The sequence below is a fragment of the Nonomuraea antri genome (assembly GCF_013283785.1).
Lineage (GTDB): Bacteria > Actinomycetota > Actinomycetes > Streptosporangiales > Streptosporangiaceae > Nonomuraea > Nonomuraea antri.
In genome coordinates this window covers 1-55,061 of record NZ_JABCPZ010000041.1, presented here as the reverse complement: position 1 = coordinate 55,061, position 55,061 = coordinate 1, and the positions used below count along the sequence as shown (strand labels likewise).

The following is a 55,061-nucleotide window of genomic DNA, read 5'->3' as shown; positions in this document are numbered from 1 at the left end:
CCGTCGTGCAGGAACAACGTCTCGCCGCCGGCGAAGGCGGGCCGCAACGTCTCCGGCTCGGCCAGGTCGGCCCGCACGTGCCTGGCCCCGGCCGGCAGGTCCACCGGGGCAAGGCCACGCGACACCGCCGTCACTTCTGCCCCGGTTTCGGCGATGGCCTGTACCAGCGAACGTCCCACGTTTCCGGTCGCACCCGTCACCACGATCATGATCAACTCCTGTGTTCCTCGTCAGTGCTTCTTGCGATGCGGGAGACGTTAACAGCCTCGATATAGTAGGTACCTAGAAGAAAGTGACTACCTCAGAGGGGTGCACGACGCATGGCAGGCAAGACGAGTCCCCCGGCGGCCGCCGTCATTCGCCCGGCACCCGACTCGGATCACCAGGCGGCCGACGCCGTTCACCCGGCGGCCGACGCTCTGAGCGCACCCGAGCTGGCCTGCCCCATCGCCCCCGTCGTCGACATCGTGTTCAGCCGGTGGACCACGCCCATCCTCTGGTCGCTGCACATGTTCGGCCGTCAGCGGTTCGTCGAGCTGGAGCGGCGCATCACGAACATCACCCCCAAGGTGCTCACCCAGCGGCTGCGCCAGCTGGAGCGCGACGGCCTGGTCATCCGCACCTACCATCCCGAGGTGCCGCCGCGCGTCGAGTACGAGATCAGCGAGCTCGGCCGCAGCCTCGCCCCCTTGTTCGCCCACCTCACCGAGTGGGCGACCGCCAACCTCGGCCAGGTCGAGCAGGCCCGGCGGCACTACGACGACGCGGAGACCTTCCGCAGCGCCGGCTGACGCCGGACCCTGGCATTCGACACGCGGGCGCGCGTCAGCGATGCCCGATGGCCCGAACGGGCATCCTCGGACAGGGAAACATCCGCCGTCAGAAAGACAGGCATGAACCGTCCGCCACCGGAGAACACGGAAGAGGGCCGCACCCAAGACCCGGCCCCGCCGGTCCGGCCTCCTGCACGGCACGGGCTGAGCGCGCTGGTCCGGAGCACGGGCGGGCGACCGGCCGTGCTCGCCGAAGCGGTCGGCCTGCTGGTGGTGCTCGTCCTCTTCACCCGGCTGCACGCCGTCCTCGGCACGGACGGCGCGGCCGCCACCGCCAACGCGCTGGCCCTGCAGTCGCTGGAACGCGTCCTGCACCTGGACCTCGCGCTGCCCGCCAACCGGTGGCTGACCGAGCACCCGGCCCTGATCCAGCCCGCGGTGTACTACTACCGCCTGTACTACGTGGCGATCCTCGGGGTGCTGGTGTGGATGTTCGTGCGGCACGCCGAGGTGTACGTCAAGGTCCGGCGGACCCTCGTCGCGATGCTCGCACTCGTGCTGCCCGTCTACTGGGCGGTGCCCATGTCGCCGCCGCGGTTCGCGCTGCCGGGCGTCGTCGACATCCTCGCCCGGCACGACATCCTGGGCGGTGCACGGGGGCGGCGGCGTCCGGTCACAACGTGTACTCCGCGATGCCCAGCATGCACGTGGGCTGGTCGTTGTGGTGCGCGTACGCCGTCTGGTGCGCGCTGCGGGCCACCCGTCCGCGTCTGGCCTGGCTCGCGTGGAGCTTCCCGCTGGGCATGACGGCGGTCGTGCTCACCACCGGGAACCACTACGTGCTCGACGTCGCAGGCAGCGTGCTGCTCCTAGCGGCCGCGATCGGCGTCGCGTCGCTGTGGAACCGCCTCGCCGCACGCCGACAGGCGAGCGCCCGCCCCGCCGACACGTGAGCGCCCGCCCGCCGGCGCCCGGGGCGGCCTGACCGCTCAGCCGGGTCGGCGCAGGCCGGCGATGAGGAGGTCCACCAGGCGGCGCGCGTCGTAGCGCGGGTCGTGCTCGGCGCCGATGCACAGGTTGCCGACACCGCGCATGAGCTCGTACGGCTGCAGCCCCGGACGGATCTCGCCGACGGCGACGGCGGCCTCGATCAGCCGGCCGCAGACGGGCACCAGCCGGTCGAGGAAGTGGGTGTGCAGCGCCTCGAAGCCGGCGTCGTCGGAGCGCAGCACGGCGGCCAGTCCGTGCTTGGTGACCAGGAAGTCGACGAACCGGCTGATCCACTGCCCGAGCGCGGCGTAGGGGGTCGCGCTGGAGGCCAGCAGGGACGGTCCCGCCTCGGCGCATTCCTCGATCTGGTGCCGGTAGACGGCGATGATGAGGTCCGCCCTGGTGGGGAAGTGGCGGTAGATCGTCGCCGTGCCGACGCCGGCCTTGGCCGCGATGTCGCGGATCGGCGCGTCCACGCCGGAGGCGACGAAGACCGCGGCGGCCGCGTCCAGCAGGGTCTTCTCGTTGCGCCGCGCATCGGCCCGCCTGGGCCTGCTCGCCTTGCCTCCGCTCGCGCCGTCTCCGCTCATCTCGCCGTCGCCGTCGTCCACCGCGCCGCCTTCCCTCCGCTGCCGAACTTGCTAAACGGGACAACGTCCCATATCGTCAAAACGGAACACGGTCCCGCTTGGCCCATGATGCCAGAGCGGCCGCGCGTCGACCAAACGACGCACCCACCCACCACGCAACCGAAACGAGGGCACCTTCATGTCCCGAACCGACATCACCCACCCCACGAGCGCCCCCGCGCCGGTCGTCTCCGCGAAGCCGGTCGTCCTGCCCGCACCGGGCCGCGGCGAGGACCTGCAGGTCCGGGTGTCCGCGCCGGCCACCGGCGGCGACCTGCCCGTCATCGTCTTCTCGCACGGCTTCGGCTGGTCGATGAACGGCTACGCCCCGCTGGCGGACTTCTGGGCCGCCCACGGCTTCGCGGTCGTCCAGCCCACCCACCTCGACTCCAGGACGCTCGCCCTGCCCGCCGACGACCCCCGCACGCCGCGGATCTGGCGCTTCCGCGTCGAGGACGTCCAGCGCGTCATCGACGGACTCGACCTGCTGGAGTCCGCCACGCCGGGCCTGGCCGGACGGCTCGACCACCGCCGCATCGCCGTGGCCGGCCACTCCTGGGGCGCGCAGACGGTCAGCATGCTGCTGGGCGCGCGCGTGCTCGACGCCGACGGGATCCCGGGCGAGGACCTGTCCGACCCGCGGGTCACGGCCGGGGTGCTGCTCGCCCTGCCCGGACGCGGCGACGACCTGACCCCGTTCGCGGCCGAGCACCTGCCGTTCATGCGGCCGTCCTTCGACACCATGACCGCCCCGGCCCTCATCGTCGCCGGAGACCGGGACGACTCCGCGCTCTCCACCCGGGGCCCCGACTGGTTCACCGACCCCTACGTGCTCAGCCCGGGGGACAAGAGCCTGCTCACGCTGTTCGGGGCCGAGCACTCGCTCGGCGGCATCCCCGGCCACGAGGTCGCGGAGACGACGGACGAAAGCCCGGAACGCGTCGCCCTGCTCCAGGGTCTCACCTGGGCCTACCTGCGCAGCGCCGTCACCCCCGGCGACCCCGCTTGGCAGGCGGCGCGCTCGGCCCTGGCGGCGGACCCCGCCCCGCTGGGGAGCCTGGAGAGCAAGATGTGACCCGCCCGGGTCAGGACCGGGGCGGGTCAGCCCCCGGCGCGAAACGGCACGTCGAACGCCTCGGCGGAGAGCTCCAGACCGTCCGGCAGGTTCCTGACCCCGGTCAGCTTCACCTCGAACGGCAGGGCGACCGGGATCGGGTAGGAGATCAGCCGCGCGAGCTGCTCCGGCACGGGCAGGCCCTGCAGCCTCTCGGCCTTGAGCGTGAGCTTCCCCGCCGAGATCTCGACCCGCATCTCGGCGTCGAACCGCACCTTGTTCGCCCCGATCGTCACCTCGCCCGACGCCGTGAGCCGCTGCCCGTTACCGCCGATCCGCACGCCGCTCGGCGCGTACCTGGCGATCGTCGCCCTGGACAGGGTGCCGCTGACGCGCACCCGGGCGGCCCGGACGTCGGCCCGGCCCCGCAGGACGCCGCCGAGCGGCGCCCGGACGTCGTAGGCGGCGCCCTGCAGATTCTCCACCAGCACGCCGCCCTGGCTGAAGGTGCCGAGCCGGAAGCGGACCTCCGGGTAACGTCCCGACACGGCCTGTGTGAGGAACGGGACGCCCTCGATCGACACGGTCGGCGTGCCGGAGAGCCCGGGGACGGCGGCGATCCTGCCCGCCAGCTCACGCTCGACGCCCGCCACCGCGATGCGGTCGACGAGCAGCAGGGAGACGAGCACGATCAGAAGAACGATCACCTTGCGCACGCGACACCCCCCATACGCCGGCCGGCCGCACTCATCCGCCGACGGCCCGCCGCGCGAGCGACCTGGACCGGTAGGCGGCGATCAGGAACCCGGCCGCCCCCAGCGCCGGAAGCGCGACCCACCACGAGCCGGTCGTCACGAGCCGGGGGAACATCGCCGGTACGACCGGCGAGAGCAGCACCACGCATCTGCGCCCCACCGGGGACCGGGCGGCCACCCCGCAGAGCACCGCGCCCAGCCCGAGCAGGGGCAGCTCAGGCGGCACTCCCGCCTCCCACATGGCCGTCTCCACCCGCCACGTCACGACGATCACCGTCAGGGTCGCCCCCGACCAGGCCAGGATCCGCCCGCGCCCCACCAGCGAGAGCCCTCGCCGCGGCTGCGCCACCCCCGTCAGCACCGCCGCCACCAGCGCGAAGGAACCGATGGCGCCGCCGAGTCCCACCTTCATCTCCGCGGAGAGGCCCGAGGCCGACAGCATCGCCGCGGCGAACAGGCCGGTGCCGACCAGGAGCGTCCAGATCCACGCCGCCACCGCGGCGGGCCGGCGGCGATCCGTCCAGGCCAGGAAGACGATCAGGACGCCCACCAGCAGGATCTCGCCCCTGATGGGCGACTGGAGCTGGTAGGCGAGCAGCATCAGCGGGCCGACCGCCGCGACGACCCGCAGCGCATCACGCCAGAGCGCCACGGACGCCGGGCCGAACGCCCGGCGCGCCCGGATCGCGGCGGCCCCCCTGACGAGGTCGAGGACGTCACGCGGCTCCGGACGACGCCGCCCGGGCCGCGCCGCCGCCATCAGCACGCCGAGCATCTCCTCCTCGTGCCGTTCGCGGTGCTCGCGCGGATACCAGCGCAGCAGGCTCCGGTAGCGTCGTTCGAGTTCGCTCACGCGGCACCGCCCGCGGGGCGCGTGTGCAGCCGGGTGGCGGCGGTCCTGGCGTTGCGCCGCAGCCGTTCGACCTCGGCGGCCAGGCGGGCGCCGCCCTCGTCGGTGAGCCGGTAGTAGCGCCGCAACCGGCCGCCGACGACCTCCTCCCGGTCCTCGGCGATCAGCCGTTCTGACCGGAGGCGGTCGAGGGCGGCGTAGAGGGTGCCGGCCCGTAACCGGACCTCGCCCTCGGAGATCCGCTCGACGTCGACGATGATGCCGTAGCCGTGCTGGGGCTCGGCGGCCAGCGCGGTCAGGATGAGGAACGAAGGCTCCTGCAAGGAGCGCGACCTGGACACAGGATCTTTATATATCGACGATCGGCATATCGGAAGATCCGGAAGCCGCGAACCACCGTGTCACGCGCGTTGTCGAAGCAGGTGTGCGCCGACTCACGCTCCTCGCCCTGGTCTCGTCGCTCGCGCTGACGGCCTGCGCCGCCGACCCGGCCGTCCAGGACGCCCATGACCGGCTCGACCTGGTCGCCGACCAGCTCACGGGCTACGACCCGTGGATTCCCGAGGACGTCGGCTACCACCTGACACGGGACGAGGAGTACGTGACGGTCCTGGACGTCTCCGGCGATGGCCGCGGCGATCCTGGACGCGTCCGGATCAGGGTGCGCGGCAGGGACCGCACGCCACAGCCGCCGCGGCGGCCGGAGGACGTTCCCGCCACACCCTCGCCCGCGGCGGTGGTGTTCCTCTGCTTCGAGCTGAAGGTGCTCCAGCCCATGTGGGGGGATCGGTCGCCGGTGCGGAAGCCGGACCGGCGGGTGGACGTGACCGAGATCGACTGCCCCGCGAAGATTCCGCCGCGCACCTTCCGCCCGCCGGCCGTGCTGCCGGCTCACACCGATGCGTGGCTGAAGAAGCACCTGCCCACCACCCTCGATCTCGACGCCGCCCGCCGCGCCGTACAGGGTCTGGACCTGGACCCGCGCATCCGCCAGGACGTCGCCGAGCACGACGGCAGGATCGGCGTCGCCCTGCGCATGCCCGACGGCGGCTGCCTGTTCGCGCGGGTGTGGCCGTCCATCGTGCAGGTGTGGAGCCCATGGCGGCCGTGGGCGCCCCCGGTGCTCCCCGCCGAGCGCGCCTGCAGCGCCGCCCAGGCCGCGAGCGGCTACTCCTACTGATCCCGCGGGATCGCGGCGCACGGGACGCGGCCGGCGGGGTGGCGCGCCCGCGCCTCCGCATGCCACACTCACTGTTATAGAACTCTCAATGGAGTTATAGAACGATCGGAGCTTGGCATGTCAAACGTGCTGCTGCCCCGGCATGAGCCGGGGACGATGGGAGAGCCGGGAGAACGCGGCCGGTTCGGCGCCTACGGCGGGCGGTACGCGCCGGAGTCCCTGGTGGAGGCGTGCCGCGAGGTGGCCGAGGCGTTCCGCGCGGCCTGGGCCGACCCGGGCTTCCGCGGCGCGCTGGCCCGGCTGCTGGCCGTCCACGCCGGACGCCCGACCCCGCTCACCCCGGCGCTGCGCCTGTCGGAGGAACTGGGCCTGCGGCTCTACCTCAAGCGCGAGGATCTCACCCACACCGGGTCCCACAAGATCAACAACGTCCTCGGCCAGGCCCTGCTGGCCCAGCGGATGGGACGCCGCCGGCTGATCGCCGAGACCGGGGCGGGCCAGCACGGGGTGGCCACCGCGACCGCCGCCGCGCTGCTCGGGCTGGAGGCGACCGTGTTCATGGGCGAGCGCGACATCGAACGCCAGGCGCTGAACGTCTTCAGGATGCGGATGCTGGGCGCCGAGGTCGTCCCGGTGACCACCGGCAGCCGCACGCTCAAGGACGCCACCAGCGAGGCCATGCGCCACTGGGTGGGCGCGACCGGCGACTCCCACTACTGCATCGGCTCGGTCGTCGGGCCCGATCCCTACCCGTGGATGGTCCGGGAGCTCCAGCGGGTCATCGGCGACGAGGCCCGCGCCCAGTGCGCCGCCGAGCTGAGTGCCGGCGTCCCCGACCTCGTGGTCGCGTGCGTCGGCGGCGGCTCCAACGCGGCGGGCACGTTCGCCGGATTCGCCGACACCCGGGCCCGCCTGGTCGGGGTCGAGGCGGAGGGCGGCGCGGGGGCGAGCCACGGCAGGACCGGCGTCCTGCACGGCTGCCGCTCGCTGTTCCTGCAGGACGACGACGGCCAGATCGTCGAGGCGCACTCCATCTCCGCCGGGCTCGACTACCCGGGGGTCGGCCCGGAGCACGCCCACCTGCGCGACCTGGGCCGGGCCCGCTACGTCACGGTCACCGACGACGAGGCCGTCGCCGCGGCGCTGCGGCTGGCGCGCACCGAGGGCATCGTCCCCGCGCTCGAATCGGCGCACGCCCTCGCCTGGGTGATCCGCGCGGCCGGTGACGGCGAGCTGCCGGCCGGATCGACGGTCATGATGACCCTGTCCGGCCGGGGCGACAAGGACGTCTCCACCCTGAAGGAGCTGCTGTGACCAGTTCTGTCCTGGCCGCCGGCGCGGTCGAACGCCACCTGCGCGCCCGCCGCGACAGCGGCCGCGGCCTGCTCATGCCGTACGTCACCGGAGGCATCACCCCCGGCTGGACGGACCACCTGCGCGCCTTCGCCGCCGCCGGGGCCGACGCGATCGAGGTCGGCCTGCCCTTCTCCGACCCCACCCTGGACGGCGTCACCATCCAGCAGGCCAGCGACCTGGCACTGGAACGGGGCGCGAGCACCCGCCGGATCCTCGCCGACCTGGCCGCGCTGCCGGACCTGGGCGTGCCGCTGGTCGCCAGCACGTACTACAACCTGGTGCTGCACGACGGCCCCGGGGCGTTCTGCGCCGCGCTGCGCCGGGCCGGCGTCTCCGGCCTGATCGTGCCCGACCTGCCGGTGCACGAGGCGGACGAGCTGACCGGCGCCGCCGAGCCCGCCGGCATCGAGGTGGCCCTGCTGGCCTCGCCCGCGACGCCGCAGCCCCGGCTGGCCGAGATCGCCGGACGCAGCCGCGGATTCGTCTACGCGGTGTCGCTGATGGGCACCACGGGGGAGCGGGCCGCGCTGGCCACGTCGGCGGCCGAGCTCACCGCGCGGATCAGGCGCGTCAGCGACCGGCCGGTCTTGCTAGGATTTGGCATTTCCACCCCGGACCAGGCCCGCGAAGCCCGCCGGCACGCCGACGGCGTGGTGGTCGGCGCCGCGGTCATGCGGCGGGTGCTCGACGGGGCCGGTCCTGACGACCTGCAGGGCTTCCTCGCGGCCCTGCGGCGAGCCCTCGACGAAAGTCCTCGACCAGGAGTGTGACCGACCGCGATGAGTCCCGACGCCGGGCACGAGGCGAGATACCGCGCCATCGCCGCCGACCTCGCCGCGAAGATCCGGTCGGGACACTACGCGCCCGGCGCGGCCCTGCCGCCGCAACGGGAGCTGAGCGCGGCCTACGGGGTGACCCTCATGACGCTGCGCCAGGCGTTGCGTCAGCTCAGCGACGAACGGCTGATCGTGCAACGGCCGGGCAAGGGCACGTTCGTCGCACCGCCGCATCTGGCGTACCAGCTCGACTCGCTCCGCAGCCTGGTCGACGACCTGCGGAAACAGGGCCACGACGTGCGCACGGTGGTGGCCGGGCGGGCGGTGCGCCGGGTCCCGGCCCGGATCGCCGCGCAGCTGCGGCTGCCGCCCGGCGACAGCGCGCTGCGGCTGGAGCGGGTGCGCGAGTTCGCCGGGCGCCCGGCCGTGCACCAGGTGTCGTGGGTGCGCCGGCCGGTGGCCGACCTGATCCGCGACCGCGACTTCACCGCCGTCTCCCTCTACACCGCGCTCGCCGACGAGGGGGTGGCGGTGGCGCGGGCGTCGGAGGTGGTCAGGCCCGGCCTGCTCGACGCCGCCGCCGCCCGCCACCTGCACGAGCCGCCGGGCAGCCCGGTGCTCGTCAGCACCCGGATCACCTACACGCTCGACGCCACGCCGGTGGTGTGCGACCACGCCACGATCCTCGGCAGCATGATGGAGATCCGCACCGAACGCGCCGCCACCGGCCTGTCCCTCACCTGGGGCGCCACCAGCTAGCCGCGCCCGGTCACGGGCGGCGCGCCAGGGTCGCCTCGCGCAGGACGGCGAAGGCGTCGGCCACCGGCCCGACGTGCGCGAGCTTGTCGGGGTTGAGCACCGTGTGGATCGCCTGGATCCGCCCGTCGAGGATGTCGAGCGCCCACACGTTGACGATCCTGCCGTCGCGGTCACGGAAGATCGCGCCAGGCTGGCCGTTGACCTGCCTCGGCTCGACCCGGCCGCCGATGCGGGCGAACGGCTCGGCCAGCGCGGTCAGCACCCGCGCCACGTTGCCGGCGCCGGCGATGACGCCCGAGCCCCACAGCGGGGCCTTGCCGCCGCTGTCGGCCACCAGGTGCACGTCGGCGGCCAGCAGTTCGGCCAGTCCGCTGACGTCGCCCTGGCTGAAGGCGTCGAAGAAGTGCCCGGCCAACTCCTCGCGGGCGCGCCGGTCGGCCTGGAACCGCGTCCGCCCGGCCGCCATGTGACGCCGCGCCCGGACGACGAGCTGGCGGCAGGCGGCCGGCGAGCGTCCCACGGCCGCGGCGACCTCGTCGAAGCCGAACCCGAACACCTCACGCAGGACGAACACCGCCCGCTCCAGCGGGCTGAGCCGTTCCAGCAGGAGCAGCGCCGCCATCGACACCGAGTTGGCCAGCTCGGCCGAACGCTCGGGGTCGGCGTAGGGGTCGCTCAGCAGCGGCTCGGGGAACCACGGCCCGACGTACTCCTCGCGCCTGACCCGGGCCGAGCGCAGCACGTCGATCGAGATCCGGGTGACCACGGCCGACAGGAACGCCTTGGCCGAGACGGGCCGGGCCGGGGTGGCGGCGTAGCGCAGCCACGTCTCCTGGACGGCGTCCTCGGCCTCGCTCACGCTGCCCAGGATCCGGTAGGCGATCGAGAACAGCAGCGGCCGCAGCTCCTGGAACTCCGCCGCCCGCCGCTGGAGCGTCTCCGTCACGCGAGCTCCCGCTGGAAGCCCTGCCGCCAGGAGGCGTGCCGCGGCCGCCAGCCGAGCTCCCGCCGCGCCTTGGCGTTGGAGAAGCCGCGCCCCTCGGTCATCATCGTCACGGCCACGTCCCCGGCCAGCGGCCTGGCCAGCCAGGCGGGCACGCGCAGCGGCGGCCTGGCGCCGGCGCAGGCGGCCAGGTGGGTCAGCCAGTCGCGGGCCGGGGCCGGCTCGTCGTCGGCGATGTTGAACACGCCGCGGGCCTGCTGCTCCACGGCCAGGACGGTGGCCGAGGCGGCGTCGTCCAGGTGGATCCACGAGCAGTGGCCGGCCCCGCCGCCGATGATCGGGAACTGCCGCTTGCGCACCGGATCGGCCAGGTCGTCCATGGCGCCGGGGCCGTAGAACCAGCCGTAGCGCAGGACCGCGCCGCCGGCCTTGACCACCACGTCCTCGACGTGGGCGAGCGCGGCCATCCCCGGTTCCGCGGCCGTTCCGGTCATCGGGTCCAGGCCGTCGTCCTCGGACTTCACCCAGCCGCCCGCGCGGACGCCGTTCCAGGCGCCGTAGCCCTGCGCGACGACGTGCGGGACGCCGGTCGCCGCGGCGGCGGCCAGCAGGTGATCGGTGCCCTCGGTCCGCAGCCGGTTGGTGCCGGCGAACCAGCGGTCCATGTGTTTCATGTCGGCCTTGCCGGCATGGGTGACGGAGATCGCGGTCATCTGGTGCACGATCACGTCGGGCCCGGCGGTGGCGACCGCCTCGCCGACCGCGGCGGCGTCCAGCCCGTCCATGGTGACCGCGGCGGCGCCCAGTTGCCGCAGCAGGCCAAGTTTGGCCGGGTTCGTGGTGGTGGCCGTGACCTCATGGCCGCGCTCCACCAGTTGCGGCACCAGCCGCCGGCCCAGCACACCCGTTCCACCCGCGACGAATATCCGCATGATCGTCACCTTCCGCTCGGATTCCCTGTCGAAACGGGAGACGATTCGGCTCGCCCGGCTGTGACATGCCGGTCAGCCGGGGCGGCAGGAGTCCCTGACCTCGGGGAGCGGGCGGAACCCGGCCGAGCGGTAGGTGGCGACGGCGCCGGTGTTGACGCTCGGGGTGCACACCAGCGCGCTGGAGGAGCCCAGCTCGCGCAGCGCGGCGGCCGCCGCGAGGGTGATGGCGGTGCCGTGGCCGCGCCCCCGGTGGTCGCGGTGCACGCCCATCGGTTCGAGCAGCCCCGGCCTGCCCGGCCCCGCCGACCACACGGTCACCGCCGCCACCGCCGCGCCCCGGTCGTCGTGGGCGACCAGGCAGCGGGCGTCCGCGTACGGCGCTCCGGCCGCCATCGCGTGCCAGCGGTCGCCGGTGAACGTCGAGCCGTCGAACGAGGCCCGCTGGACGGCGGCCCGCACGTGCGCCTGCCGCGGCCCGGTCACCTCGATCCGCACGCCCGGGCCGGGCACCGGCTCAGCCAGGTCGCGGGTCAGCGGGGTCCACGGCTCGTCGGCCTTCCAGCCGAGCTCGGCCAGCAGTTCGGGCACCAGCGCGCCGGCGGGCGTCTCGACGTTGGCCCGGCCCGCGGCCAGCACGCCGCGCTCCGGTTCGCCGAGGTCGCGGGCCAGGCGCCGGGCGAGCGCCGCGTCCCGGTACAGGTCCGGCGCCATGGTCAGGCGCAGCAGGTCGGGCTGGTCCAGCAGCCCGACGGCGAGGACGCGACCGTCCCGGCGCCAGACGCGCAGCGCGGCCGCCGTCGCCGCCGCGCCGAAGCGCCAGAACCAGCCGATGTCGCCCGGGTGCAGCTGCATCGGCGCGCCCTCGTGCTGCCAGGCGCGCAGCGCGGCCACGATCGCGCCCAGTCCTTCGGCATCCGGCACGGTCAACACGATCGCCATGCCCGCGATCACACACCATCGCGGGGCCGCCGCGCACCGGGTTTTCCGCCCGGCCAGGCCGGCGGCCGCTTCATCAGCTCGACGAGGCTGGAGAAGCTGTCGGCCGCGTGACCCGCGTGCACGCCGCGCCTGAACAGGTCGGCCACGGCGGCCGGCAGCGCGGTGTCCACGCCGGCGTCGGCGTTGGTGTGCAGGACGTGCTCGACGCTGGCCAGGCCCATGGCCAGCCGGTCGACGTCGCCACCGTGCTCGCCGGCGTCGATGCGCCGGGCGTAGAAGGACAGGAAGTCCGGCATCGAGCTCATGGTCTGGACGGCGTGCGGCAGGACGTCGTCCGCGCTCAGGCCGTGGGCGTCGGCCAGGGCGACGGCCTGCCAGAAGCTGAGCATCGACGTCCAGAACATGACCATGCCGAGCTGGTAGAACAGCGCGGCCAGCCCGGGGTCCTCGCCGCGGTAGTCGGTGCCGGTGAGGGCTTCGAGCACGGGCCGGTGGGCGTCGAAGGCGGCGCGCGGGCCGCTGTAGAAGGTGGACGACTCGGGCCTGCCGATGCCCGACGGCGGCACGGTCACCCCGCCGGCCAGCAGCGTCGCGCCGTGCCCCGCGGCCCAGCGCGCCCCCTCGCGGGTCTTGGCCGGGGTGTCGGAGCTCAGATTGACCAGCACCCGGCCCGGCAGCGCGCCGGCCGCGGGCTCCAGCACGGTGTGCATGGCGTCGTAGTCGGTCAGGCTGAGGATCACCAGTTCGCTCGCGGCCAGCGCCGCCTCGACGCTCGCTGCACGCACGGCGCCCCGCTCGACCAGGGCGTCCGCCCGGGACGGGGTGCGGTTCCACACGGTGACCTTATGGCCGTGGCCGAGCAGGGCCAGGGCCATGGCCTGCCCCATGGGGCCGAGCCCGATGACCGTCACAGGCTGCTGGGAATGCACGTCGGACCTCCACGCCAGAACTAGAAAGAACGCTCTATTCAGAACGATGGGGGAAACCTAGCACACCTCTAAAGCGAACGTTCTAACCAGTAAGCTGGTGGGCATGGCCCCGTCCAGCACCAGAGATCGCATCGTCGTCGCCGCCGCGCGCCTGCTCCAGCGCCAGGGCTACGTCGGCACGGGCATCAAGCAGATCGCCAAGGAGGCGCAGGCCACCCTCGGCTCGGTCTACCACTTCTTCCCCGACGGCAAGCAGGCGGTCGCGGTGGCCGCCATCCAGCACGGCGAGCAGGAGTTCACCGCCCTGCTGCGGGACGCGCTCGACAGCGAGGCCGACCCGGCCGCGGCGGTCCGGGCCTGTGCCGACCGGCTCGCCGAGGCGTTGCGCGAGTCCGGCTGGGTCGACGGCTGCCCGATCACCGCGGCCGCGCTGGAGACGCTGGGCACCGACGCGGAGATCCAGCGGGTGTGCGCCGAGGCGCTGCGCGTCTGGGAGGGTCTGGTCCGCGACAAGCTGCTGCGCTCGGGCCTGGCCGCCGCCGACGCCGGGGAGCTGGCCACCACGGTGATCAGCGCGCTGGAGGGCGCCGAGGTGACGGCCCAGGTCAACCGCAGCGAAGAGCCGCTGCGGGTGGCGGGACGGCAACTGGCCCGCCTGGTCGGCACCTACGTCCCGGCGACGAACCCATCGGCAAGCTGAGCGGCTACCGGCGTTCCTCCGGCAGCGCCGGGACGGCGATCGCCCCGGCGACCGCCACACCGGCGCACACCCAGAACGCCAGGGCGTACCCGGCGGTCTGGGGGCCGGTGTGCGAGGCGGCCAGCGTGGTCAGCGCGGCGAGCCCGAGCGAGCCGCCGACCTGGCGTGAGGTGTTGAGCACGCCGGAGACCAGCCCCGCCTCGCCCGGCGCGGCCCCGGACGTGGCCGCGGTGGCCAGCGGCGGGGCGATCAGGCCCATCCCGCCGGTGATGAGCACGCCGGGCAGCACGATGCCGAGCAGCGGCCCGATGTCCTGGCTGATCACGGCCGCCTGCCAGGCGAAACCCGCCGCCGAGAGCAGCGCGCCGGCCACCAGCACCGGACGCAGCCCGAGCCGGCCGACCAGCCGCGGCGTGGCCTTGGCGGCGACGACGATGGCCAGCGTGTGCGGCAGGAACGCCAGGCCCGTCTGGAGCGCGCTGTAGCGCAGCACCTGCTGCATGTAGAGCGACAGGAAGTACCACACCGCGAAGCCCGCGAAGCTCAGCAGGAACTGCACGACGAGCGCGCCGGACACCGAGCGGGCGCGGAAGACGCGCAGCGGCATCAGCGGCGCCCGCGCGAACCTGGCCTGCACCAGCACGAACACGGCCAGCGCCAGCACCCCGACGGCCATCGGGAGCAGCGCGCGGGCCGAACCCCAGCCGTGGGCGGAGGTCTGCAGCAACCCGAACTCCACGGCCGACAGCCCCAGCGTCACCGCGACCGCCCCGGTCAGATCGAGCCCGCGAGTCCCGGAGCCGCCGGGAGCCCGGGTCTCGGTGAGCAGGCGCAGCGCGGCGATGACCGCGACCGCCCCGATCGGCACGTTGATCAGCAGGATCCAGCGCCACGACAGGTGGTCGGTGAGCAGCCCGCCGGCCAGCGACCCCACCGCCCCGCCGGCCGCGCCGACCGCGCCCCACGTGGCGATCGCCCTGGCCCGCACCGGCCCGGCCGGGATGGACGTGGTCAGGATCGTCAGCGTCGCCGGCGAGACCACGGCCGCGCCGAGCCCCTGCAGCGCCCGCGCGGCGATCAGCGACTCGGGCGTGGTGGCCAGCCCGCCGGCCAGGCTGGCGATCGCGAACACCGCCAGGCCGGCGACGAAGACGCGCCGGCGCCCGTACAGGTCGGCGGCCCGCCCGCCGAGCAGCAGGAACCCGGCGAACGTCAGGACGTAGCCGTTGACCACCCACTGCAGCCCCTCGGCGCCCATCCGGAGCTCGGCGTCCATGGCGGGCAGCGCGACGTCCACGATCGCCACGTCGAGGACCATCATGAACTGCGCCAGGCACACCAGCGCGACGATCGGCCAGACGGGGACGGGCGGCGTGGCGGCACCCCGCCCGGACGGGGGTGCGTCTGCGGCTTTCGTCATGATCAGTACCTGTTCCCGCGCCCGGCGGGCGTCACACGACGGCGACGGCATCGAGTTCGACGAGGAACCCGGGCCCGAGGCCGGCGACCACGTGGACGGTGATGGCGGGCGGCGGGTCGGCCCGGTTCCACACCTCCTGGAAGGCGGCCACGCCCTCGTCGAACGTGTGGCCCTGCACCACAGCGATGCGCCAGTGCACGATGTTCGCCAGGCTCGCCCCCTCGCTCTCCAGGATGGTGATGAGGTTGCGGAACACCTGCCTGGCCTGCTCGCCGACGGTGTCGCCGACGACCTTGCCGTCGGGGCCGACGCCGTTCTGCCCGCCGATGTAGATCGTCTTGGCCGGCTGCTCGACCACGACGGCCTGGCTGAACGCGGGGCTGCGGTGCAGCCCTTCGGGGTTGATGTGCCGAACGCCCATGAGTGTTCACCTTTCGCTCGATGACACCGGTAATAGCGGTGTCGCTGCGACACCAGTTATAGTGGTGTCATGCCCGTGAACGCAACCGGACGGACACTGCACGACCCCAAGGGCGGGTCGTTCTGGTTCGACGCCGGCGCACTCTGCCTCGACTTCGCCCACACCGGCGGCGAAGGCCCCTACGCCGTGTTCGAGAGCCTCCACGAGCCCGCCGACCTGGCCGAATGGCTGGCCCAGCCGCCCATCGAGGCGGTCATGACGGTCGAGGTGAGCGCCGCCGACCTGGCCGCGGCCAAGACCCTGCGCCAGGCGATCTGGGAAGCGGCGCACGCCAGGGCGGCCGATCGCCCGCCGCCCGCCGCGGCGATCGCGGCCGTCAACCGGGCCGCGGCCGCCGCGCCGCTGGTGCCCGAACTGGCCGGCGACGGCGCGAGCGCCGGATGGGCGGCGCCGGTGCGGGCGTCGCAGGCGCTGTCGACGCTGGCCAGGGAGATGATCGAGCTGCTGTCCGGGCCGCTGTCCGGGCGGATCCGCGAATGCGCGAGCGACAACTGCCCGCTGGTGTTCGTCGACACCTCACGCCCCGGCGCCCGGCGCTGGTGCGCGATGGAACGCTGCGGCAACCGGCACAAGCTCCGGGCCAGGCGCGCCCGCCGGGCCGCCGACACGTGATCGACCAAAGACGGTCCCGGGTACATCGATGGATGTACCCGGGATCTCGCTTCCGAGGCCGATGAGCGGGCCACGCGGCGTTGCCATGCTGGACGAATGAAGCGGATCGACGCACTCGACGTGCTGCGGGGCGTGGCCATCCTCGGCACCCTGGGCACCAACATCTGGATCTTCACGGCTCCTGGCGGACCGTCCGAGCCCTTCGGCCTGCAGAAGACGGTCGTCGAGACGTTCCTGCACTTCCTCACCAACGGCAAGTTCCTCGGCCTGCTCACCCTGCTGTTCGGGGTCGGCCTGGAGCTGCAGTACCGCAGCGCGGTACGCAAGGGGCTGCGCTGGCCCGGCCGCTACCTGTGGCGGGCGGCCCTGCTGTTCGCCGAGGGCGTCGCGCACTACGTGCTGATCTTCGAGTTCGACGTGCTCATGGGCTACGCGCTGACCTCGATGATCGTCGCGTACCTGATCGGGCGCAGCGAGCGCGTGGTGCGCGGCTGGATGATCGGCGCGGGCGCGGTCCACCTGCTCATCGTCGGCCTGGTCACCCTGCTCCTGCTGAACGCCCCGGCGGCGCGGCCGTCCGGCAGCACGCTCTACCGCGACGGGACCTGGCCGCAGCAGGTGGTCGCGCGCCTGGAGGGCCTGGCGATCTACCGCATCGAGCTGATCTTCATCATCCCGATGGGGATCGTGCTCTTCCTGGCCGGGTCGCGGCTGCTCAGAGCCGGGGTGTTCGCCCCCGAGGGCGCACTGCTGCGCCGCCGGCTGATGATCGCCGGGCTGGGCGTCGCGGCGCCGCTCAACCTGCTGACGTCATACGCCGGTCCCGCCTGGTTCGCGATCGACCGCTACGTGCTGCCGCCGCTCGTGGCGCTCGGCCTGCTCGGCCTGGTCACCACGATCGTGCTGGAGACGCGCGGCGAGCCCGGTCTCGTCCGGCGCGGCCTGGCCGACGTCGGACGCGCCGCCCTGTCCTGCTACGTCTTCCAGAACGTGGTCGCGAGCTTCGTCTGCTACGGCTGGGGCCTGGGCCTGGCCGCCCGGCTCGACTGGCTGCGCCCGTGGTGGGTGCCGGTGGCCTGGGCGGGCATCTGCCTGCTGTTCGTGGTGCTGTCGTCGTGGTGGCTGCGCCGCTTCACCCGCGGCCCGATTGAGCTGGCCTGGCAGTGGGCCTACCAGGCGCCGTTCCGCACGAGCGTGCCCGCGGGCAAGTGAGCCCGGTCAGTTGGAGAAGCCGCCCTGCGGCTGGATGATCTCCAGGTTGGTGCCGTCGGGGTCGTTGAAGTAGGCGACCCGGGTGCCGAGCGCGGCCCGCGGGGTCACCTCGCCCTCGACGAAGGTGTAGTCGTCGCCGAGGAAGTCGTAGCCGGCCTCCTTCATCCGCCGGTACACCGCCTCGAAGTCGTCGACCTTGAAGCACAGGTGCATCGAGCCCGGCCGGTTCGCCGCCCCGTTCGTGCGCTCGCCGGCCGGTTCACGGAACTCGATCAGGTCGATGCCGACGTTGTCGAGATTGATCGTGGCGTAACGCAGTTTCGCGTCGGACAGGCCCTGCGACCGGCCGAAGGGCACGCTGTCCATGGTCTCGCCGGCGACGACCGGCTCCCGCCCGGTCAGCGCACGGTAGAACGCGATCGACGCGTCCAGGTCGGAGACCGAGATGCCGACGTGGGCGGCCCGGGTGAGGTCCATCGCGGTGCTGGAAACGGCCATGGTCCGTCCCTTCCCCGGCCGGGGCGGGGACGTTCACCCGGCCGGGTAAAGATCGTCCATGCCGGGGGACGGCCGTCCGCCGCCCCCCGCGGAAGGTCAGGCGAACGGCAGCAGCCGCCGCAGCTCGCCCGCCTCGGCCCGCCTGCCGTACGGCGCGAGCTGGAAGGTCTCCGGGCCGAGGAACTCCGACCAGTGCTTCTCGACGAAGGCGCGGCAGGCGTCCACGTCGCCGGCCGGGGGCACCTGGTCCAGCAGGCCGCGCTGGTAGGGGGCGAACTCCAGGAACTGGGAGGCGTGCGCGAGGCAGGCGTCCAGCTTGGCCTGCGCCACCGGGGCGACGTCCACGACCACGTCGGCGCGGTGGTGCGGGCCGCTGGCGTAGTCGGTCATCAGCAGGCAGACGGGCTGGCGGTCCATGGCGGGCTTGCCGCACTCGACGTTGCGCACCGTGACGAGCTCCACGGCCTGCTCGGCCAGCCGGCCGGCGGCCCGGTTGTCGGGGTGTCCCGCGCCGTCGCCGTGCAGGGCGATCACCAGGTCGGGACGCCACGCGCGGATCTCGCGCATCACGCGCAGCCGCAGCTCGACCGTGGGCTCCAGCAGGCCGTCGTGCACGTCGAAGATCTCGTAGTCGACCACGCCGAGCGCGTCGGCCGCCCGCCAGGCCTCCTGCGCCCTGCGTCGGGCCAGCGGCGCGCGTTCGAGCTCGTGGTGCCCGGCGTCGCCGTTGGTGAGCGTCAGGAACTTCACCGCGTGCCCGGCCCCGGCCAGCAGGGCGGAGGTGCCGCCCGCGTAGATCTCGGGTTCGTCGGGGTGGGCGGCGATCACCAAAGTGCGCAACATCTCTCAGCTTTCGTTGGGTGTGCCGGTACGGCCTGCCGTACCGGCCTGGAAGACCTGCTCGCGAGTCAGGTCGAGGGCATAGCGGACGGCGCCTTCGAGCACCGCGTTGCCGCTGACCCGGCTGACGGCGACGGTGACGGGCGCCAGGCCCGTGGGGGCCAGCAGTTCGGCGACGCGGGCACGCAGCGGCTCGCCCGCGGCGGTGCACACGGGGCCGCCGAGCACGACCCGGCCGGGGTCGAGCACGCCGACGGCGGCGGTGACGCCGAGCGCGACCCGCTGGGCGAAGTCGTCGAGGAAGGCGCCGGAGGGCCCGGCGCCGAGGAAACCGGTGACGGCACGCAGCGTGGGCTCGACGTCGAGCCCGTGCGCGGCGGCCAGTTCGGCCAGCGGGGCCGCGCCGAGCAGCGCGCCCAGCACGCCGCCGTCGGGGCCGTACAGACGGCCGCAGCTGACCGGGTCGGGCACGATCACCGAGCCGACCTCGCCGCCGCGCCCGGTGACGCCGCGCCACAGCGCGCCGTTGAGCACGGCGCCGGCGCCGACGCCGGTGCCGACCCAGAAGAGCACGAAGCTGCTGCCCTTGTGCTCCTCCAGCTCGCGGATGGCGACCAGGTTGACGTCGTTCTCCACCCGGAAACGGTCAGGGCCGAGCCGTTCGCGCAGGTCACCGAGGTCGTCGAGGTGCGACCAGCCGGACAACTGCACGGCTTGGCGCAGCCGGTGCCCCTCGGGGTCGACGATGCCGGGCACGCCGAGCACGATCTGGTCGAGGTCGGCCAGGGCGACGCCGGCCTCGCGCGCGGCCGCCTCGACCGCGCCGGTCAGGAACGCCACCGCGTCGGTGCCCTCGCCCGGGGCCTCGGCCTGGTGGCCGCCGCGCACCTCGCCGGTCAGGTCGGCCACCGACACCTCCACGGCCCTGGCGGTCAGATCGACGCCCGCCACCCAGGCGGCCGCGCCGTTCAGCTCCCAGAGCTGGGCGGCCGGGCCCGCGTTGCCCGGCTTGGTGCCGGCCTTGCGTGCCAGGCCCCCGTTCTCCAGGCGGCGCAGCACCTCGGCCGCCGACGCCTTGGACAACCCGGTGTGATGCTCGAGCTCGGCTCGGGTGAGCGCGCCGTGCCGCAGCAGCAGCTCCAGGGCGGCCCGCTCGTTGAGGGTACGGAAAACGGTGGGGTTACCGGTGGACACTTACTTCACGGCTCCTGACGTCAACCCGGACTGGATGTGTCGCTGGAAGACGATATAGGCCACCACCACCGGCAGGACGGCCATGCTGAGCGCGGCGAACAAGGCCGGCCAGTCCGCCTCGTACCCGGCGATGGTCGAGATGTCGGCGATGCCCTGCGTGATCACCCAGGTGCTCTTGTCGCCGGGCAGCAGCACCAGCGGCAGCAGGTACTGGTTCCACTGGCCGAGCACGTTGAAGATGGTCAGGCTGACCAGGCCGGGCTTGGCCATCGGCAGCATGACCTGGAAGAACGTACGGGTGTGCGAGGCCCCGTCGATCATCGCCGCCTCGGCCACCGCGTCCGGCAGGCCGCGGAAGAACGAGGTGAGGAAGAAGACGGTGAACGGCAGCGAGTAGGCGATGTAGACCAGGACCAGCCCGAGGTGCGTGTTGAGCAGCCCGAGCCCGTCGACCACGAAGAACAGCGGCACCAGGGCCAGGAACACCGGGAAGGCCATGCCGGAGACGAACAGGAAGTAGATCAGCCGGTTGCCCGGGAAGCGGTAGCGGGCCAGCACGTAGGCCGCCATCGAGCTGAGCAGCATGGTGCCGGCAACGCCGAAGAACACCACGACCACCGTGTTGAGCAGGTAGCGGCCGACGTTGGCGCGTTCCCACGCCCGCGCCCAGTTGTCCCAGCGCAGGTCGGCGGGCAGTTGCAGGGCGTCGCCGAAGATCTCGCCGTTGCTCTTGAAGGAGGCCAGCAGCGTCCAGATCAGCGGGGCGATGATGAGCAGCGCCCACACCGCCAGGACGGCCTGCGCCAGGCCGCCGGAGAGTTTGCGGCCCATGTCAGTAGACGATCCTCTCTCGCCTGGTGACCCGCATCGTCAGCGCGGCGAAGGTGAGGGTCAGGAAGAACAGCGCCACGCCGAGCGCCGAGGCGTAACCGAAACGTGAGTAGCCGAAGGCGTTCTTGTAGATCTCGGTGGCCAGCACCGCGGTCGCGCCGTCCGGCCCGCCCTGCTCCATCGACAGCACGTTGACCAGGGCGAACCCGTCGAAGGCGGCGATGCCGAGATAGATCCAGCCGACCTGGACGGTGTCCCACAGCAGCGGCAGGGTGATGGAGAAGAAGGTCCGCACCCGGCCGGCGCCGTCGAGCGAGGCCGCCTCGAAGACGTCCTTCGGGATGGCGGCCATGCCCGCGGAGAAGAGCACCACGTAGAAGCCGACCGCCTGCCAGACCATGACGGCGATGATCGACCAGAGCGCGAGCCGCTGGTCGGTCAGCCAGCCGACCGGCTCCAGCCCGAGCCGGACGAGCGCGCCGTTGATCACCCCGCTGGAGTCGGGGCGGTAGACGGCCTTGAACAGCACGCCGACCACCGCCACCGCGAGCACCTGGGGCAGGAAGAACACGACCCGGTAGAAGCCGGAGCCCCTGACCCCGGTCATCGTCCCCCCGCGCGCGCCGCCGGCCGCGTTGAGCAGGTAGGCGAACAGCAGCGCGAGTGAGACGGTGGCCAGCGGCATGGCCACGAGCAGGACCGCGTGGTTGCGGACCGCCTGCCAGAAGGTGTCGTTGCCGAACATCCGCAGGAAGTTGTCCAGCCCGACGTAGTCGAGTCCCGCCGAGACCCCGCGCCAGTCGGTCAGCGCGATCTGGAACGCCTGCGCGTACGGGCTGATCACGAAGACGACGTAGAGAAGGACGGGCAGGAGCAGGAACCCCGCCACGAAGCCGTGCCGCCGCATCGGTCAGACGCTCCTGGTCTGCTTGGCGATGGAGGAGTCGGCCTTCAGCTCGTCGGCCTTCTTCTGCATGTTGGCGCAGAACTCCTCGGCGGTGATGCGCCCGGCCATGACCGAGTTGGTCTGGGTCTGCCCGTGGTCGAACAGCTCCTTGTACCAGGTCTCGAAGCGGGCGTCGGTGATGGTGTTCTTGCCCGCGGCCTCCTGGGCCTTGGCGGCGCTGTTGACGGCGGAGGTGAGCTGCAGGCCGTCGACCAGGCCGTTGACGATGGTGAGGTTCTTGGTCATCTCGGTGTAGCCGCGCGCGCCGTCCTTGGACAGCATCACGCGCAGGTACTCCAGGCCGCCCTGCGGGTTCTTGCCCTTGGCGGAGACGAAGAAGGACTCCGAGACGCCGATCATGATCGCCTCGTACGGCAGGACGTCGGCGGCGGTGATGCTCGGGACGGGCGCGATGGCGTACTCGAAGGTGTCCGGCTTGTCCTTGGCCATCTCGTTCTCCAGCCAGGAGCCGCACGGGTAGAACAGGACCTTGTCCTGCAGGTGCTTGACCTGGGTCTGGGTGTGGTCGAGGCCGAAGTAGGCCTTGTCGCCGTAGTCCTTCTGGATCTGCGCCCAGGCGGCGACGGCCTGCTTGACCGGTTCGGCGGTCCAGGCGCCGTCGGCCAGGTTGTCGATGTCGATGATGACCTGGTTGCCGCCGATCTTGGCGGCGCTGTAGACGAGGTTCCACAGCTGGTAGAAGGGGCCGACCTGGCCGGGGTAGGCGAACAGCGCGATCCCGGCCTTCTTCGCCTCCTCACCGAGCGCGTTGAACTCGGCCCAGGTCTTGGGAACGTTCCAGCCCTTGGCCGCGAAGAGCTTGGCGTTGTACCAGAGCGCGCGGTGGGCGACGGTGTACTGCAGCACGCGCGGCACGCCGTCGATGAGCGAGTTCTCGTACGCGCCGCCGACCAGCGTGTCCTTGACCTTCTTGTCGGGGAAGGCCAGCGACGGGGCCTCGAACAGCGGGGTGAGGTCGGCCAGGTGGCCCTCCTGGACCAGCGACTGCAGGTCGAGCGCTTCCGGTCCGGAGTTGTTGACCACGTCGGGCACGTCGCCGGCGATGAAGCGGGGGCGCAGCTGGGTGCCGACCTTCTGGGTGGCGACGTGCTTGATCGGGGCCTGCGGGTGCAGCTTGCGGTAGCCGGCCTGGTGCAGGTCCACGGCGTACTTGTCGCCGTTGCCGCCGCTGAAGATGACGACTTCGAGCTGCCGGGCGGCGTCCACGCCGAACGGGTTGGCCGCGGAGGTCGCGGCGGCGGAGGCGGTGGGCGAGGGGGCGGCGGCGCCGCGGCCGGTGGTGGCACAGGCGGCGAGGGGGGTGGCCAGCGCGGCGAGGCCGAGCCCGCGCAGGACGTCGCGGCGGGTAGGGGACATTGCTTCCTCCTGGACGCTAACCGTCCGGATACCTTCCAGACGGTTAGCGGCCGACTATAGGAGGGGATTCCCGCGCCCGTCAAGGAGGTGACGGGAGCCGGGAATCGCCCGGATTCAGAACCGGCCGCGCAGCCGGGCCTTGGCGTCCTCGCCCGCGCCGATGTGGTCCAGCGCGCTCAGCGCCGCGCCCGCGATGGGCGGCAGCTCGGCGACGACCCGCTCGGCCAGCGGCGCCTCGGCGGCGAACCGCTCGTCGAGCAGCGCGGTCAGCAGCGGGTCGCGGGCCTGCAGGATCCCGCCGCCCAGCACCACCTCGGTCGGCGTGCCGAGCAGGTCGAGCCGGGTGAGACAGACCCTGGCCATCGCCACGATCTCGTCGGCCATCCGCTCGACCAGGCCGCGCGCGATCGCGTCGCCGTCCGCGGCCACCTTGAACAGGCCCGGCGTCAGCTCCATCAGCCGCTCCCGCGCGAGCACGCCGCGATGCAGGTCGATGACCACCTGCTCGACCGTTTCCGCGCCGAAGTGCGACCTGACCAGCTCGGCCAGCTCGGTCGGCGCGCCCCGGCCGTCCTCGGCGCGCACGGCGTGCCACAACGTCTCGGACGACAGCCCGAGACCGCCGCCCCAGTCGCCGCTGATCGCCCCGAGCGACAGGAACCTGGCCAGCCGCCCGCCGGGGGAGACGCCGACCGCGTTGATGCCCGCCCCGCACACCACCGCGACGCCCCACGGGCCCGACGCGCCCGAGCGCAGCAGGGCGAAGGTGTCGTTGCGCACCAGCACGTCGCGGGCCAGGCCGCGGCCCGACAGGGCGGTCGCCAGCTCGTGCTCCTCCTCGGGCAGGTCGGCCCCGGCCAGGAAGGCGACCAGGTGGTCGGCCTGGCCGGTGAAGCCGTCCAGGCCGCGTACGACGTCCTCGACGACCCTGGCGGCCTGGCCGGCGCCCGCGCTCTGCGGCACGAAGGGGCCGCCCCGGCCGCGGGCCAGGATCTCGCCGCGCTCGTTCAGCAGCAGCACGTCGGTCTTGCTGTTGCCGCCGTCCACGGCCAGCACGTTCACCACGGCAGGCACCGCCCGTCCTCGTCCATCAGCGGGTTCACCACGACAGGTACCGCCCGTTGTTCTCCAGGAGCAGGGTGGTCAGCTCGGCGGCGATCGCCTCCTGGCCGACCAGCGGGTGCGCCAGCAGCGCGTTGCGCACCCGGTCCGCGCCGCCGTGCAGGGCCGCCTGCAGCGCCAGCTCCTCGTAGGCGGACACGCCCGCGATCAGGCCGGCGTAGAGCGGCTCCACCGGGTCGACGGGCAGCGGCACGGCGCCGTCCTTGGTGATCGTCGCGGGCACCTCGATGACCGCCTCGTCGGACAGGAAGGGCAGCGTGCCCGCGTTGCGGGTGTTGACCACCTGGACGTCCCCGCGATCGCCGAGCAGCGAGGCGATGAGCGCCACGGCGGCCTCGGAGTAGAACGCGCCGCCGCGCTTGGCCAGCGCCTCGGGCTTGGTGTCGACGGCCGGATCGGCGTAGAGACGCAGCAGCTCCTCCTCCAGCGCGGCGACCTCGGCGGCCCGCGAGGGCTGCCGCCGCTGCTCCTCGACCACCAGGTCGTGGGCGTAGAAGTAGCGCAGGTAGTAGGAGGGCACGGTCCGCAGCCGCTGGATCAGCTCCAGCGGCAGGTGCAGGTCGTCGGCGATGGCCTGCCCGTGCTCGGCGATCAGGCGGGGCAGCACGTCCTCGCCGTCCACGTGGACCGTGCGCTCCCAGGTCAGGTGGTTGAGCCCGACGTGGCCCAGCCGGACCCGCTCCGGCGCCAGGCCGAGGTGGGCGGCGAAGCGGCGCTGGAAGCCGATCGCCACGTTGCACAGGCCGATCGCGCGGTGCCCGGCGTCCAGCAGGGCCCTGGTCACGATGCCGACGGGGTTGGTGAAGTCGACGATCCAGGCGTCCGGCGCGTGCGTCCTGACCTGCTCGGCCAGGTCGAGCACGACCGGCACCGTACGCAGCGCCTTGGCCAGTCCGCCCGCGCCGGTGGTCTCCTGCCCGACGCAGCCGCACTCCAGCGGGAAGGTCTCATCGACCTGGCGTGCCGCCTGGCCGCCCACCCTGAGCTGGAACAACACCGCCTGCGCGCCTTCGACGCCACGCTGGACGTCCGCGGTGGCCACCACCCGAGCCGGGTGCCCGGCCCTGGCCAGCATGCGGCGCGAGACGCCCGCCACCAGGTCCAGCCGGGTGGCGTCGGGATCGACGAGCGCGATCTCGGTCAGCGGGAGCTCGTCACGCAGGCGGGCGAAACCGTCGATCAGCTCCGGCGTGTACGTCGAACCGCCTCCGACAACAGCGAGTTTCATCCCCGTCTCCTTCCATGGTCAACCAATTAGGAAACTTTCCTAACCGGGGCAATCTAGGAAGTCAGGGAGTGTTCGGTCAATTCGGGACGTGCGGCGGCTTACCGATGGGGGTCCTTCATCCGATATCGTCCGGCCACGCCCTGTCAGAGGGAAGGCGGTTCGGAGAGGACGAGTGGGATGCGCCGGCTGGCGATCACCCTGGCGGCACTCGCGGCGGCCATGGTCGCCGTGGCCATGGCGGCCAGGTTCGCGGTGCCCGCCCAGGCCCGCGTGCGCCCCGGGGTGGTGTCCGGCGACGACGTGGCCGGGCTCGCCTACTCGCTGCTCGGCGCGCTGCTGGTGGTCAAACGCCCGCGCCTGCGCGTCGGCTGGCTCATGCTCGCCGGCGGCTTCCTGACCGCCATGCTCGGGCCCGCGCAGGCCGCCTTCGACTGGATCTCCTACCGCGGCGACCCCGCCGACCTGCACGTCGTCCTGTACGTCACGAACGCGGTCGGCGCGCTCGCCATCTTGTCGGTGGACCTCCTGCTGCCGCTGCTCTACCCGGACGGACGCCCGCCCTCGCGCCGCTGGCTGCCGGTGGCGGTCCTGGTGAGCGCGTTCATGGTGATCCAGTCGGTGGCGTTCATCGGCCGGCGGACGCCGCCCGGCTCCCGGCTGGGGCCCAACCCGCTGGAGACGTCCTGGGCGGCGCCGGTGTGGGACGCCGTCATCGCCACGCCGGTCAACCAGTTCGTCATCGCCGAGGCGCTGTGCCTGCTGTCGCTGGTGGCCAGATTCCTGGCCGCGGACGCCGAGCGGCGGCGCCAGATCGGCTGGCTGCTCTACGCGGTCGCGGCCAACCTGCTGGTCGAGCACTGGGCGCCGTTCTCCGTCCTGTCGATGATCACCACCGCGGCCATCCCGGCCGCCATCGTCGTGGCGATCATGCGGTACCGGCTGTACGGCATCGACACCCTGGTCAGCCGCACCCTGATCGCGGCCGGGCTGGTCGGCCTGCTGAGCGCCGCCTACTTCGGCGCGGTCACGCTGTCCAGCCTGCTCACCTCCGGCAGGCACCCGATCGCCGGCGTCGCGGCCGCGCTGATCGCCGGGGCCTGCTTCCAGCCGCTCAGACGCCACCTGCGGCGGCTGCTCGACCGGCTGTTCTACGGCACGGCCGGCGACGTACGGCTGCTGACCGAACGACTCGAACGCCAGGCCCGCTCCGCCGACCCGGCCAGCGCGCTGCCGGCCGCCGCCGAGACCCTGCGCGAGGGGCTGGCGGTCACCGGCGTCGCCGTCCACCTGCCCGGGGTGCCCGGCGGGCGGGTCGAGGCCGGCCACGTGGGGGAGAGGTGCCGCGAGGTGCCGCTGGTCTGGCACGGCGAGGAGGTGGGCCGCCTGCTCATCGGCCCGCCCGAGGCCAGGCGCTTCCCGGCCGCGCACGACGAGCGGGTGATCGCCGCGCTGCGGCCGGGCATCGCCGACATCGCCCACGCCGTCCGGCTGACCGCCGACCTGCAACGCTCGCGCCGGCGCATCCTGACCACCCGCGAGGAGGAGCGCCGCAGGCTGCGCCGCGACCTGCACGACGGGCTCGGGCAGTCGCTCGGCGGCCTGGCCATGTCGATCAACGCCGCCCGCCTGTCGCTGCGCTCCGCCCCCGACGCCGCCGAACGCCTGCTCGCCGAACTGGGCACGAGCATGGCCGACGTCACCGACGACATCAAGACGCTCGTCTACGGCCTGCGCCCGCCCGCCCTGGACGACCTCGGCCTGGCCGGAGCCGTCCGCGCGCTGGCCGGCGAGTCCGCCGTGCCGGAGGTCGGCGTGAGCGTCGAAGGCGACCTGGCCGGGCTGCCCGCCGCCGTCGAGGTGGCCGCCTACCGGATCGCGCAGGAGGCGCTGACCAACGTACGCAGGCACGCCGGCGCCCGTACCTGCCAGATCACCCTGCGGCGGGGCGAGCGGCTGCGTATCGTGGTGGCCGACGACGGCGCCGGACTGCCCGCGGACGTGCGGGCGGGCGTCGGGACGCGGTCGATGCGCGAACGCGCCGCCGAACTCGGCGGCACCTGCACGATCAGCTCACCGCCCGAGGGCGGCACCGTGGTCGAGGCCCTGCTCTGACCCGGCCGTCCGGACGGAGAACCCATGAGGGGAGCGGCCGCTCCCGCCGACCGAGAAGCAGCCGAACGGAACCCGGTGCGGCATGCGCCCTGGCGACAAGCTGATCGAGAAGATCCGCGACGGCGACACGAGCGCCGGAGCGCGAGACAAGGCCACCTCGTACCTGTTGCACGAACTGGGCAAGGGATACCCGCCCAGGAACCTGGCCAGGCTCCTGACCAGCGACAACCCGGACGCGGTCGAAGCAGGCGCCTGGCTGCTCGCCGAGCAGGGCCGACACGGCGTCGAGCTGCGGCACCTGGCCGTCCCCCTGCTCGGCCACCCGGCGGAGGGGGTGCGGTTCTGGGCGATCGACTCGCTGGTGACCTGGGCGACCATCGAGGACGCGCCGGCGCTCGCCCTGGCGATCGCCGCGGTGGCCGACGACTCCCGGGCCGTCCGCTGGAAGGCGCTGCACTTCCTCACCGCGACCGGCCCGTCGGAACTGGCGGCGGGCGCGGCGTCGCTGCCGGATCCGGCGCTGCGGACGCCGGCCCTGTGGCTGGCCGGGCAGAACCTGGGCTCCTTCGACCGCGACGGTATCCTGGCCCGGCTCGGCAGCCCGGACCCGCTGACGGCGACGTTCGCCGTCGCCGCGGCCAAGCGCCTGATCACCATGGACCGGACGCTGCTGGAGCACGCGACACGGGTGGCCGACGACGAGCTCGCCCGCTATGCCGAGAGGGAGCTCGAAACCGGATGAACGCAGCATGACGACCGTCCGCGGGGAGTCGCGTGACCGACAGGCCGAGGTGGTCTTCGACCGGGCGCGTGCGGTGAACGCGGACTTCACCGAGACCCGGTTCGCCGGCTTCTTCGCCCACGACAGCGAGTTCGAGCGCTGCGACTTCTCCGGCGCCGCCTTCGACCAGCTGTCGCTGGGCGGCACCCGCGCCGACGGCCAGGAGTGGGACGGCGTCGCCTGGCCGCGCACCGTCTTCCGCGACTGCGTGTTCCGCCGCACCCGGTTCGCGACGTTCACCCACTTCGGCAACGTCCGGTTCGAGCGGTGCACCTTCGACCGGTCCCGCCTGCGCGGGCAGACCGCCACCCAGGAGGCCGAGTTCGTCGACTGCGTCTTCCTCGGCCCGGTGCGCGACATCAACTTCTTCGGCCGGCCGCCCGCCCGCCTCCGGACGGCGCTGGGCAGGGACCGCAACGACTTCAGCGGCAACGACTTCACCGCCGCCGAACTCGACGACGTCTCCTTCCGCGACATCGACCTGCACGCCCAGCGCTTCCCAGGCCCACCCGGATACGCGCTCCTCGACCGCGTCGCCGAACGGGCCGGCGCCGTGCTGGCGCTGGTCGAGGGCTGGCCGGACGGTGAGCACCGTCGGGAGGCCCGGTATGCGCTGGAGTTCCTCGCCGGGACGGCGGCGGAATGGAACGCCGGTCACGCCCTGGTGACCCCCGCGCAGCTGGGCCGCAGGCTGCCGCCCGCACTTCGCGAAGAGCTGTTCCAGGCGTTCAGACGCACATCCAGCGATACATCCCGTGGCCGAGCCGCACCGCCTGGCGAGCCAGGTCACGTACCGCGGTGATGCGCTCGATCTCGTAGCCGTCGAGCAGTTCGTCCTCGGCGTACTCGCGCAACCGCGCGTCGTCCACGCCGGCGAACGCGGTGACCGTCTCCGGCATCACCCGGTACACGCCGGCCGCCTCGCCGTCGTCCACGAGGACCCGGCTCTCGGGGAACTCGCTGAGGTCGCGTCCGGTGAGCTCGGCGACCAGGTCACCGAGCTCGGAGATCCAGCCCTTGCAGTCGACGTACGGCAGCTTCGCCCCCGCCGGGCCGTAGGACATCGCCCGCTCGGCCGTTTCGTCGGAGTCGGCGGTGAAGTAGTCGACCAGCACACCCATGGTCGAACACCTTATCGATCAGGCCGTCCACCCGCCATGGCGGGGAAGGGCACCGGCGGGGACCGGGACGGAGGACAGACCAGGGGTGGGACGGAACGCGCGAGCCCGCGCCGCCGCCAGGCGGGCCGCGGCGCGGGAATCGGCGGCGTCTCCGGAACGCCAGACCTCCCACGCCGGGTAGGAGGGCCCGTCGATGGCGTCCACGGCGATCAGCCCGCTGATGCGGGCGATGTCGGAGGAGGCGACCAGGTCGAGGCCGACGCGCTGGAGGATGGCCAGCGACATCCGCGCACCGAGCACGCCCGCGCCGTCGGGGGCGCGCGTCGGCAGGGGGCAGTGGAAGACGTCGGTCAAGCCGTGGTCCAGCCGGCCGACGTTCTCGGCGGCGATCCGGCTCAGCTCCTGGGAGATGGCGCCGGCCTCGGCCCGCAGCCACCGCAGCTCCTCCAGATCGGCGGGCGAGACCCACACGCGGGCGTAGATCCCCTCGAAGTGCGGGCTGCGGGCCAGGGCCGCGAAGCCGGGATCGGACCAGATGGTCAGGCAGTCGTTCCAGCCCAGGTCCACCGCGGCCCGTAAGTGCCCGATGCCGCCCTGGACGTCCCCGAGCCGGCCGTGCAGGTCGGCGAGCATCGCATGGATCATCGCCAGCCCCCAGCGCGGCCCCCGCCGCCACGCCTCGGGCAGCAGCGCCGTCAACGCCTGCCGCCCCCGCGTCACGTCCCCGTGGACGAGCGGCCGGCAGGCCGTGTACAACTCGTCGAACCCGACTTCCATCCCCACCCCGAACCGCCTCGGCACCGTGCTTACGGATCTTGAATAACACGATTCACGCCCCGCCCGACAGCGGCAGCCCGGGGGCCTGTTCAGCCGCCTGTCGCGGAGCCTCTGCCGGACGGTGGGCAGGCCCGGCATGGGCATACCAGGGGCTGGGCGGCGGTGCGTGGCGCGTCAGGGGGTGAAGGCGGCCGTGTGCTCCTGGGCCCAGGTGGCGAACGGGCGGCCGGGGCGGCCGATCAGGTGCTCCAGGTCCGTGGTGATCTCGGTCGGCACGCCGTCGTTCAGCTGCTGCCAGTCCAGCAGCGCGTCGGCGATGGGGCCCGGCAGGTAGTCGGCCATCTCCGCCTTCCACTCCTCGCGGGTGACCTGCTTGATGGCGATGTCCCGGCCGATCGCCCGGCCGAGTACGCCGATCTGCTCGGCGCACGTGATCGAGTCGGGGCCGGTCAGCGTGTACGCCCGGCCGCCGAGCGCGGGATCGGTGAGCACGGCGGCCGCCGCCTCGGCGAGGTCGGCCTCATGGAGGGGATCCACGTACGAGCCGGGGAACGGCAGGCTCACCGGCGCCCCCGCCTTGATCGGCCAGGCCCAGGCCAGGGCGTTCCCGGCGAACGTGCCGGGGCGGAGCAGCGTGCCGCGGACGGGGGCGGCGGTCAGGGCGCGTTCGACGTCCAGGTGGGACTTGGCCAGCGGATTGGCGTCAGGGTCCGGCGCAAGCACGGCGGACGACGAGAGCAGCACGAGGTGCGACACCCCGGCGGTGACGGCCTCCTTCACGAACGCGTCGATGTGCGACGGCTCGGCGTACAGGAAGACCGAGTCGACCCCGGCCAGCGCGGCGGGGAAGGTGGCCGGGTCGGTGAGGTCGCAGGCGACGACGGACGGGTCTTCGGGACGGCTCGAAGCGGGACGTACGGGCAGGCCGCGTCGGCGCAGCAGGGCGATGAGCTCGCCGGCCACGGCGCCGCGAGCGCCGGTGACGAGGATGGTCATGTCGGAACAGGCCTTTCTGATCATGGGGAAGCCCGGCGGCCGGGAACAGCGCGGCGGCGCGAGCTTAGGCGGTAAGGTAGAGGGCGTGACACACAAAGTGCGCCACACAAAGGTTGTGTGACGCAAATAAATGTGAGGGTGTGGGACCGCCGGTGTCAAATCGAGCAGAAACGCTGCAGCGGATCATGGACGAGAGCCAGCGGCACTACGCCGCGTACGTGCTGTTCAACCAGGCGCTGGCCGACCATCTGCGGATCCACTCCACCGACCTGCAGTGCGTGGCGCTGCTCGATCTGGAGTCCGGGCCGGTCAGCACCGGGGCGATCGCCCGGCTCACCGGCCTGACCCCCGGTTCCGCCACCCGCCTGGTGGACCGGCTGGAGAAGGCGGGCCTGGTGGAGCGGCACCCGGACCCCGCCGACCGCCGGCGTGCCCTGGTCGCGTTGGCGCCGTCGGCGCGGGAGCGGATCAGCTCGGCCTGGGAGCGTCCGGGGCAGGCGTTCGCCGACGTGCTGAGCAGGTACGCGGACGCGGAACTCGACGTCATCGCCGACTACCTGCACCGGGCCGCCGAGGTCGGCCGCGCCCAGGCCGATCGCCTGGCGAAGGAGCCCTGAGCCGGCGCGGACACGGGTGAGTGGCGAAGGAGTCCTGAGCCGGCGCGGACACGGGTGAGTGGCGGCGGCAACCGCCGCCGCCACTCACCGTCCTGGCGGATCCGATCGGCCTAGCCATGGGCCTCGGCGGAGAGCCGCTGCCATTCGGTCCACGTCTTGAGCCGCGCCGCGTAGACGTGCTCGACCATCGGGTGGATGCCCACCCCGAAGATCACCCGCAGCGGCGGGTCGTCGGAGTCGACGAGCTTGAGCAGCGCCCGGGCCGCGGCGGACGGGTCGCCGGCGGGCAGCTTCCCGGTCATCGCTCCGAGCCGCCGACGGACGTCGTCGTAGGCCGGGTCGAGCTGTGCCAGGTGGCCGTTGGCGAGGGGGTCGGGGTTCTTGCCGTCCCTGGTGGCGAAGGTGCCGGGCTCGACGATGGTCACCTTGACGCCGAACCCGGCCACCTCGGCGGCCAGGGCCTCGTTCAGGCCCTCCAGCGCCCACTTCGAGGCGTGGTACGCGCCGCCGAGCGGCATCGTGATGAGCCCCGCCGCCGACGAGAGCTGCACGATGTGCCCCGAGCGCTGCTCGCGCAGGTAGGGCAGCGCGGCCTGGATCACCCACACCGCGCCGAACAGGTTGGTCTCCATCTGTTCGCGCAGCTCCTGCTCGCTCAGCTCCTCGACCGCGCCGAACTGGGCGTAGCCGGCGTTGTTCACGATGACGTCCAGGCGGCCGAAGTGTTCCCCGGCCCGCTTGACGGCCTCGAACACGGCCGCCCGGTCCGTGACGTCCAGGTCGAGCGGGAGCACCGCGTCGCCGTGGGCGGCGACCAGGTCGTCCAGGGTGGAGGTGGTGCGGGCGGTCGCGGCCACCCGGTCGCCGCGGGACAGGGCGGCCTCGACGAACTTGCGGCCCAGGCCGCGGGACGAACCGGTGACGAACCAGATCTTGCTCATGATGTTCCCTTTCGGCTTCTGTGACGATGAGGTGGAGGTGGTCACTTCGCGGCCGCACGGGTGCGGGCCATCCCGCCGGTGACCACGGCGATCACGCCCAGCACCAGGGCCACGACGCCGCCGACGATCCCGTTGCCGGTGCCGGGCCCGCCGTCGGCGGTGATGAGCGCCACCGCGCCCATGACCCCGCCGGCCACCCCGGCCGCCAGGGCCACGACGGCTCCCCGGCGCCTGGAGACGGCACGCAGGGCGAGCCCGCCGGCGACCACGCCGACCAGGCCGAGGACCGCGGCCGTCAGTGACCAGGCCCGGCCGGAGGTCAGCGCGTAGGGGTCGACGGCCGGCTGCTGTGCCGCGACGTCCGCGGCGATCTCGATGAACACGGACTGGATGGACATGCGATTTCCCTTCATCTGGTGGGGGAGGAGACCCGGGTGAACGGGGCGAACAGCTCGATCGGGTCGTCCTCGGTGGTCAGCACGGTGCCGCCGACGGCGACCCGGCCGCAGCCGGTCTGCAGGGCGAACGTCATGCCGGGCGCGATGACGAAGTCGTGGCCGCTGGGGGCCTCGCGGCCGCCGGCGCTCAGGCTGACCGGGTTGAGCCCGACGAGGTACGGCTCGTCGCCCGGACCGTCCAGTTCCGCCACGATCGCGGCGGCGGCCCGGCCGACGGTGCCGCCGGGCCGCACCGCGCGCAGCCCGGCCGCGTACCCGGCCCTGGCCCGATCGAGCGCGCCGGCCAGGGCGCGGGAGGCCTGCCCGAGCACCAGCGGCATGCGCCCTCTGACCTCGAGGAAGCCGTACGTGCAGCGGATCTCGGCGGTCCCGGCGTCGCCGGGGGAGAGCGGCCGGCCGCCGAACCTGACGCGGACGGACGGCGTGGCGCCGAGCGCGTACCCGGTGCCCAACCCGGCCACCGCCACCTCGCCCTCGCGGACGCCCGGCCGCAGCGCGTCCGAGACGGCGTCCGCGATCGCGCCGGCGATGCGCGCGCACTCGGACAGGACCGCGACCTCCTCGCCGGAGTGCCGGGCCACGTGCCGGAAGTAGCCGGGCCACACCGCGGTGAACGTGGCCTCGGGCAGCAGCCCGAGCACCTGCGACCAGAGGCTGTGCGGCAGCAGCGGACCCCGGTGGATCGGCGGGTACGGCTCCAGCCCGAGCACGCCCACCGCCGACCGGTGCAGCCGCAGCTCCCACAGCACCTCCGCGATGCCGTACGCGTGCCGCGACCGCCGGTTGTCCGCCCACGGGCTCGCGGCCGGGCCGTCGGTCAGCGCCACCGGCCGGCCGCCGCGCGGGAATACCACGATCGCGTCCGGCGGGCCGCCGGTGAAGTAGGCGTTCTCGTACAGCACGAGCGCCTCGACGCCTTCGGCGTCCATCAGCGCCCGGCCCAGCGCCCAGCGGCGGTCGCGCTCGTCCTGCGAGTACATCTCGAAGTTCACGGTTCGACGGTAGAAATTCCGGCACGCCGGTCGCATCGGACAGATGTCCGGTGTTCGCGATTGCCTGTCCGACGGACACTGATCTAGATTTCCGGTCATGCTGCATGGGCGCGGGAAGGAGCAGGCCGAGCTCGACCGGCTGCTCGACCGGGCCCGCGCGGGCGCCAGCGGGGCGCTGCTCATGTCCGGCGAGCCGGGGATCGGCAAGTCCGCGCTGGTCGACTACGCCGCCGGGCAGGCGCCGCCGCTGACGGTGCTGCGGGTCAGCGGCGTCGCGAGCGAGGCGGAACTGCCCTACGCGGCACTGCAGTTGCTGCTCAGCCCGATCCTGGACGAGATAGAGGCGCTGCCCGAGCCGCAGTCCGACGCGTTACGCGCCGCGCTGGGGCTGGCCGCGGCGCCGCCGTCCGGGGTGGACCGCTTTCTCGTCGGCCTGGCCGCGCTCACGCTGCTCGCCGAACGGGCGCCGCTGGTGTGCCTCGTCGACGACGCCCAATGGCTGGACCGGGCCTCGGCCGACGCCCTGCGATTCGTGGCGCGCCGGCTGCGCGGCGAGGGCGTCGCCCTGGTCTTCGCCGCCCGTCCGGGGTTCGAGGCCCCGGGCGTGCCGGTGCTGTGCCCCGCCGACCTCGACCGCGCCGCGGCCGCCCGGCTGCTGGACGAGCACGCGCCCGCCCTGAGCGCCGCCGCCCGGGAACGGGTGCTCGCCGAAGCGGCCGGCAACCCGCTGGCCCTGCGCGAACTGCCCGCGCACACCACGGACCCGCTGGCCACGGCCAGGCTGCCGCTGCCGCACCGCATCCAGCAGGCCTACGAGCAGCGCATCCGCGACCTGCCCGAGCCCACCCAGACCCTGCTCGCGCTGGCCGCCGCCGAGGAGACCGGCGACCTGACGGTGATCTTCAGCGCCGCGGCGGCACTCGGCCTGCCGGTCGCCGCGCTCGACGCGGCCGACGCCGCAGGGCTGGTCACCGTCTCCGGGCCGGTGTGGTCGTTCCGCCACCCGCTCATCAGGGCCGCCGCCTACCAGAACGCGGCCTACAGCCGGCGGCTGGAACTGCACCGCGCGCTGGCCGCCGTCCTGACCGGCGAACCGGACGCCGACCTGCGCGCCTGGCACCTGGCCGCGGCCGCGACAGGGCCGGACGCCGAGGTGGCGGCGGCGCTGGAGCGGGCCGCCGACCGCGCCCGCGAGCGCACCGGATTCAGCGCCGCAGCCTCCGCGCTGGCCAGGTCCGCCCAGCTCACCCCCGAGCCCGCCGAGCGCGGCCGCCGGCTCGTGCTCGCCGCCGAGACGGCCGAACTGGCCGGACGGACGGAACACGCGCTCGCCCTGGCCGACGAGGCCGAACGCCTCACCCCGGAACTGCGGCCCGCCGCCCTGCGCGCGCGGATCGCCTTCGAGAGCGGCTCGCTCCGCGCGGCCTGCGACATCCTGATCGACGCCGCCGCGGAACACGACACGCACACCGCCGCCGCGATGCTGAACGACGCCGTCCGCGCGGCCTTCTACGCGGGCGAGCCCGGCTGGGCCGAGCAGGCCCGCGCCAAGCTCGACCGGCTGCCGCTGCCCGCCGACGACCCGGCCAGGCTGATGGCCGCCGGCGTCACGCTGATGCTCGCCGGAGCGGTCGAGGACGGCGTGTCACACTGCCGCGCGTACGTGGCCCGGGCCGGGCGGACGCCGGACGCCCCGGCCATGATGCGCAGCAACGCCGCCTCGATGGCCATCCTGGTCGGCGACTTCGAGGCCGCGCGCACGCTGTCGGCGTCGCTCACCGGCGAGTGCCGCACCCGCGGCATGATCGGCTGGATGCCGCTCGCGCTGGCCACGCTGTCGGTCGCCGAGCTCTACCACGGACGTTTCCGCGACAGCGCGCTCGCCGCCGGCGAAGGGCTGCGCGTCGCCGAGGACACCGGGCAGATCCACCGGCTGGCGCACCAGCAGGGCGTGCTGGCCTGGCTGGCGGCGGTGGCGGGCGAGGAGGACCGCTGCCGCGCGCTGGCCGAGCAGAACCTCACCCACTTCGCCACCGAGCACGTCGCCACCAGCAGGGCCTGGGGCGTGTGGGCGCTGGCCATGCTCGACCTCGGACACGGACGCTTCGAGGCCGCGCTCGACCGGCTCGACCGGGCCGCGCACGGGCCGCTCGGCCGCCAGATCCACGCCGTGTACTTCGCGCCCGACCAGGTCGAGGCCGCGATACGGCTCGGCAGGCCGGACGCTGCGGCCGAGCCGTACGAGCGGTTCCGCCGCTGGGCGGAGGCGGCCGGTCAGGGCTGGGCGCGTGCCGTCCTGCACCGCTGCCAGGCCCTGCTGGCCCCCGACCCCGACGCGGAAGAGCACTACCTGGCCGCCCTGGACGGCGCCGGCCGCCCCTTCGAGCAGGCCCGCACCGAACTCCTCTACGGCGAATGGCTGCGCCGCACCCGGCGCCGCACCGACGCGCGCACCCACCTGCGCGCGGCCAGGGAGACCTTCCACGCCATCGGCGCCGGTCAGTGGGCCGAGCGCGCCGTGGCCGAACTACGCGCCACGGGCGAAACGCTCAGCCGGCACGACACCGACGACCTGGCCGGGCGGCTCACCGCCCAGGAGCTCCAGGTCGTCCGGCTGGCGTCCACCGGGGCGACCAACAAGCAGATCGCCGCTCAGCTCTTCCTCAGCCCCAAGACGGTCAGCCACCACCTCTACCGGGCCTTTCCCAAGCTGGGCGTCACCGTCCGCACCGAGCTGGCGCACATCGACCTGGGCTGAGCCGGCCGCGTCAGGCGACGGCGGTCCCCTCCAGTTCGACCATCAGCGTGGGGATCGCCAGCCGGGTCACCCCGAGCATCGTCGTGGTCGGCGCCACCCGCGCCGCGCCCAGCCGCGCCGCCAGCACCCCGTAGTGCTGGAACAGCAGGTCCACGTCCGTGGTGTAGACGTTCAGCCGGACCAGGTTCGCCAGGGACATGCCCGCCTCGGCGAGCACGGCCTCCAGGTTGTCGATGCTCAGCGCGAGCTGCGCCGCCATGTCACCGGCGTGCTCGGGCTTGCCTTCCGCGCTCATCGCGGTCTGGCCGGAGATGTACAGGGTCCTGGTCTCGCCGGAGACCACCTCGCCCTGGTTGAAACCCATCTCCACCGACCACGTCACCGGGTTGATCGCCGTTCGCTCCATCGCCACATCAGCTCCATTCGGATCGCTTGAGAGTGCGTACGCCGTCGTCGGCGCCGCGATGAGGAGCCTCTCAGCGAATCACGACATCCTTAGTCGTGTATTTCAGTAAAATTCAGACATGCGTGCTGACCGGTTGGTCTCGCTGGTGCTGCTGCTGCGCCGGCATGGCCGATTGTCCGCGACCGCGCTCGCCCGCGAGCTGGAGGTGTCCACCCGCACCGTGCTGCGCGACGTCGAGGCGCTGTCCGCGGCAGGCGTCCCGATCTACGCCGAACGCGGCAGGCACGGCGGGTTCGCGTTGCTGCCCGGGTTCCGCACCGAGCTCACCGGGCTGAATCATGACGAGGCGCTGGCCCTGCTGGTCGCCGGATCGCGGCGCGGGGCGCAGGTGTTCGGGCTCGGCTCGGCGCTGGCGTCGGCGATGCTCAAGGTGGTCGACGCGCTGCCGGAGAGCTACCGGCACACCGCGGCGGGCGCGGCCGAGCGGCTGCTCATCGACCCGGAGACCGACCTGCTCTCGCGCCGCCTGGCCGCCGAGGAGGTGCCCGACGCCACCGTCGCCGAGGTGCTGCGGGCCGTGTTCGCCGGGCACCGGCTGCGCATCCACTACGCGCCGTTCAACCGGAGCCCCGAGTGGCGCACGGTGGACCCGATCGGGCTGGTCACCGTGCGGGACACGGCGTACCTGCTGGCCACCAGGTCCGGCGCGGACCGCACGTACCGGCTGTCCAGGGTGCTGGCCGCCGAGGAACTCGACGAACCCGCGCGGCGTCCCGACCGGGTCGACCTGGACCGGGCCTGGCGGGACCGCAGCACCCGCTTCCGGGCCGGCGGCGACCAGGTCACCGTGCTGGCCCGGGTGAACCCGGCCCGGCGGGAGCAGCTGGTGAACACCGCGCTGGCCGTGCTCGCCGAGGAGACCGACGCGGACGGCCGGCTCCGGATGGAGGTCACCTTCCAGGATTCACGGCACGCGGAATGGGCGCTGTGGCAGCTCGCCACGGACGCCGAAGCGTTGTCGCCGCCGTCGCTGCGCGCCACGCTGCGCGACCGCGCCGCCGCGCTCGCCGCCCGCTACGCGACGCCGCCGGACGAAACCGGCTCACCCTCGCCCGCCCGGCGCGACGACCGGGCGGACGAGCGGCCCGGTGACCGGCGTGATGAGCGGCCTGGTGAGCGGGCGGACGAGGGCGACGGTCAGCCGGCGACGGTGCAGGACGTGCCGTTGAGCGCGAAGCTCACCGGCGCGGGCGCCGACCCGCTGTAGGTGGCGGCGAACCCGACCTGCGTCGCCGAGCCGGCCCGGATCACCTTGTTCCAGCCCTTGTTCGTGCCGGTCAGCCGGGTGCCCGCCTGGGTCCAGTCGGCGGCCCAGCCCGAGGTCAGGCGCAACGTGGCCGACTCCGGATAGGCGACGGTCAGGCTCCAGCCGTCGACCGCGGCCGTGCCGGTGTTACGCACGGTGATCTCCGCGTACAGCCGCGAACCCCAGGTCGGCGCCCGGTACGACACCGCGCACGACACCCCGGGCGTCGGCGACACGGTGGGCGACGGCAGGCCCTCCCTGGACAGCGCGGACAGCGGGTCCGACGGCGTGCTGAGGTTGCCCGCCTCGTCCCTGGCGACCACGACGTAGGTGTAGCGATGCCCGGTGACCAGGCCGGACTCGGCGAAGTGCAGAACCGGCGGCAGGATCGTGCCGACCTTGAGATAGGTCGTCTCGGTCTCGCGATAGACGTCGTACGCCGTCACCGCCACGTTGTCGCTGGAGGGGTCCCAGCAGAACGAGACGCCCCGGTAGTCCTGCAGGCAGGGCTCACGCAGCCCGCCCGGCTTGGTGGGCGGCTGCCGGTCGCCGGGGTCGAAGGTGGGCGTGCTGGTCGGGCTCATCCCGAGCGTCGCCGGCACCGAGATCAGCACGGAGGGCCGGCTGACGTTCCCGGCCGGGTCGACCGCCACGACGTACATGGTGTACATGCGGTGGAGTTCGCCGGAGAAGCCGCCGACCGTGCCGGTCGTGCTGGAGGCGTGGACGAAGCCGTCGACCGTCAGGCGATACAGGTCGTATCGGGCGATGCCCACATTGTCGCTGGACGGGTTCCAGCAGATCGAGGCGTAGCCGGTCGGGTTGGCCGCCAGAGGCACCGGGCAGGGCCGCAGCCCGGTGGGACGGGAGGGCGGCAGCTCGTCGGCGGCCGCGTGCGCGAGGTCCTTCGCCGGGGCGGCGGCCAGCGCCGCCGCCTCACCCACCGGGCTGATCGTGGGTGCGGCGAGGAGTAACGCCAGGGTGAAGAATCCGAGGGTGAGGAGGACCGCCCCCAGGGATCGCCTGCCGTGTCGCATGGAGCTCCTATTGGATTGATAAACGTCCCCCCCGAGGTGATCGTGGACCATTTTCGAGGTCACGTAAAGCCGTCTTTTCCGACGGGATGGGCGGAGAGTCAGGAACGGGCGCCCGCCTGATCGATGGCCCAGGCGGCGTTGATCAGGCCGATGTGGCTGAAGGCCTGCGGGAAGTTGCCGAGCAGTTCCCCGCTCTCCCCGTGGACCTCCTCGGCCAGCAGCCCGACGTCGTTGACGAATCCGGTCGCCGTCTCGAACACCTCGCGCGCTCGTTCCACCTGCCCGGCCAGCGCGAGCGCGTGCGCCAGCCAGTACGTGCAGAGCAGGAACGTGCCCTCCTGCCCGCTCAGCCCGTCGGCGCCGCGGTAGCGGTAGACCAGCCCGCGCGCGTCGGTCAGGTCGGCGGCGACGCGTTCGACGGTGGCCAGCACGCGCGGGTCGTCGGCGGGCAGGAAACCGGCGATGGGCAGCGCCAGGGCCGAGGCGTCCAGGTCCGCGGAGCCGAAGGCCTGGGTGAACGCGCCCGCCTCGGCGTTCCACCCCTCGCGCAGGACGGCCTGCCTGACCTCGTCCCTGGCGCGCCGCCAGCCGGGCACCCGGTCCGCGGCGCACAGGTGATCGGCCAGGTCGATCGCCCGGTCGAGCGCCACCCAGCACATCACCTTGGAGTACAGGAAGTGCCGCGGCTCGCCGCGGACCTCCCAGATGCCCTGGTCGGGCTGCCGCCACTGGTGGGCGGCGGCGTCGGCGAGGGTCACCAGGAACGCGCGCACCTGCGGGTCGAGCTCGGTGAGCTGGCCGGACAGGCGGTGCGCGGCGTCCAGGAGCTCGCCGTAGACGTCGACCTGCGGCTGACGCCAGGCCCCGTTGCCCACCCGCACGGGCCGGCTGCCGCGCCAGCCGCGCAGGTGCGGCAGCTCGCGTTCGGACAGGTCGTGCTCGCCGCCGACGCCGAACATGATCTGCAACGCGCTGCGCGGCTCGTACGTCGCGGCGGCCGTGGTCATGAAGGAGAAGAACTCGCCGGCCTCGTCGGGGCAGGCGGCCACCCACAGCGCGTTCATGGTGAGGCTGGCGTCGCGCACCCAGCTGTAGCGGTAGTCCCAGTTGCGCTCACCGCCGATCTGCTCGGGCAGCGAGGTCGTGGCCGCCGCGACGATCGCGCCGGTCGGCTGGTGGCTCAGCGCCTGCAGCACCCGCCCAGAATGGTGGACGAGGTCGTGGTAGTCGCCACGGTAGTGCTGGTGCGCGCGCGACCAGTCACGCCAGGCCGACAGCGTGTGCTCGAGCTGGGCGGCCAGCTCGTCCGGCGGCCAGACGCGCGGCGGCGGATCGCCCTGCCTGCTCCAGTGCAGCGCGAAGGACAGCCGCTCCCCGGCCGCCACCACGGCCTGGCCCGCCGCCCCTTCGGCGTCGATGCCGAGCGGGACCGGCGTGGACAGCACGAGCTGGTCGGCGCCGCCCCGGACCCGCACGCCGCCGGGCACGGGCGCCAGCAGGGGCGCGATCAGGCCGTACTCGGGTCGCGGGCGGAACCGCACCTCGAACTCGACCGCGCCGCCGGTCGCGGTGGCGGTACGGACGAGCAGGTGAGGGGCCGCGGCGCCGAGCCGGTGCGGATCGTGCCCGGCGCCGGTGGCCAGCGCGTCGGTCAGCACCAGCGTGCCGCCGGCGGTCTCGAAGATGGTCTCCAGCACCATCGTGCTCGCCACGTAGCGCCGCGACACGGTGAACTCGCCCGACGGGCGGAAGGACCAGTGACCGGCGTCGTCGTCCAGGAGCGCGGCGAACACCGCGGGGCTGTCGAACCTGGGCAGGCACAGCCAGTCGATCGACCCGGCCCTGCTGACCAGGGCGGCCGTGTGCCGGTCGGACAGCAACGCGTAGTCGGCGATCGGTGTCCGTGTCATCTCGCCCCCGTGATCGGCGTCCCCATCGGTTCCTTCCCAGGCCGAGGGGCCGGCAGTCGGAGCTCCCGCCGGCAAGGCTTCATGATCGGTACGCTCTACGACTGAGGCCCGCTTCGGGGGTAGCAGATACCCGATCGGCGGCTCAGCCGATCACCGGAGCCGACATCGAGGGGGAACCGTGGTCCTTACGCCGAAAACCACCATCGATCCGCGCTACAGCAGCGACGACGCCCGGCCCACCCCGTGGCCGGACGCCGTCGACCACCTGCTGGCCGCGGAACTGTTCTGGGTGTCCACCGTACGCACCGACGGCCGGCCGCACGTCACGCCCGTCGTCGGGGTCTGGCTGGACGACGCCTTCTACTTCTCCAGCGGCCCGGAGGAGCAGAAGTCGAAGAACCTGGCCGCCAGTCCGCATTGCGCGGTGACCACCGGGTGCAACAAATGGGACGACGGCCTGGACCTCGTCCTGCACGGCGACGCCGTCACGGTGCGCGACCCGGAGGTGCTGCGCCGGGTGGCCGACGCGCACACCACCAAGTACGGCACCGCCTGGGCCGCCGAGGTCGGCGACGACGGGGTCTTCCGCATGCATGGGCACGAACCGGTGGTGTTCGAGGTCAGACCGGCGCAGGCGCTGGGATTCGGCAAGACGAACGGGTTCAGCCACACCCGGTGGGACTTCGGCTGACGTACGAGACGATGGAGCCGATCAGGCGCGGCCGAGCACGCAGAACTCGTTGCCCTCCGGGTCGGCGAGCACGACCCACGGCACGTCGCCCTGGCCCACGTCGGCGGACGCCGCGCCGAGCTCCCGCAGCCGGGCCACCTCGGCCACCTTGTCCTCGATCGGGTCGGGCACCAGGTCGATGTGGACGCGGGTCCACCTGGCCGGCGCGCCGGGCGCCGCACGGCGGAACTCGAGAGCCGGGCCGGTGCCCTTGGCGGAGCTCAGCCGCGCGTGATCGTCGCTCACCTCGTCCAGGGTCCAGTCCACCGCCTCACCCCAGAACCGCGCCATGGCCCGCGGGTCCGCGCAGTCCACCACCACCGCGGCGATCGGCCCGGCGGCACGGTCGCCCTCCCGGGGCTCCAGCACGCTGAACGGGTTGCCCTCCGGGTCGGCCAGCGCCGTCCCCGGCACGTCACCCTGGCCCATCTCGGCGGACGTCGCCCCGAGCGCCTTCAGCCGCGCGACCAGCTCCGCGTGATGGGCGGGAGAGGTGGTGGCCAGTTCGAGGCGCGCACGGTACTTGACCGTCTCGGGGTTCGGGACGGTGACGAAATCGAGGTAGAAGCCGGCGGGATCCGGCCAGACCGAACCCGGGGGCTCCAGATTGGTCACACCAGGGCCTTCGCTGGAGACGTTCCAGCCGAGCGCCTCCCCCCAGAACCGGCCGAGCGCGTCGTCATCACGAGCCTTGAAATTCACCTGGATCAGTCGCAATGCCATGCCGCCCACCCTATGCCCAGCGGCTGAACCGGGATGAACCACGCACCTGCCGTGCGACCGGCAGCGGGGCCTCGCTTAGGATCATGGAGTCATGAGCGAGTTGCGCACGTTGTCCGCGGCGGAGATCCGTTCCGAACGGCTCCTGCTGCGCGGCGCGGTGCTCGACACCGATCGTGCCGGGCTCATCGAGCTCGGGACCGATCCCGAGGTCCGGCGTCACCTCGGCGGTCCACGTCCGCTGCGCGAGGTCGAGCAGCACGTCGGCGCGGTGCTGGCCGCGGGCTCCACGTCCAGGCCCGGCACCTACGTCATCGCGGACGGCGCCACGAACCGCTTCCTCGGGACCTTGATGCTCGCCCCCCGCTGGACCGAGACCTCCGGCCCCGTCGCCGAGGACGGCGAGGAACTGGAACTGGGCTACGTGCTGCGGCGCGGCGCGTGGGGCGCGGGGTTCGCGTTCGAGGCCGCCACGGCCGCGCTGCGCGCCGCGGCCGGCGAACTCACCGACCGGCCGGTGGTGCTCGTGACGCAGACCGCGAACCAGCGATCCCTGCGGCTCGCCGCCCGCCTGGGCTTCCGCCCCCTCAGGACGTTCGAGGAGTTCGGCGCCGACCAGACCCTCTGCACCGCCCCGCTGGCCGCGTTCCGCCTCTGACCACCGGGCCCGGCACGTCTCTCTCCGACCTCACGTCAAAGCACATGGCTCAGCGTGCATTTCGCCACAGACTTTCGAGACGAACCGCCAGAGGGTGACGGTGGAACGGCGAATGCCCAGAGGCGGGACAACGGGCCGGGCAACGCCAAGCTGACAAGCAGGCCCGCCGTCACATCATGAGCATCAACACCACCGTCATGTCCATCACCAAGAGGATGGCCGCCCTCGGGGCGGGCGCCGTCCTGGTCGCCGGCGCCCTGAGCAGCGCCGCCGCAGCGGCTCCGGGCACCTCGCCCGTGCGCTCCAAGAGCGCTGAGACGATCGCGCCCAAGCACACCTCGGGCTGGTACTGGAGCACCTGCACCGGAGACGGCAACCAGGGCATCCAGGGCCGGCTCTCGGGGGCGTGGGCAGGTCCGCACAAGGTGGCCTCGCGCAAGCGGGTGACCATCAACTACTCGTTCGCCCGGGTATCGGACTTCCAGACCTGCCGGCACGGCTCCGGCGGCGTCAAGGCTCGCAAGATCGTCATGGCGAGCGCGTTCTACATCAAGGGAAGCAAGTTCTCCTGCGACACGATCACGCTCGCCGGCCAGGGAGGGTCGTCGGTCACCTGCACGTTCAGCCGCGGCACCGCGGTCTTCAGACTCAAGAAGACCTGCGCCAAGGCGACGATGTGCCGGATCCGCACCGGAACCATGCACGTCTACGCGGACGGCGGCGCCCGGATCAAGAGCGTGCGGATGCAGGTGTCCTCGAGGATCTACGACCATCAGGGCGAGAACACGTACTGGAACACGCCCAGGTTCTAGCGGATCCCGGGAAGTTCTGTCGGGCTCGGGGCACACCGCGCCGAGTTCCCGAGGCTCAGCGCCTGTCACAACGTCCCGCCGCGGAGCAGGAACACCGCGGCGAGGGCGACGCCCAGGACGGTGGGCGCCCAGAACGTGGTGACCAGGCCGCGCCGCAGCGTTCGACGCGCCACGGCCAGAGCCGGCTCCGAAGGAGGGGCCGGCGACGGCGCGGCGGCCGGCCGGGCGTCCACCGGCAGACAGGCGGTGAGCGCGAACCCGTCGCCGTCGGGGGCTGCTAGCAACGTGCCGCCGGCCAGGCGGACGCGTTCGTCCAGGCCCGGCCGGCCCGTACCCGGATCCGGCCGGGTCGGCCGGCCTGTGCCGCGGGCCGGGCGGCCCCGGCGCGTTGGCCATGGTCACCTCCAGCAGGTCGCCGGTGCGGCGCAGGCTCACGCGGATGGCAGACCCGGGGCGTGCTTGGTCGCGTTGGTCAGCCCCTCCCGCACGACGCGGACGGCGGCCCGGGCGGTCGGATCGGCCAGCCCGGCCTCCGCGTCCTCGGACGCTTCCATGCGCACGTCCACGCCGGAGACCTGGGCCCACTCCACCAGCGCGGCGACGGAACCGCCGAGCGGGTCGACCGGGGCGCGCTCGTCGTCCGCACGCAGCACCCGGATGATCTGCCGCAACCGGTCGGTCGTCGTGGCGGGGACTCGCGCAGTTCGCCGGCCGACCGCCGCAACGCCGGGACGGTGCCGGCGGCGACCCGCAGGGCGGCGGCGCGCACGGCCAGGAGGCTGAGAGGTCAACGCCGCGATCTTCGCGCGAGCGGCCTTCCTGCGAGTCACCGGCTCGCCTGACAACTGGGTGATGACCTGGCGGGCGACCCGCGGCGACAGGAACGCCGCCCCCTCGTGCGCCGCGCGCACCGCCGCCATCAGCTCGTACGGGTCGCCGGACTTGAGCAAGAACCCCGACACCCCTTCCTCCAGGGCGGCGGCCACGTACTCGTCCTCGCCGAAGGTCGTCAGCGGACGGTACGCGCGGGCCTGCTCGACGGCCTGGTGACCGTCCGCCGCCTCGGCGACCACCGCCACGTCCGGGGCGCCGCTCAGGATCGCCCGCACGCCGGCGCGGATCATCGCCTCGTCGTCGGCCGGCAGCACTCGGATCACAGCGCACACCGTACCTCGCACGGCACCGTCAACTGGGGGGTCGTGGGTGGGCCAACGCGTCGTGGAGCGCGTGCGGGGTCGGCCGGCAGCAGCGCGGCGGTGCCGGTTCGACGGCGAGTGCACTGCTGGCGGCGCGGGCTTTCGCGAACGACGTCCGGGCTCGGCCGTGATAGGCGAACAGGCTTGGCGTACGTTCCCGTTCCGCCGTACTTCGACGCCCGCTACGCTCGGATTCGGTATGCCGTCGGGGGCGGCCTGCATGTCCGCTGTCAGCACGATTCGGGCGACGTCCGGTGCTTGGTGCGCTGCGCGAGGTTCTGGACGGCTCCTGATGACCGCGACAGGCGATCTCGCCAATGACGGGAGTCACGGTTGCCCTCGCAAGTTGTCACCTACCAACTCGACGACGCCACCCAGGTGCAGTTCGAGATCGAGCTGACTCCGGGCTACCAGCCGGCGGGCGGCCCCGAGGAGATCATCGGGCGGGTGCGCGCGGCGATCGGCCCGGCCGTGGACGCCGCCCGCGTGGTGCTGGAGCAGGCCCGGCGTGCCGCGCCGGAGGAGATCCAGGTGAAGTTCGGCATCAAGGTGACAGGCACCATGAACTGGCTGGTGGCCAAGGCCGCCACCGAGGGAAACTTCGAGGTGGCCCTCACCTGGCGGCACGGGTCGAACCCGGCGGGCGGCCCGGCCGAGGGCGGCACTGCGGAGGGCGGCACCGGTAAGGGCGGGACTGCCGAGGGCGGTCAGGCCGTGCCCGATCCACGCCGGTGAGCACCGGCCCGGTGAGTACCGGACCGGCCGCCGATTCCTGGGCCGCCGCCGTTCACCGGAGCGAGCAGGACTTCGAGCCGCTGGGCGCGGCCGTGGTCATCGACGCGCGCCGGGTGCTGACCGCCGCGCACGTCGTCCAGCAGCAGGGCGTGCGGATCGATCCGCTGTGGGTGGCCTTCCCCAAGGCCGAGCAGGAACCGCGGCGCCGCTGCCGGGTGGCCTCGGTCCAGGTCGCAGACCATGCGCGGGTCACGGATCTGGCGTTGCTGGTGCTGGAGCAGGATGTGCCGGCGGGGGTGTGGCCGGCGCGGCTGCGCTGCCCGCGCCCGGCCGACCTGGACGGCCGCCAGTGGTGGGCGTTCGGCTTCCCCGGCAAGGACCCGCTGGGCGACGTCGCCGGCGGGCGGATCGACGCCGGGCTCGGCTACGGCTGGGTACGTCTGGCCACCGGATCGGCCGGCCCGCTGGCCCGCGGCTTCAGCGGCGGCGGGCTGTGGTCGCAGGACTATCAGGCGGTCGTGGGCATCGTGGGCCAGGCCCACACCCTGGAGGGCGGCGGCCGCGCCATCACCCTGCACGAGGCCGACCGGTGCCTGCCCGGCCAGAAGCTGCGTCTGCTGGCCGACACCTGGTCGGCGGACAGCGCCGGCGACCTCGCCCTGGCCTCCTGGGGGTGGAGGCTGTCGGCCGACCCCGAGGGGGACGGCACTGGCAGCCACGGGCCCGCGGGGTCAGCGTGGACAGCGAGCGGGGCCACCGCTTCCGCGGCCGCACCGCGGCGTTGACGGCCATCACCGCGTGGCTGGATCGCGCCACCCCCGATCAGCGGGTGCTGGTGGTGACCGGCTCTCCGGGGGTGGGCAAGTCCGCGGTGCTGGGCCGGATCGTGACCACCGCCGACCCCGCCATCCGCGCCACGCTCGGCCCCGATGACCAGGCGGTGCGGGCCGCGTCCGGCTCGGTGGCGTGCGCGGTGCACGCCAAGGGCAAGACCGCGCTCGACGTGGCCACCGAGATCGCCCGGGCCGCCTCCGCCGCGCTGCCCGCGACGGTCGCCGACTTCGCGCCGGTGATGCGCGCCGCGCTGAGCGAGCGGGCCGAACGCGCCCGATGGGCCGCCCGGCGTGCCACTCCCGCGGCCGCGGAAGGAAGGGAGGAACCGCAGGGCGGGCGGTTCAACCTGATCCTCGACGCCCTGGACGAGGCCACCTCACCCGCCCAGGCGCGCATCATCGTCAGCCGTATCGTGCTCCCGCTGGTCACCACCTGCGCCGACCTGGGAGCGCAGGTGGTCCTGGCGACCCGCCGCCGCGATGACGACGGTGACCTGCTCGGCTCCTTCGGCCAGGCCGCTCACCCGATCGATCTGGACGACCCGCGGTTCTTCGCCCTGGAGGACCTCACCGCCTACGCCCTGGCCACGTTGCAGTTGATCGGCGACGAACGCGCCGGCAACCCGTACGCCGACCATCGTGTGGCCCGGCCGGTCGCGGCCGCCATCGCCCGCCGCTCCGGGCACAGCTTCCTGATCGCCGGGCTGGTCGCACGCACCCACGGCCTGCACGACCACGACCCCATCGACCCCGCCATCCTGACCTTCCCCGACAGCGTCGAGCACGCGCTGGCCGGCTACATCGACCGGCTGCCCGGCGTCGGCTCGCTTCCCGCGGCGGAGGCGCTGACCGCGCTGGCCTTCGCCGAGGCGCCCGGCCTGGACCTCGATCTGTGGACGCGGGCCATCCAGGCACTCAACCCGGCCGCCGACCTCACCGCCGAGCAGCTGGGCCGCTTCGCCGGCTCCTCGGCGGCCAACTTCCTGGTCGAGTCCAGCACCGATCACCACCGGCAGGCGTTCCGCCTCTTCCACCAGGCGCTCAACGACGTCCTGCTCGACGTCCGCGCCCGCCGCACGCCCCGCCACCACGACGAGCAGGCCCTGACGCGGGCCTTCCTGACCACCACCCGGCAACGCCCGTGGGCCTCGGCTCCGCCTTACCTGCTGCGTTCCCTGGCCGGCCACGCCGTCCGAGCCGGCCTGCTGGAGAACCTCCTCAGCGACGAACGCTTCCTCCTGCATGCCGACCTGCCCCGCCTGAGCGCCCACGCCGCCGGTGCCACATCGCCCGAGATCCGCCAGTACCTGCGCCTGATCCAGCTGACCCCGCAAGCGGCGGCCGCGACCCCGCCCGAGCGTGCCGCCCTCTTCAACGTCACCAGCGTCCTGGCCCAGCTTCCGCCACCCCTTCGGATCCAGGATCGGGCCATGCCTTACCGGGCGGCGTGGGCTCGTGTGCAACCACGTACCGACCAGGCCCTGCTCCTGGGCCACACCGGCGTAGTGACCGGCGTGTGCGCCTTCACCCTCAATGACCGCACCTTGCTGGCCAGCGGCGGCTACGACGGGAGCGTGCGGATCTGGGACCCGGCGACCGGACAGGCGGTCGGCGATCCCCTCATCGCTCATACCAGCGGGGTGTACAGCGTGTGCGCCTTCACTCTGAACGGCCGTACCCTGCTGGCCAGCAGCGGCGGCGATGCGAGCGTGTGGATCTGGGATCCGGCGACCCGACAGGCGGTCGGTGACCCTCTCACCGGTCACACCGATTGGGTGCGCGACGTGTGCGCCTTCACCCTCAATGACCGCGCCTTGCTGGCCAGCGGCGGCTACGACGGGAGCGTGCGGATCTGGGACCCGGCGACCGGACAGGCGGTCGGCGATCCCCTCATCGGTCATGCCGACGGGGTGTACAGCGTGTGCGCTTTCACTCTGAACGGCCGTACCCTGCTGGCCAGCAGCGGCGACGATGCGAGCGTGCGGATCTGGGATCCGGCGACCGGGCAGGCGCTCGGTGACCCCCTCATCGGTCACACCGGCAGGGTGCACACCGTGTGCGCCTTTGTGCTGAACGGCCGCACCTTGCTGGCCAGCAGCGGCGACGATGCGAGCGTGCGGATCTGGGATCCGGCGACCCGGCAGGCGGTCGGTGACCCTCTCACCGGTCACACCGATTGGGTGCGAGACGTGTGCGCCTTCACCTTGAACGGCCGCACCTTGCTGGCCAGTGGCGGCGGCGATGCGAGCGTGCGGATCTGGGACTCGGACACTGGGCAGGCGCTCGGTAACCCTCTCACCCGTCATACCGGCGGGGTGCACAGCATGTGTGCCTTCACCCTGAACGGTCGTACCCTGCTGGTCAGCGGCAGTAGCGATGCGAGCGTGCGGATCTGGGACCCGGCGACGGGGCAGGCGGTCGGCGATCCCCTCATCGGTCACACCGGCGGGGTGTACAGCATGTGCGCCTTCACCCTGAGCGGCCGTACCCTGCTGGCCAGTGGCGGCGATGACGAGAGGGTGCGGATCTGGGACCCGGCGACCGGGCAGGCGCTCGGTGACGCCCTCATCGGTCACACCGACAGGGTGAACAGCGTGCGCGCCTTCACCCTGAACGGTCGTACCCTGCTGGCCAGCGGCGGCAGCGATGCGAGCGTGCGGATCTGGGACCCGGACACCGGAGAACATCAGCGGATTCCCGGGCGTGCCGTCACGCTGCGCGCCAAGATCGCTGCCATTTTCAGCCGAGGTGGACGCCGGCATGATGGCCACACCGGCTGGGTGAACAGCGTGTGTGCCTTCACCCTGAACGAGCGCGCCCTGCTGGTCAGCGGCAGTAGCGATGCGAGCGTGCGGATCTGGGACCCGGCGACGGGACAGGTGGTCGGTGACGCCCTCATCGGTCACACCGGCTGGGTGACAAGCGTGTGTGCCTTCACCCTGAACGGCCGCACCTTGCTGGCCAGTGGCGGCGGCGATGAGAGGGTGCGGATCTGGGACCCGGCGACCGGGCAGGCGGTCGGTGACGCCCTCACCGGTCACACCGGTTGGGTGAACAGCGTGTGCGCCTTCACCCTGGACGGCCGTACCCTGCTGGCCAGCGGCGGCGAGGACGCGAGCGTACGCATCTGGGACCCGGCGACCCGCACCTGCGAAATGACCATTCCGGTTCATGCACCGGCTCTCGCCTGTTGCTGGACCAGCGACGTCCTCGTCATAGGCATGAACACCGGGATCCTCGCCCTTCGGCTCAACCCCGCGGCCAGGGGAAGCAGATGATTCGGACGTACACCTGTCGGCGAGGCTCCCGCTCGGTCGGTCTGCGTGGCCACCACGACCGGGCGCGATGAGCGCCGCTCCCCAGGTACCCACCACCCCGCCCATGGACGGCTGCCGCAGCCAGGCCAGCCCGTCCTTGGGCAGCACACGTCACCCGCATGGCGGCCCTGACCTGCTCGAACAGCGCCCGCCGTGATCACGTTGCCGACGGCCTCGCTGTGCGTGCTGGTCCAGCACCTGGTCAGGCTCGATCCTGCCCGTCCCGGCCGGCCTCGCCCACCGGCACACGTTCGATCTTGAATCCGGTGAACCCGTAGATCACGCTGAGCAGCGGGCTGGCCAGGTTGAAGAAGCAGAACGGCAGGTAGGCCAGCGTCGGTACGCCCAGCACCGCCCCCAGGAACGCGCCGCAGGAGTTCCACGGCACCAGCGGCGAGGTGACCGTGCCGGAATCGGCCGCCAGCCGGGACAGGTTCGTCGGCGCCAGGCCACGCGCGGCGAACTCGGCCCGGAACACCCGGGCCGGCAACACCAGCGCGATGTACTGGTCACCGGCGACGATGTTGAGCCCGAACGCACTGGCGAACACCGTCACGAACAGCCGTCCGATGCCTTTGGCCGCGCGGACCATCGGCTCGATCAGCCGGTTGAGCAGCCCGAACTCCTCCAGCAGAGTCCCGAACGTGACCGCGCCGATGATCAGCCACAGGGTGGGCAGCATGCTGTCCATCCCGCCGCGCGACAGCAGCCGGTCCACGTCGGCCAGCCCGGACGACTTCTCGAACCCGGTCGCCATCGCCCGCCAGCTCGCCTTGATCCCGGCCAGGACCGGATTCAGGGCGGGGTCGCCGGCGAACGCGCGGATCACCGCGGGCTGGGTGAAGACGCCCACGACCCCGGCGGTGATCGCCGCCGCCATCAACGCCAGCGTGGCCGGCACCTTGCGCGCCGAGAGCGCCACCAGCAACAGCAGTGGCAGCAGGTTCAACGGGGTGATCCAGTAGATGTCGCCGAGCGCGTTCAGCTCGCTGCCGGTGTCACCGGTGTCGGTGGCGGCCGGCCCCCACACCCAGCCGATCAGCAGGAACAGAACGAAGGCGATCACGAACGCGGGTATCGACGTCCAGGCCTGCCGCTTGATGTGTTCGTAGACGTTCACCTTCACCATCTGGGCGGTCAGCACCGTGGTCTCCGACAGCGGCGACAGCTTGTCGCCCAGGTAGGCGCCCGATATCACCGCTCCGGCGGTGATCGGCGCCGACACCCCCAGCATGGTCGCGATCCCCACCAGCCCGACGCCGACCGTCGCCGCCGTGGTCCACGAGCTGCCGATCGACATCGCCACGATGCCGCAGATCAGCGCGGCGGCGGCGTAGTACCAGCCAGGTGAGAGCACCTGGATCCCGTAGTAGACGAGGGTGGGGATCGTGCCGGACATGTTCCAGGTGCCGATCAGCGCGCCCACGGCCAGCAGGATGAAGACCGCGCTGGTGATCGACGACAGTGCCCGCTGCCCGCTGGCCTCGATCTCCTCCCATCGGTGGCCGTTCTTCAGCACCACCAGCATCGCGACCAGCGCGCACAGCACCAGTGCTACCTGGATCGGCCCGTCCAGGGCGTCCAGGCCGAACAACGCCAGCGACCCGCCGATCAGCACCACCAGAGTGGCCAGCACGAGCACCAGATCGGTCACGGACGGCGGGCGCGCCGTCCGGCCGTCGTCGTGCTGATCCGCGTCTTGGGTGCCGTCGCTCATGGCATCGCGGCCTGTGCCGGCATCACTGGTCGGGATTCCTCACTCGACACCGCATCAACGGCTCCTTGAGTCCCTGAAACGGTCCCTCACGCACCGAGGACCTCCATCACGTACAGCCGACCTACCCCCGCCGCCAAGATCACAGCCCCCGCATCAGGTCAAGTCCACGCCACGCCCCCGCCCCTGAAGTGCGCCGTCGCGTTGCGGCGTGGACGAGATCATGTTGGGCAGCGACCTTCTTCCGCGACGAGCTGTAAGGGAAGGCACCACGACGGCGACCACGGTGGAGGGGCCTGAGAGAGCGGGCGCCCATCCGTTCGTGACCGGAAAGGCGGGGCTGCAGCGTGCTCCAGCTCGTGGAGTTCCTCCTGGAACCGGGAAGCGCGACGACCGCCGAGCGCGTGGCGGAGTGGCTGCGCGAGCCGTCCAGGATCGGGCCGGCCAAGGGGGTGGGGCTCGCGCTGCTGATCGGCTGGACGGTCACGGTGGTCCGGCTCACGGCACGACGCTCGCGGGCACTCGCCTGGAGCGGGGGAGCGCTGATGACGCCGGCGATGACCGGGCTCGCGGCGGTGCATGGCCGGGAGACACATCCGCCTACGTCCTGCCTCTGGCCGGCGATCAGGACACCGCCGCCGCCGCTGCTGCCCCGACGATGGCGGATTGCTGAGCATCCCGGTGGTCGTGGTGCCGGCCTTAGGCGCGCTGCTCGGCGTCGCGATCCCGGCGATCGCGATGTGGCGCACGCCGTACCCGCCCAGAGCCGCTGCGATCCTGTCACTGACCTTCGCCGGCGCCGGCCTGGCGCTCGGCCGTCCCGTGGCCGCGCATGCGATCTTCGTCGCGGCCCCACCCAGGGCACCCACAGTTGGCCGGCTTTGTGGAAACCTTCAATGTGCTGCCGCCGGGCGGCTGTCTAGAGTTCGTGACCATGGTTGTGGCAAGGGCGGCAGTACGTGGCGTGGTCGGGCTGGTGCTCGGGGCGGTGATGGCCGTGGTCGAGCTGGCGTGGGTCGTCATCGCGACGCCGCTGCTGGCCATCCCGTCCACCAGGCCCTGGACGTTCCGCGGCGCCGGGCGGCTGGCCGAGGCCGATCGGGTCCGCGTCAACCGCTGGCTGGGCGGCACCGTCGCCCCGTCTCCGGCCGGGGGGCGCGCGCTGGCGTACGTGGCGGTGCGCGGCGTCGTCGGCGGGCTCGGCGGCGGGGTGCTGGTGCTCGTCGGGATCTGGGTGACGTTGACCTGGCGGGCGCTCTCCGGCGGCACCGGGCAACGTGCCGAGATGAGCTGGTACGACCCGATCACCTGGACGGCGTTCGCCCTCCTAGTCATCTTCCTGGCCGCACAGGCCCTGATCGGCCTGGCCGCGCTGGAACGACGGCTGGCGGAATGGGGACTCGCGCCCAGCGACAAGGAGGTGCTGCGCAGCCGCGTCGAGCAACTGTCGCGGACGCGGGCAGAGGTCCTGGAGGCGGTCGATGACGAGCGGCGGCGGATCGAGCGGGACCTGCACGACGGCGTGCAGCAGCGGCTGGTCGCGCTGGGCATGCTGCTCGGCCGCGCCCATCGCCTCGACGACTCCGGCGCCGCCGCCGCGCTGTTCCTGCAGGCGCGGGAGGAATCCCGTCGCGCGCTGGAGGAGTTGCGGGAGGTGGCCTGGCGGATCTACCCGGTGGCCTTGGACGACGGCGGGCTGCCGGCGGCGCTGGAGTCGCTCGCCGAACGCTCCAGCGTGCCGATCGACCTGCACTACGACGTTCCGGCGCGGCTGGACCCGGCCCAGGAGACGGTCACCTACTTCGTGGTCTGCGAGGCGGTGACGAACGCGCTGAAACACAGCCGGGCTCAACGGGTCGAGGTCGAGGTCCACCAAGCCGCCGGCATGCTGCGCGTACGTGTCAGCGACGACGGCGTCGGCGGCGCCCGCCTCGGCGGGCGCGGCCTGTCCGGCCTGGCCCGCCGGGTGGCCGCCTACGACGGCCGCTTCGACCTCGACAGCCCCGCCGGGGGTCCGACGACGCTGCGGGTGGCGCTGCCATGCGCATAGTCCTGGCCGAAGACAGCACGCTGCTGCGCGAGGGCCTGACCCGGCTGCTGAGCGAGGACGGCCATCAGGTCGTGGCGGCCGTCGGCGACGCGGAAGGGCTGGTGGCCGCGTGTGACGAGCACCGGCCGGAGGTGGTCATCGCCGACGTGCGCATGCCGCCGACCTTCACCAGCGAGGGCCTGCGTGCCGCGCTCGCCGTGCGGCGCCGGCACCCCGGGATCGGCGTGCTGGTCCTGTCGCAGTACGTCGACACGCGCTACGCCGCCCGGCTCGTCGACGGCGGCGTACGCGGGGTCGGCTACCTGCTCAAGGATCGGGTGGTCGAGGTCGGCGACTTCCTGGAGGCGCTGCGGCGGGTGGCCGGCGGCGGCACGGCGTTCGACCCGGAGGTCGTCCGGCGGCTGCTCAACCGCGCACGCGACACCACCTCCCTGGCCCGGCTGAGCGCGCGCGAGCACGAAGTGCTCGCCCTGATGGCCCAGGGGCACACCAACGAGTCGATCGCCGGACGGCTGCACGTGTCGCGCAGCGCGGTGGAGAAACACGCCAACGCCATCTTCGACAAGCTCGGCCTCGCGCACGCCGACGGCTACAACCGCCGGGTCCTGGCCATCGTGCGCTTCCTCAACGACTGACAGTGATGATGTAGATGAGCGCTTCCCGACAGGGTCTGACCCAGCGACTGACTGACCTCGAGGTCCTCAACGGGATCTGTCGGCCCTGGCCGGGAAGCGCTCGTGTGCACTCACCGGACGCGG

The 55,061-nt window shown here is 72.9% G+C and carries 56 protein-coding genes and 1 pseudogene (1 of these 57 running past the window's edge); 25 read left to right on the top strand and 32 right to left on the bottom strand.

What is annotated here, in order from left to right; translation table 11 throughout:
* A protein-coding gene (locus HII36_RS16440; RefSeq protein ID WP_173524051.1) for an NAD(P)H-binding protein crosses the window boundary here: on the bottom strand, positions 1–209 show its start. It extends 637 nt beyond the left edge of the window; the window shows 209 of its 846 coding nt (coding positions 1–209); its start codon is at positions 207–209; its stop codon lies off the left edge, out of view.
* Between the two features lie 111 nt (positions 210–320).
* Between HII36_RS16440 and HII36_RS16435 the strand changes: the two genes are divergently transcribed.
* The 3 genes from HII36_RS16435 to HII36_RS57890 all read left to right on the top strand — a co-directional run bounded on the left by HII36_RS16435 (position 321) and on the right by HII36_RS57890 (position 1,726).
* Positions 321–791: a winged helix-turn-helix transcriptional regulator gene (locus tag HII36_RS16435; protein WP_173524050.1), complete on the top strand. Its 471-nt coding sequence runs from the start codon at positions 321–323 to the stop codon at positions 789–791.
* Positions 792–893: 102 nt separating this feature from the next.
* Positions 894–1,580 carry a phosphatase PAP2 family protein gene (locus HII36_RS16430; RefSeq protein ID WP_217369587.1) on the top strand — a complete coding sequence of 229 codons (687 nt, stop codon included), beginning with the start codon at positions 894–896 and terminating at the stop codon, positions 1,578–1,580.
* Entirely contained in the window at positions 1,466–1,726 is a 261-nt protein-coding gene (locus tag HII36_RS57890; RefSeq protein WP_328807740.1) for a phosphatase PAP2 family protein, read from the top strand. Before HII36_RS16430 ends, HII36_RS57890 begins: the two co-directional genes overlap by 115 nt.
* A gap of 36 nt (positions 1,727–1,762) precedes the next feature.
* On the opposite strand, the gene HII36_RS16425 is transcribed toward HII36_RS57890, so the two are convergent.
* Positions 1,763–2,353, bottom strand: coding sequence for a TetR/AcrR family transcriptional regulator (locus HII36_RS16425; RefSeq protein ID WP_173524060.1), 591 nt, complete (start codon positions 2,351–2,353; stop codon positions 1,763–1,765).
* Between the two features lie 178 nt (positions 2,354–2,531).
* Here HII36_RS16425 and HII36_RS16420 point away from each other — a divergent pair, with 178 nt between their 5' ends.
* Positions 2,532–3,467, top strand: a complete 936-nt coding sequence (locus tag HII36_RS16420; RefSeq protein WP_173524049.1) for an alpha/beta hydrolase family protein — start codon at positions 2,532–2,534, stop codon at positions 3,465–3,467.
* A 26-nt stretch (positions 3,468–3,493) separates the two neighbouring features.
* Here HII36_RS16420 and HII36_RS16415 read toward each other — a convergent pair whose 3' ends face one another.
* Genes HII36_RS16415 through HII36_RS16405 form a run of 3 tightly spaced genes read right to left on the bottom strand, consistent with a single transcriptional unit; the run spans position 3,494 to position 5,392 of the window.
* The gene (locus HII36_RS16415) at positions 3,494–4,153 is read right to left on the bottom strand and encodes an LmeA family phospholipid-binding protein (protein WP_173524048.1); all 660 of its coding nucleotides are present in this window, start codon (positions 4,151–4,153) and stop codon (positions 3,494–3,496) included.
* Positions 4,154–4,193: 40 nt separating this feature from the next.
* Positions 4,194–5,054, bottom strand: coding sequence for a hypothetical protein (locus HII36_RS16410; protein WP_173524047.1), 861 nt, complete (start codon positions 5,052–5,054; stop codon positions 4,194–4,196).
* The gene (locus HII36_RS16405) at positions 5,051–5,392 is read right to left on the bottom strand and encodes a PadR family transcriptional regulator (protein WP_328807739.1); all 342 of its coding nucleotides are present in this window, start codon (positions 5,390–5,392) and stop codon (positions 5,051–5,053) included. The genes HII36_RS16410 and HII36_RS16405 overlap by 4 nt, the downstream gene beginning before the upstream one ends.
* An 83-nt stretch (positions 5,393–5,475) precedes the next feature.
* Here HII36_RS16405 and HII36_RS16400 point away from each other — a divergent pair, with 83 nt between their 5' ends.
* From HII36_RS16400 to HII36_RS16385, 4 genes are all read left to right on the top strand, one after another.
* Positions 5,476–6,231: a hypothetical protein gene (locus tag HII36_RS16400; protein ID WP_173524046.1), complete on the top strand. Its 756-nt coding sequence runs from the start codon at positions 5,476–5,478 to the stop codon at positions 6,229–6,231.
* A gap of 117 nt (positions 6,232–6,348) precedes the next feature.
* Positions 6,349–7,545 (top strand): tryptophan synthase subunit beta, encoded by a 1,197-nt coding sequence (gene trpB / locus HII36_RS16395; protein ID WP_173524045.1) that lies wholly within the window; start codon positions 6,349–6,351, stop codon positions 7,543–7,545.
* Positions 7,542–8,357 carry a tryptophan synthase subunit alpha gene (gene trpA, locus HII36_RS16390; protein ID WP_328807738.1) on the top strand — a complete coding sequence of 272 codons (816 nt, stop codon included), beginning with the start codon at positions 7,542–7,544 and terminating at the stop codon, positions 8,355–8,357. The genes trpB and trpA overlap by 4 nt, the downstream gene beginning before the upstream one ends.
* Positions 8,358–8,366: 9 nt before the next feature.
* Positions 8,367–9,122 (top strand): GntR family transcriptional regulator, encoded by a 756-nt coding sequence (locus tag HII36_RS16385; protein WP_173524044.1) that lies wholly within the window; start codon positions 8,367–8,369, stop codon positions 9,120–9,122.
* Positions 9,123–9,132: 10 nt separating this feature from the next.
* Here HII36_RS16385 and HII36_RS16380 read toward each other — a convergent pair whose 3' ends face one another.
* From HII36_RS16380 to HII36_RS16365, 4 genes are all read right to left on the bottom strand, one after another.
* Positions 9,133–10,068 (bottom strand): RNA polymerase sigma-70 factor, encoded by a 936-nt coding sequence (locus tag HII36_RS16380; protein ID WP_173524043.1) that lies wholly within the window; start codon positions 10,066–10,068, stop codon positions 9,133–9,135.
* Positions 10,065–10,997, bottom strand: coding sequence for an NAD-dependent epimerase/dehydratase family protein (locus HII36_RS16375; protein ID WP_173524042.1), 933 nt, complete (start codon positions 10,995–10,997; stop codon positions 10,065–10,067). Before HII36_RS16375 ends, HII36_RS16380 begins: the two co-directional genes overlap by 4 nt.
* Positions 10,998–11,069: 72 nt before the next feature.
* Entirely contained in the window at positions 11,070–11,936 is an 867-nt protein-coding gene (locus HII36_RS16370; RefSeq protein WP_173524041.1) for a GNAT family N-acetyltransferase, read from the bottom strand.
* Positions 11,937–11,944: 8 nt separating this feature from the next.
* Complete coding sequence (locus HII36_RS16365; protein ID WP_173524040.1) at positions 11,945–12,865, bottom strand: NAD(P)-dependent oxidoreductase; 921 nt, start codon at positions 12,863–12,865, stop codon at positions 11,945–11,947.
* 103 nt (positions 12,866–12,968) lie between these two features.
* On the opposite strand from HII36_RS16365, the gene HII36_RS16360 reads away from it, so the two are divergent.
* Complete coding sequence (locus HII36_RS16360) at positions 12,969–13,565, top strand: TetR/AcrR family transcriptional regulator (RefSeq protein ID WP_173524039.1); 597 nt, start codon at positions 12,969–12,971, stop codon at positions 13,563–13,565.
* 4 nt (positions 13,566–13,569) lie between these two features.
* Here HII36_RS16360 and HII36_RS16355 read toward each other — a convergent pair whose 3' ends face one another.
* Positions 13,570–14,985 carry an MFS transporter gene (locus tag HII36_RS16355; RefSeq protein WP_173524038.1) on the bottom strand — a complete coding sequence of 472 codons (1,416 nt, stop codon included), beginning with the start codon at positions 14,983–14,985 and terminating at the stop codon, positions 13,570–13,572.
* Between the two features lie 31 nt (positions 14,986–15,016).
* Complete coding sequence (locus HII36_RS16350) at positions 15,017–15,406, bottom strand: RidA family protein (protein ID WP_173524037.1); 390 nt, start codon at positions 15,404–15,406, stop codon at positions 15,017–15,019.
* 69 nt (positions 15,407–15,475) lie between these two features.
* On the opposite strand from HII36_RS16350, the gene HII36_RS16345 reads away from it, so the two are divergent.
* Together HII36_RS16345 and HII36_RS16340 are read left to right on the top strand one after the other, a co-directional pair.
* A complete protein-coding gene (locus HII36_RS16345; RefSeq protein WP_173524036.1) occupies positions 15,476–16,078 on the top strand; it encodes a CGNR zinc finger domain-containing protein in 603 nt (200 codons plus the stop codon).
* Between the two features lie 96 nt (positions 16,079–16,174).
* Positions 16,175–17,290 (top strand): DUF418 domain-containing protein, encoded by a 1,116-nt coding sequence (locus tag HII36_RS16340; RefSeq protein WP_173524035.1) that lies wholly within the window; start codon positions 16,175–16,177, stop codon positions 17,288–17,290.
* A gap of 6 nt (positions 17,291–17,296) precedes the next feature.
* On the opposite strand, the gene HII36_RS16335 is transcribed toward HII36_RS16340, so the two are convergent.
* The 8 genes from HII36_RS16335 to HII36_RS16300 all read right to left on the bottom strand — a co-directional run bounded on the left by HII36_RS16335 (position 17,297) and on the right by HII36_RS16300 (position 25,326).
* Positions 17,297–17,788 carry a VOC family protein gene (locus HII36_RS16335; RefSeq protein ID WP_173524034.1) on the bottom strand — a complete coding sequence of 164 codons (492 nt, stop codon included), beginning with the start codon at positions 17,786–17,788 and terminating at the stop codon, positions 17,297–17,299.
* A gap of 96 nt (positions 17,789–17,884) precedes the next feature.
* Positions 17,885–18,631 carry a PIG-L deacetylase family protein gene (locus HII36_RS16330; RefSeq protein ID WP_173524033.1) on the bottom strand — a complete coding sequence of 249 codons (747 nt, stop codon included), beginning with the start codon at positions 18,629–18,631 and terminating at the stop codon, positions 17,885–17,887.
* Positions 18,632–18,634: 3 nt separating this feature from the next.
* The gene (locus HII36_RS16325; protein WP_173524032.1) at positions 18,635–19,822 is read right to left on the bottom strand and encodes an ROK family transcriptional regulator; all 1,188 of its coding nucleotides are present in this window, start codon (positions 19,820–19,822) and stop codon (positions 18,635–18,637) included.
* Positions 19,823–20,653 (bottom strand): carbohydrate ABC transporter permease, encoded by an 831-nt coding sequence (locus HII36_RS16320; RefSeq protein ID WP_173524031.1) that lies wholly within the window; start codon positions 20,651–20,653, stop codon positions 19,823–19,825.
* 1 nt (position 20,654) lies between these two features.
* Positions 20,655–21,560 carry a carbohydrate ABC transporter permease gene (locus HII36_RS16315; protein WP_173524030.1) on the bottom strand — a complete coding sequence of 302 codons (906 nt, stop codon included), beginning with the start codon at positions 21,558–21,560 and terminating at the stop codon, positions 20,655–20,657.
* A 3-nt stretch (positions 21,561–21,563) separates the two neighbouring features.
* Complete coding sequence (gene ngcE / locus HII36_RS16310; protein WP_173524029.1) at positions 21,564–22,976, bottom strand: N-acetylglucosamine/diacetylchitobiose ABC transporter substrate-binding protein; 1,413 nt, start codon at positions 22,974–22,976, stop codon at positions 21,564–21,566.
* 114 nt (positions 22,977–23,090) lie between these two features.
* Positions 23,091–24,050: an N-acetylglucosamine kinase gene (locus HII36_RS16305; RefSeq protein ID WP_328807737.1), complete on the bottom strand. Its 960-nt coding sequence runs from the start codon at positions 24,048–24,050 to the stop codon at positions 23,091–23,093.
* 25 nt (positions 24,051–24,075) lie between these two features.
* Positions 24,076–25,326, bottom strand: coding sequence for a 6-phospho-beta-glucosidase (locus HII36_RS16300; protein ID WP_173524028.1), 1,251 nt, complete (start codon positions 25,324–25,326; stop codon positions 24,076–24,078).
* A 177-nt stretch (positions 25,327–25,503) separates the two neighbouring features.
* On the opposite strand from HII36_RS16300, the gene HII36_RS16295 reads away from it, so the two are divergent.
* The 3 genes from HII36_RS16295 (at position 25,504) to HII36_RS16285 (ending at position 29,021) form a co-directional block, all read left to right on the top strand.
* Positions 25,504–27,438, top strand: coding sequence for a sensor histidine kinase (locus HII36_RS16295; RefSeq protein ID WP_173524027.1), 1,935 nt, complete (start codon positions 25,504–25,506; stop codon positions 27,436–27,438).
* Positions 27,439–27,520: 82 nt separating this feature from the next.
* Positions 27,521–28,180 carry a hypothetical protein gene (locus HII36_RS16290; protein ID WP_173524026.1) on the top strand — a complete coding sequence of 220 codons (660 nt, stop codon included), beginning with the start codon at positions 27,521–27,523 and terminating at the stop codon, positions 28,178–28,180.
* Positions 28,181–28,187: 7 nt separating this feature from the next.
* Positions 28,188–29,021, top strand: a complete 834-nt coding sequence (locus HII36_RS16285; protein WP_173524025.1) for a pentapeptide repeat-containing protein — start codon at positions 28,188–28,190, stop codon at positions 29,019–29,021.
* On the opposite strand, the gene HII36_RS16280 is transcribed toward HII36_RS16285, so the two are convergent.
* From HII36_RS16280 to HII36_RS16270, 3 genes are all read right to left on the bottom strand, one after another.
* A complete protein-coding gene (locus HII36_RS16280) occupies positions 28,948–29,340 on the bottom strand; it encodes a hypothetical protein (protein ID WP_173524024.1) in 393 nt (130 codons plus the stop codon). The two genes, HII36_RS16285 and HII36_RS16280, sit on opposite strands and share 74 nt — an antisense overlap.
* 18 nt (positions 29,341–29,358) lie before the next feature.
* A complete protein-coding gene (locus tag HII36_RS16275; RefSeq protein ID WP_173524023.1) occupies positions 29,359–30,117 on the bottom strand; it encodes a hypothetical protein in 759 nt (252 codons plus the stop codon).
* Between the two features lie 174 nt (positions 30,118–30,291).
* On the bottom strand, positions 30,292–31,113 hold the full coding sequence (locus HII36_RS16270; RefSeq protein ID WP_173524022.1) for an NAD(P)H-binding protein: 822 nt from the start codon (positions 31,111–31,113) through the stop codon (positions 30,292–30,294).
* Between the two features lie 152 nt (positions 31,114–31,265).
* Here HII36_RS16270 and HII36_RS16265 point away from each other — a divergent pair, with 152 nt between their 5' ends.
* On the top strand, positions 31,266–31,730 hold the full coding sequence (locus HII36_RS16265) for a MarR family winged helix-turn-helix transcriptional regulator (protein WP_328807736.1): 465 nt from the start codon (positions 31,266–31,268) through the stop codon (positions 31,728–31,730).
* 110 nt (positions 31,731–31,840) lie between these two features.
* On the opposite strand, the gene HII36_RS16260 is transcribed toward HII36_RS16265, so the two are convergent.
* The 3 genes from HII36_RS16260 to HII36_RS16250 are packed head-to-tail and all read right to left on the bottom strand — an operon-like array spanning position 31,841 to position 34,121.
* The gene (locus HII36_RS16260) at positions 31,841–32,671 is read right to left on the bottom strand and encodes an SDR family NAD(P)-dependent oxidoreductase (protein ID WP_173524021.1); all 831 of its coding nucleotides are present in this window, start codon (positions 32,669–32,671) and stop codon (positions 31,841–31,843) included.
* Positions 32,672–32,712: 41 nt separating this feature from the next.
* Positions 32,713–33,069: a DUF6223 family protein gene (locus HII36_RS16255; protein ID WP_173524020.1), complete on the bottom strand. Its 357-nt coding sequence runs from the start codon at positions 33,067–33,069 to the stop codon at positions 32,713–32,715.
* A gap of 11 nt (positions 33,070–33,080) precedes the next feature.
* The gene (locus HII36_RS16250; RefSeq protein ID WP_173524019.1) at positions 33,081–34,121 is read right to left on the bottom strand and encodes a M24 family metallopeptidase; all 1,041 of its coding nucleotides are present in this window, start codon (positions 34,119–34,121) and stop codon (positions 33,081–33,083) included.
* A 97-nt stretch (positions 34,122–34,218) separates the two neighbouring features.
* Between HII36_RS16250 and HII36_RS16245 the strand changes: the two genes are divergently transcribed.
* Positions 34,219–36,879, top strand: a complete 2,661-nt coding sequence (locus HII36_RS16245; RefSeq protein WP_173524018.1) for an ATP-binding protein — start codon at positions 34,219–34,221, stop codon at positions 36,877–36,879.
* Between the two features lie 10 nt (positions 36,880–36,889).
* On the opposite strand, the gene HII36_RS16240 is transcribed toward HII36_RS16245, so the two are convergent.
* On the bottom strand, positions 36,890–37,285 hold the full coding sequence (locus tag HII36_RS16240; protein ID WP_173524055.1) for a RidA family protein: 396 nt from the start codon (positions 37,283–37,285) through the stop codon (positions 36,890–36,892).
* A 118-nt stretch (positions 37,286–37,403) separates the two neighbouring features.
* On the opposite strand from HII36_RS16240, the gene HII36_RS16235 reads away from it, so the two are divergent.
* Positions 37,404–38,552: a helix-turn-helix transcriptional regulator gene (locus tag HII36_RS16235; protein ID WP_217369585.1), complete on the top strand. Its 1,149-nt coding sequence runs from the start codon at positions 37,404–37,406 to the stop codon at positions 38,550–38,552.
* On the opposite strand, the gene HII36_RS16230 is transcribed toward HII36_RS16235, so the two are convergent.
* Both HII36_RS16230 and HII36_RS16225 read right to left on the bottom strand, forming a co-directional pair.
* Positions 38,483–39,628, bottom strand: a complete 1,146-nt coding sequence (locus HII36_RS16230; RefSeq protein WP_173524017.1) for a cellulose binding domain-containing protein — start codon at positions 39,626–39,628, stop codon at positions 38,483–38,485. The two genes, HII36_RS16235 and HII36_RS16230, sit on opposite strands and share 70 nt — an antisense overlap.
* A gap of 98 nt (positions 39,629–39,726) precedes the next feature.
* Positions 39,727–41,538 (bottom strand): glycoside hydrolase family 15 protein, encoded by a 1,812-nt coding sequence (locus tag HII36_RS16225; protein WP_173524016.1) that lies wholly within the window; start codon positions 41,536–41,538, stop codon positions 39,727–39,729.
* A gap of 178 nt (positions 41,539–41,716) precedes the next feature.
* On the opposite strand from HII36_RS16225, the gene HII36_RS16220 reads away from it, so the two are divergent.
* Entirely contained in the window at positions 41,717–42,229 is a 513-nt protein-coding gene (locus HII36_RS16220; RefSeq protein ID WP_217369584.1) for a pyridoxamine 5'-phosphate oxidase family protein, read from the top strand.
* A 21-nt stretch (positions 42,230–42,250) separates the two neighbouring features.
* Here the strand turns inward: HII36_RS16220 and HII36_RS16215 are convergent, their stop codons facing one another.
* Positions 42,251–42,991, bottom strand: a complete 741-nt coding sequence (locus HII36_RS16215) for a VOC family protein (protein WP_173524015.1) — start codon at positions 42,989–42,991, stop codon at positions 42,251–42,253.
* A gap of 91 nt (positions 42,992–43,082) precedes the next feature.
* Between HII36_RS16215 and HII36_RS16210 the strand changes: the two genes are divergently transcribed.
* Together HII36_RS16210 and HII36_RS16205 are read left to right on the top strand one after the other, a co-directional pair.
* Positions 43,083–43,646, top strand: a complete 564-nt coding sequence (locus HII36_RS16210) for a GNAT family N-acetyltransferase (protein ID WP_173524014.1) — start codon at positions 43,083–43,085, stop codon at positions 43,644–43,646.
* A gap of 176 nt (positions 43,647–43,822) precedes the next feature.
* Positions 43,823–44,458 (top strand): hypothetical protein, encoded by a 636-nt coding sequence (locus HII36_RS16205; RefSeq protein ID WP_173524013.1) that lies wholly within the window; start codon positions 43,823–43,825, stop codon positions 44,456–44,458.
* A gap of 65 nt (positions 44,459–44,523) precedes the next feature.
* On the opposite strand, the gene HII36_RS16200 is transcribed toward HII36_RS16205, so the two are convergent.
* Positions 44,524–44,742 carry a hypothetical protein gene (locus HII36_RS16200; protein ID WP_173524012.1) on the bottom strand — a complete coding sequence of 73 codons (219 nt, stop codon included), beginning with the start codon at positions 44,740–44,742 and terminating at the stop codon, positions 44,524–44,526.
* Positions 44,743–45,237: 495 nt separating this feature from the next.
* Positions 45,238–45,615, bottom strand: a pseudogene (locus tag HII36_RS56615) (response regulator); the annotation flags it as partial.
* A 372-nt stretch (positions 45,616–45,987) separates the two neighbouring features.
* On the opposite strand from HII36_RS56615, the gene HII36_RS16190 reads away from it, so the two are divergent.
* From HII36_RS16190 to HII36_RS58660, 3 genes are read left to right on the top strand one after another with little or no spacing between them, the layout of a single operon-like run.
* Complete coding sequence (locus HII36_RS16190; protein WP_217369583.1) at positions 45,988–46,389, top strand: CU044_2847 family protein; 402 nt, start codon at positions 45,988–45,990, stop codon at positions 46,387–46,389.
* An 11-nt stretch (positions 46,390–46,400) separates the two neighbouring features.
* On the top strand, positions 46,401–47,174 hold the full coding sequence (locus HII36_RS16185; protein ID WP_173524010.1) for a S1 family peptidase: 774 nt from the start codon (positions 46,401–46,403) through the stop codon (positions 47,172–47,174).
* Positions 47,126–50,500, top strand: a complete 3,375-nt coding sequence (locus HII36_RS58660; RefSeq protein WP_173524009.1) for an AAA family ATPase — start codon at positions 47,126–47,128, stop codon at positions 50,498–50,500. Before HII36_RS16185 ends, HII36_RS58660 begins: the two co-directional genes overlap by 49 nt.
* Positions 50,501–50,741: 241 nt before the next feature.
* Here HII36_RS58660 and nhaC read toward each other — a convergent pair whose 3' ends face one another.
* Positions 50,742–52,256, bottom strand: a complete 1,515-nt coding sequence (gene nhaC / locus HII36_RS16175) for a Na+/H+ antiporter NhaC (protein ID WP_173524008.1) — start codon at positions 52,254–52,256, stop codon at positions 50,742–50,744.
* Positions 52,257–53,187: 931 nt separating this feature from the next.
* On the opposite strand from nhaC, the gene HII36_RS16170 reads away from it, so the two are divergent.
* Together HII36_RS16170 and HII36_RS16165 are read left to right on the top strand one after the other, a co-directional pair.
* Complete coding sequence (locus HII36_RS16170) at positions 53,188–54,303, top strand: sensor histidine kinase (RefSeq protein ID WP_173524007.1); 1,116 nt, start codon at positions 53,188–53,190, stop codon at positions 54,301–54,303.
* Positions 54,294–54,938, top strand: a complete 645-nt coding sequence (locus HII36_RS16165; RefSeq protein ID WP_173524006.1) for a response regulator transcription factor — start codon at positions 54,294–54,296, stop codon at positions 54,936–54,938. The genes HII36_RS16170 and HII36_RS16165 overlap by 10 nt, the downstream gene beginning before the upstream one ends.
* The last annotated feature ends 123 nt before the right edge of the window (positions 54,939–55,061 follow it).

What these genes read in the sequence shown, in the direction of transcription:
- HII36_RS16355 (WP_173524038.1), bottom strand. Translation starts at nt 14,985, where the DNA reads ATGACGAAAGCCGCAGACGCACCCCCGTCCGGGCGGGGTGCCGCCACG.
- HII36_RS16370 (WP_173524041.1), bottom strand. Translation starts at nt 11,936, where the DNA reads ATGGCGATCGTGTTGACCGTGCCGGATGCCGAAGGACTGGGCGCGATC.
- HII36_RS16385 (WP_173524044.1), top strand. Translation starts at nt 8,367, where the DNA reads ATGAGTCCCGACGCCGGGCACGAGGCGAGATACCGCGCCATCGCCGCC.
- HII36_RS16260 (WP_173524021.1), bottom strand. Translation starts at nt 32,671, where the DNA reads ATGAGCAAGATCTGGTTCGTCACCGGTTCGTCCCGCGGCCTGGGCCGC.
- HII36_RS16320 (WP_173524031.1), bottom strand. Translation starts at nt 20,653, where the DNA reads ATGGGCCGCAAACTCTCCGGCGGCCTGGCGCAGGCCGTCCTGGCGGTG.
- HII36_RS16290 (WP_173524026.1), top strand. Translation starts at nt 27,521, where the DNA reads ATGCGCCCTGGCGACAAGCTGATCGAGAAGATCCGCGACGGCGACACG.
- nhaC (WP_173524008.1), bottom strand. Translation starts at nt 52,256, where the DNA reads ATGAGCGACGGCACCCAAGACGCGGATCAGCACGACGACGGCCGGACG.
- HII36_RS16235 (WP_217369585.1), top strand. Translation starts at nt 37,404, where the DNA reads ATGCGTGCTGACCGGTTGGTCTCGCTGGTGCTGCTGCTGCGCCGGCAT.
- HII36_RS16215 (WP_173524015.1), bottom strand. Translation starts at nt 42,991, where the DNA reads ATGGCATTGCGACTGATCCAGGTGAATTTCAAGGCTCGTGATGACGAC.
- HII36_RS16205 (WP_173524013.1), top strand. Translation starts at nt 43,823, where the DNA reads ATGAGCATCAACACCACCGTCATGTCCATCACCAAGAGGATGGCCGCC.
- HII36_RS16315 (WP_173524030.1), bottom strand. Translation starts at nt 21,560, where the DNA reads ATGCGGCGGCACGGCTTCGTGGCGGGGTTCCTGCTCCTGCCCGTCCTT.
- HII36_RS16425 (WP_173524060.1), bottom strand. Translation starts at nt 2,353, where the DNA reads ATGAGCGGAGACGGCGCGAGCGGAGGCAAGGCGAGCAGGCCCAGGCGG.
- HII36_RS16240 (WP_173524055.1), bottom strand. Translation starts at nt 37,285, where the DNA reads ATGGAGCGAACGGCGATCAACCCGGTGACGTGGTCGGTGGAGATGGGT.
- HII36_RS16275 (WP_173524023.1), bottom strand. Translation starts at nt 30,117, where the DNA reads ATGGAAGTCGGGTTCGACGAGTTGTACACGGCCTGCCGGCCGCTCGTC.
- HII36_RS16230 (WP_173524017.1), bottom strand. Translation starts at nt 39,628, where the DNA reads ATGCGACACGGCAGGCGATCCCTGGGGGCGGTCCTCCTCACCCTCGGA.
- HII36_RS16300 (WP_173524028.1), bottom strand. Translation starts at nt 25,326, where the DNA reads ATGAAACTCGCTGTTGTCGGAGGCGGTTCGACGTACACGCCGGAGCTG.
- HII36_RS16350 (WP_173524037.1), bottom strand. Translation starts at nt 15,406, where the DNA reads ATGGGCGTTCGGCACATCAACCCCGAAGGGCTGCACCGCAGCCCCGCG.
- HII36_RS16280 (WP_173524024.1), bottom strand. Translation starts at nt 29,340, where the DNA reads ATGGGTGTGCTGGTCGACTACTTCACCGCCGACTCCGACGAAACGGCC.
- HII36_RS16225 (WP_173524016.1), bottom strand. Translation starts at nt 41,538, where the DNA reads ATGACACGGACACCGATCGCCGACTACGCGTTGCTGTCCGACCGGCAC.
- HII36_RS16270 (WP_173524022.1), bottom strand. Translation starts at nt 31,113, where the DNA reads ATGACCATCCTCGTCACCGGCGCTCGCGGCGCCGTGGCCGGCGAGCTC.
- HII36_RS16435 (WP_173524050.1), top strand. Translation starts at nt 321, where the DNA reads ATGGCAGGCAAGACGAGTCCCCCGGCGGCCGCCGTCATTCGCCCGGCA.
- HII36_RS16360 (WP_173524039.1), top strand. Translation starts at nt 12,969, where the DNA reads ATGGCCCCGTCCAGCACCAGAGATCGCATCGTCGTCGCCGCCGCGCGC.
- HII36_RS16420 (WP_173524049.1), top strand. Translation starts at nt 2,532, where the DNA reads ATGTCCCGAACCGACATCACCCACCCCACGAGCGCCCCCGCGCCGGTC.
- trpB (WP_173524045.1), top strand. Translation starts at nt 6,349, where the DNA reads ATGTCAAACGTGCTGCTGCCCCGGCATGAGCCGGGGACGATGGGAGAG.
- HII36_RS16335 (WP_173524034.1), bottom strand. Translation starts at nt 17,788, where the DNA reads ATGGCCGTTTCCAGCACCGCGATGGACCTCACCCGGGCCGCCCACGTC.
- HII36_RS16245 (WP_173524018.1), top strand. Translation starts at nt 34,219, where the DNA reads ATGCTGCATGGGCGCGGGAAGGAGCAGGCCGAGCTCGACCGGCTGCTC.
- HII36_RS16255 (WP_173524020.1), bottom strand. Translation starts at nt 33,069, where the DNA reads ATGTCCATCCAGTCCGTGTTCATCGAGATCGCCGCGGACGTCGCGGCA.
- HII36_RS16340 (WP_173524035.1), top strand. Translation starts at nt 16,175, where the DNA reads ATGAAGCGGATCGACGCACTCGACGTGCTGCGGGGCGTGGCCATCCTC.
- HII36_RS16330 (WP_173524033.1), bottom strand. Translation starts at nt 18,631, where the DNA reads ATGTTGCGCACTTTGGTGATCGCCGCCCACCCCGACGAACCCGAGATC.
- HII36_RS16375 (WP_173524042.1), bottom strand. Translation starts at nt 10,997, where the DNA reads ATGCGGATATTCGTCGCGGGTGGAACGGGTGTGCTGGGCCGGCGGCTG.
- HII36_RS16210 (WP_173524014.1), top strand. Translation starts at nt 43,083, where the DNA reads ATGAGCGAGTTGCGCACGTTGTCCGCGGCGGAGATCCGTTCCGAACGG.
- HII36_RS16295 (WP_173524027.1), top strand. Translation starts at nt 25,504, where the DNA reads ATGCGCCGGCTGGCGATCACCCTGGCGGCACTCGCGGCGGCCATGGTC.
- HII36_RS16285 (WP_173524025.1), top strand. Translation starts at nt 28,188, where the DNA reads ATGACGACCGTCCGCGGGGAGTCGCGTGACCGACAGGCCGAGGTGGTC.
- HII36_RS16170 (WP_173524007.1), top strand. Translation starts at nt 53,188, where the DNA reads ATGGTTGTGGCAAGGGCGGCAGTACGTGGCGTGGTCGGGCTGGTGCTC.
- HII36_RS16345 (WP_173524036.1), top strand. Translation starts at nt 15,476, where the DNA reads ATGCCCGTGAACGCAACCGGACGGACACTGCACGACCCCAAGGGCGGG.
- HII36_RS57890 (WP_328807740.1), top strand. Translation starts at nt 1,466, where the DNA reads ATGCCCAGCATGCACGTGGGCTGGTCGTTGTGGTGCGCGTACGCCGTC.
- HII36_RS16430 (WP_217369587.1), top strand. Translation starts at nt 894, where the DNA reads ATGAACCGTCCGCCACCGGAGAACACGGAAGAGGGCCGCACCCAAGAC.
- ngcE (WP_173524029.1), bottom strand. Translation starts at nt 22,976, where the DNA reads ATGTCCCCTACCCGCCGCGACGTCCTGCGCGGGCTCGGCCTCGCCGCG.
- HII36_RS16165 (WP_173524006.1), top strand. Translation starts at nt 54,294, where the DNA reads ATGCGCATAGTCCTGGCCGAAGACAGCACGCTGCTGCGCGAGGGCCTG.